This window comes from Nocardia mexicana NBRC 108244, assembly GCF_001613165.1.
Taxonomy (GTDB): Bacteria; Actinomycetota; Actinomycetes; order Mycobacteriales; family Mycobacteriaceae; genus Nocardia; species Nocardia mexicana.
On the sequence record NZ_BDBV01000028.1, the window covers coordinates 1 to 53,450 of the forward strand.

General features: G+C 69.1%; 45 protein-coding genes. 12 read left to right on the plus strand and 33 right to left on the minus strand.

Going from position 1 to position 53,450, the window contains the following annotated elements; genetic code table 11:
- Positions 1 to 191 precede the first annotated feature (191 nt).
- Positions 192 to 1,088, plus strand: coding sequence for a LysR family transcriptional regulator (locus NM1_RS11830; RefSeq protein ID WP_068018215.1), 897 nt, complete (start codon positions 192 to 194; stop codon positions 1,086 to 1,088).
- 51 nt (positions 1,089 to 1,139) lie between these two features.
- Here the strand turns inward: NM1_RS11830 and NM1_RS11835 are convergent, their stop codons facing one another.
- Complete coding sequence (locus NM1_RS11835; protein ID WP_068018320.1) at positions 1,140 to 1,748, minus strand: TetR/AcrR family transcriptional regulator; 609 nt, start codon at positions 1,746 to 1,748, stop codon at positions 1,140 to 1,142.
- A gap of 141 nt (positions 1,749 to 1,889) precedes the next feature.
- Here NM1_RS11835 and NM1_RS11840 point away from each other — a divergent pair, with 141 nt between their 5' ends.
- Both NM1_RS11840 and NM1_RS11845 read left to right on the plus strand, forming a co-directional pair.
- Positions 1,890 to 2,996 carry an FAD-dependent monooxygenase gene (locus NM1_RS11840; RefSeq protein ID WP_068018218.1) on the plus strand — a complete coding sequence of 369 codons (1,107 nt, stop codon included), beginning with the start codon at positions 1,890 to 1,892 and terminating at the stop codon, positions 2,994 to 2,996.
- 77 nt (positions 2,997 to 3,073) lie between these two features.
- Complete coding sequence (locus NM1_RS11845) at positions 3,074 to 4,636, plus strand: MFS transporter (RefSeq protein WP_246011363.1); 1,563 nt, start codon at positions 3,074 to 3,076, stop codon at positions 4,634 to 4,636.
- Positions 4,637 to 4,929: 293 nt separating this feature from the next.
- Here the strand turns inward: NM1_RS11845 and NM1_RS11850 are convergent, their stop codons facing one another.
- The 5 genes from NM1_RS11850 to NM1_RS11870 form a co-directional block, all read right to left on the minus strand.
- Positions 4,930 to 5,673, minus strand: coding sequence for an SDR family oxidoreductase (locus NM1_RS11850; protein ID WP_068018221.1), 744 nt, complete (start codon positions 5,671 to 5,673; stop codon positions 4,930 to 4,932).
- An 89-nt stretch (positions 5,674 to 5,762) separates the two neighbouring features.
- Positions 5,763 to 6,533 (minus strand): SDR family oxidoreductase, encoded by a 771-nt coding sequence (locus tag NM1_RS11855; protein WP_068018223.1) that lies wholly within the window; start codon positions 6,531 to 6,533, stop codon positions 5,763 to 5,765.
- A gap of 293 nt (positions 6,534 to 6,826) precedes the next feature.
- Positions 6,827 to 7,645, minus strand: a complete 819-nt coding sequence (locus NM1_RS11860) for a PhzF family phenazine biosynthesis protein (protein ID WP_068018226.1) — start codon at positions 7,643 to 7,645, stop codon at positions 6,827 to 6,829.
- Between the two features lie 183 nt (positions 7,646 to 7,828).
- Positions 7,829 to 10,252, minus strand: a complete 2,424-nt coding sequence (locus tag NM1_RS11865; RefSeq protein WP_068018228.1) for a cation-translocating P-type ATPase — start codon at positions 10,250 to 10,252, stop codon at positions 7,829 to 7,831.
- Between the two features lie 675 nt (positions 10,253 to 10,927).
- Positions 10,928 to 11,524: a helix-turn-helix domain-containing protein gene (locus tag NM1_RS11870; RefSeq protein ID WP_068018231.1), complete on the minus strand. Its 597-nt coding sequence runs from the start codon at positions 11,522 to 11,524 to the stop codon at positions 10,928 to 10,930.
- A 13-nt stretch (positions 11,525 to 11,537) separates the two neighbouring features.
- Between NM1_RS11870 and NM1_RS11875 the strand changes: the two genes are divergently transcribed.
- Positions 11,538 to 12,056 carry a GNAT family N-acetyltransferase gene (locus tag NM1_RS11875; RefSeq protein ID WP_246011364.1) on the plus strand — a complete coding sequence of 173 codons (519 nt, stop codon included), beginning with the start codon at positions 11,538 to 11,540 and terminating at the stop codon, positions 12,054 to 12,056.
- Between the two features lie 85 nt (positions 12,057 to 12,141).
- On the opposite strand, the gene NM1_RS11880 is transcribed toward NM1_RS11875, so the two are convergent.
- From NM1_RS11880 to lspA, 3 genes are read right to left on the minus strand one after another with little or no spacing between them, the layout of a single operon-like run.
- Positions 12,142 to 12,840 carry a hypothetical protein gene (locus NM1_RS11880; RefSeq protein WP_068018239.1) on the minus strand — a complete coding sequence of 233 codons (699 nt, stop codon included), beginning with the start codon at positions 12,838 to 12,840 and terminating at the stop codon, positions 12,142 to 12,144.
- Positions 12,833 to 13,759, minus strand: coding sequence for an RluA family pseudouridine synthase (locus tag NM1_RS11885; protein WP_068018240.1), 927 nt, complete (start codon positions 13,757 to 13,759; stop codon positions 12,833 to 12,835). The genes NM1_RS11880 and NM1_RS11885 overlap by 8 nt, the downstream gene beginning before the upstream one ends.
- Positions 13,756 to 14,391: a signal peptidase II gene (gene lspA, locus NM1_RS11890; RefSeq protein WP_246011365.1), complete on the minus strand. Its 636-nt coding sequence runs from the start codon at positions 14,389 to 14,391 to the stop codon at positions 13,756 to 13,758. Before lspA ends, NM1_RS11885 begins: the two co-directional genes overlap by 4 nt.
- A gap of 113 nt (positions 14,392 to 14,504) precedes the next feature.
- Here lspA and NM1_RS11895 point away from each other — a divergent pair, with 113 nt between their 5' ends.
- The 3 genes from NM1_RS11895 (at position 14,505) to NM1_RS11905 (ending at position 16,731) form a co-directional block, all read left to right on the plus strand.
- Positions 14,505 to 15,479: a hypothetical protein gene (locus tag NM1_RS11895; RefSeq protein WP_425454311.1), complete on the plus strand. Its 975-nt coding sequence runs from the start codon at positions 14,505 to 14,507 to the stop codon at positions 15,477 to 15,479.
- Positions 15,476 to 16,177 carry a sensor domain-containing protein gene (locus tag NM1_RS11900; protein ID WP_114699601.1) on the plus strand — a complete coding sequence of 234 codons (702 nt, stop codon included), beginning with the start codon at positions 15,476 to 15,478 and terminating at the stop codon, positions 16,175 to 16,177. Before NM1_RS11895 ends, NM1_RS11900 begins: the two co-directional genes overlap by 4 nt.
- Positions 16,178 to 16,272: 95 nt before the next feature.
- Complete coding sequence (locus tag NM1_RS11905) at positions 16,273 to 16,731, plus strand: VOC family protein (protein ID WP_068018249.1); 459 nt, start codon at positions 16,273 to 16,275, stop codon at positions 16,729 to 16,731.
- Positions 16,732 to 16,741: 10 nt separating this feature from the next.
- Here the strand turns inward: NM1_RS11905 and NM1_RS11910 are convergent, their stop codons facing one another.
- From NM1_RS11910 to NM1_RS11920, 3 genes are all read right to left on the minus strand, one after another.
- Positions 16,742 to 20,020, minus strand: coding sequence for an arabinosyltransferase domain-containing protein (locus NM1_RS11910; RefSeq protein ID WP_068018323.1), 3,279 nt, complete (start codon positions 20,018 to 20,020; stop codon positions 16,742 to 16,744).
- A gap of 153 nt (positions 20,021 to 20,173) precedes the next feature.
- Positions 20,174 to 20,686, minus strand: coding sequence for a WKL family lipoprotein (locus NM1_RS11915; protein WP_068018252.1), 513 nt, complete (start codon positions 20,684 to 20,686; stop codon positions 20,174 to 20,176).
- Between the two features lie 99 nt (positions 20,687 to 20,785).
- Positions 20,786 to 22,165 carry a DNA polymerase IV gene (locus NM1_RS11920; RefSeq protein WP_246011366.1) on the minus strand — a complete coding sequence of 460 codons (1,380 nt, stop codon included), beginning with the start codon at positions 22,163 to 22,165 and terminating at the stop codon, positions 20,786 to 20,788.
- A gap of 422 nt (positions 22,166 to 22,587) precedes the next feature.
- Here NM1_RS11920 and NM1_RS11925 point away from each other — a divergent pair, with 422 nt between their 5' ends.
- The gene (locus tag NM1_RS11925; RefSeq protein WP_068018257.1) at positions 22,588 to 23,466 is read left to right on the plus strand and encodes a UTP--glucose-1-phosphate uridylyltransferase; all 879 of its coding nucleotides are present in this window, start codon (positions 22,588 to 22,590) and stop codon (positions 23,464 to 23,466) included.
- Between the two features lie 318 nt (positions 23,467 to 23,784).
- Here NM1_RS11925 and NM1_RS11930 read toward each other — a convergent pair whose 3' ends face one another.
- On the minus strand, positions 23,785 to 24,228 hold the full coding sequence (locus NM1_RS11930; protein ID WP_068018259.1) for a MarR family winged helix-turn-helix transcriptional regulator: 444 nt from the start codon (positions 24,226 to 24,228) through the stop codon (positions 23,785 to 23,787).
- A 55-nt stretch (positions 24,229 to 24,283) separates the two neighbouring features.
- Here NM1_RS11930 and NM1_RS11935 point away from each other — a divergent pair, with 55 nt between their 5' ends.
- Positions 24,284 to 25,378 carry a hypothetical protein gene (locus NM1_RS11935; RefSeq protein ID WP_068018264.1) on the plus strand — a complete coding sequence of 365 codons (1,095 nt, stop codon included), beginning with the start codon at positions 24,284 to 24,286 and terminating at the stop codon, positions 25,376 to 25,378.
- A 91-nt stretch (positions 25,379 to 25,469) separates the two neighbouring features.
- Here the strand turns inward: NM1_RS11935 and NM1_RS11940 are convergent, their stop codons facing one another.
- Positions 25,470 to 26,012 (minus strand): C40 family peptidase, encoded by a 543-nt coding sequence (locus NM1_RS11940; RefSeq protein WP_068018267.1) that lies wholly within the window; start codon positions 26,010 to 26,012, stop codon positions 25,470 to 25,472.
- 397 nt (positions 26,013 to 26,409) lie between these two features.
- Between NM1_RS11940 and NM1_RS11945 the strand changes: the two genes are divergently transcribed.
- Entirely contained in the window at positions 26,410 to 27,024 is a 615-nt protein-coding gene (locus tag NM1_RS11945; protein ID WP_114699602.1) for a VOC family protein, read from the plus strand.
- 6 nt (positions 27,025 to 27,030) lie between these two features.
- Here NM1_RS11945 and NM1_RS11950 read toward each other — a convergent pair whose 3' ends face one another.
- The 3 genes from NM1_RS11950 to pruA all read right to left on the minus strand — a co-directional run bounded on the left by NM1_RS11950 (position 27,031) and on the right by pruA (position 31,368).
- Positions 27,031 to 28,341, minus strand: coding sequence for an MFS transporter (locus NM1_RS11950; RefSeq protein ID WP_246011367.1), 1,311 nt, complete (start codon positions 28,339 to 28,341; stop codon positions 27,031 to 27,033).
- 209 nt (positions 28,342 to 28,550) lie between these two features.
- Positions 28,551 to 29,516 carry a proline dehydrogenase family protein gene (locus tag NM1_RS11955; protein WP_068018273.1) on the minus strand — a complete coding sequence of 322 codons (966 nt, stop codon included), beginning with the start codon at positions 29,514 to 29,516 and terminating at the stop codon, positions 28,551 to 28,553.
- 199 nt (positions 29,517 to 29,715) lie between these two features.
- Complete coding sequence (gene pruA, locus NM1_RS11960) at positions 29,716 to 31,368, minus strand: L-glutamate gamma-semialdehyde dehydrogenase (RefSeq protein WP_068018276.1); 1,653 nt, start codon at positions 31,366 to 31,368, stop codon at positions 29,716 to 29,718.
- Positions 31,369 to 31,456: 88 nt separating this feature from the next.
- On the opposite strand from pruA, the gene NM1_RS11965 reads away from it, so the two are divergent.
- Positions 31,457 to 33,115: a PucR family transcriptional regulator gene (locus NM1_RS11965; RefSeq protein ID WP_246011368.1), complete on the plus strand. Its 1,659-nt coding sequence runs from the start codon at positions 31,457 to 31,459 to the stop codon at positions 33,113 to 33,115.
- A gap of 6 nt (positions 33,116 to 33,121) precedes the next feature.
- On the opposite strand, the gene NM1_RS11970 is transcribed toward NM1_RS11965, so the two are convergent.
- On the minus strand, positions 33,122 to 33,619 hold the full coding sequence (locus NM1_RS11970; protein WP_147288997.1) for an HlyD family secretion protein: 498 nt from the start codon (positions 33,617 to 33,619) through the stop codon (positions 33,122 to 33,124).
- Positions 33,620 to 33,703: 84 nt separating this feature from the next.
- Between NM1_RS11970 and NM1_RS11975 the strand changes: the two genes are divergently transcribed.
- The gene (locus NM1_RS11975; protein WP_068018330.1) at positions 33,704 to 34,522 is read left to right on the plus strand and encodes an alpha/beta hydrolase; all 819 of its coding nucleotides are present in this window, start codon (positions 33,704 to 33,706) and stop codon (positions 34,520 to 34,522) included.
- Between the two features lie 214 nt (positions 34,523 to 34,736).
- Here the strand turns inward: NM1_RS11975 and ileS are convergent, their stop codons facing one another.
- The 15 genes from ileS to NM1_RS12050 form a co-directional block, all read right to left on the minus strand.
- Positions 34,737 to 37,892, minus strand: coding sequence for an isoleucine--tRNA ligase (gene ileS / locus NM1_RS11980; protein ID WP_068018290.1), 3,156 nt, complete (start codon positions 37,890 to 37,892; stop codon positions 34,737 to 34,739).
- A 314-nt stretch (positions 37,893 to 38,206) separates the two neighbouring features.
- On the minus strand, positions 38,207 to 38,410 hold the full coding sequence (locus NM1_RS11985; protein ID WP_068018333.1) for a hypothetical protein: 204 nt from the start codon (positions 38,408 to 38,410) through the stop codon (positions 38,207 to 38,209).
- A gap of 107 nt (positions 38,411 to 38,517) precedes the next feature.
- Positions 38,518 to 39,351: a DivIVA-like cell division protein Wag31 gene (gene wag31 / locus NM1_RS11990; RefSeq protein WP_068018292.1), complete on the minus strand. Its 834-nt coding sequence runs from the start codon at positions 39,349 to 39,351 to the stop codon at positions 38,518 to 38,520.
- A gap of 78 nt (positions 39,352 to 39,429) precedes the next feature.
- Complete coding sequence (locus NM1_RS11995; protein WP_036567455.1) at positions 39,430 to 39,726, minus strand: YggT family protein; 297 nt, start codon at positions 39,724 to 39,726, stop codon at positions 39,430 to 39,432.
- A gap of 125 nt (positions 39,727 to 39,851) precedes the next feature.
- A complete protein-coding gene (locus NM1_RS12000) occupies positions 39,852 to 40,658 on the minus strand; it encodes a cell division protein SepF (RefSeq protein WP_068018295.1) in 807 nt (268 codons plus the stop codon).
- Positions 40,659 to 40,845: 187 nt separating this feature from the next.
- Positions 40,846 to 41,595, minus strand: a complete 750-nt coding sequence (locus NM1_RS12005; RefSeq protein WP_068018297.1) for a YggS family pyridoxal phosphate-dependent enzyme — start codon at positions 41,593 to 41,595, stop codon at positions 40,846 to 40,848.
- Between the two features lie 292 nt (positions 41,596 to 41,887).
- Positions 41,888 to 42,625 carry a peptidoglycan editing factor PgeF gene (gene pgeF / locus NM1_RS12010; protein WP_068018300.1) on the minus strand — a complete coding sequence of 246 codons (738 nt, stop codon included), beginning with the start codon at positions 42,623 to 42,625 and terminating at the stop codon, positions 41,888 to 41,890.
- A 305-nt stretch (positions 42,626 to 42,930) separates the two neighbouring features.
- The gene (ftsZ, locus tag NM1_RS12015; RefSeq protein ID WP_068018302.1) at positions 42,931 to 44,181 is read right to left on the minus strand and encodes a cell division protein FtsZ; all 1,251 of its coding nucleotides are present in this window, start codon (positions 44,179 to 44,181) and stop codon (positions 42,931 to 42,933) included.
- Positions 44,182 to 44,538: 357 nt separating this feature from the next.
- Complete coding sequence (locus NM1_RS12020) at positions 44,539 to 45,399, minus strand: cell division protein FtsQ/DivIB (protein ID WP_084519461.1); 861 nt, start codon at positions 45,397 to 45,399, stop codon at positions 44,539 to 44,541.
- A gap of 31 nt (positions 45,400 to 45,430) precedes the next feature.
- On the minus strand, positions 45,431 to 46,876 hold the full coding sequence (gene murC / locus NM1_RS12025) for a UDP-N-acetylmuramate--L-alanine ligase (RefSeq protein WP_068018337.1): 1,446 nt from the start codon (positions 46,874 to 46,876) through the stop codon (positions 45,431 to 45,433).
- A 101-nt stretch (positions 46,877 to 46,977) separates the two neighbouring features.
- A complete protein-coding gene (murG, locus tag NM1_RS12030) occupies positions 46,978 to 48,147 on the minus strand; it encodes an undecaprenyldiphospho-muramoylpentapeptide beta-N-acetylglucosaminyltransferase (RefSeq protein WP_068018305.1) in 1,170 nt (389 codons plus the stop codon).
- A complete protein-coding gene (gene ftsW / locus NM1_RS12035) occupies positions 48,144 to 49,628 on the minus strand; it encodes a putative lipid II flippase FtsW (protein ID WP_068018308.1) in 1,485 nt (494 codons plus the stop codon). Before ftsW ends, murG begins: the two co-directional genes overlap by 4 nt.
- A complete protein-coding gene (murD, locus tag NM1_RS12040; protein ID WP_068018312.1) occupies positions 49,625 to 51,073 on the minus strand; it encodes a UDP-N-acetylmuramoyl-L-alanine--D-glutamate ligase in 1,449 nt (482 codons plus the stop codon). Before murD ends, ftsW begins: the two co-directional genes overlap by 4 nt.
- 47 nt (positions 51,074 to 51,120) lie before the next feature.
- Complete coding sequence (gene mraY / locus NM1_RS12045; protein WP_068018315.1) at positions 51,121 to 52,197, minus strand: phospho-N-acetylmuramoyl-pentapeptide-transferase; 1,077 nt, start codon at positions 52,195 to 52,197, stop codon at positions 51,121 to 51,123.
- On the minus strand, positions 52,194 to 53,450 hold a 1,257-nt coding region (locus tag NM1_RS12050; RefSeq protein ID WP_068018317.1), incomplete at its 5' end, for a UDP-N-acetylmuramoyl-tripeptide--D-alanyl-D-alanine ligase. The genes NM1_RS12050 and mraY, both read right to left, overlap by 4 nt.

Genomic DNA, 53,450 nt, shown 5'->3' on the forward strand with positions numbered 1-53,450 from the left:
ACCACAAGGCACGAACGCAAGGACCACCGCCACAAGGCACGAACGCCAGGACCACCGCCACAAGGCAGGAATGCGAGGGACCAGCGGGTGGCGGCTCGTCCTGCCGAGCAGGCATTCGAAAGACGCCCACTTATTATGAAAACCGAGTGCAACGAGGTGGACCGCGGCCCACCCGGAAGGGATGGGATCCGATGAGCCTTCGGCAGTACGAATACGCGCTGGCCGTCGCCGAGGCGGGCTCGGTGACGGCGGCGGCGGAGCTGCTGCACGTGGCTCAGCCGTCGCTGTCCCAGCAGATCCGCAGCCTGGAGCGGGAGCTCGGCGTGAAGCTGTTCGCCCGCACGCCGAGCGGGCTGGTGCCCACCGTGGTCGGCCGGGCGTTCCTGCGGGAGGCGGAGGTCGCGGTGAGCGCGTCGCGGCGGGCGCGGGCGACGGCGCGGGCCGGCGCCGACGACCTCGTGGGCGAGCTGGTGGTCGCGGCGCAGCTGGGCTTCGGCACGCGGCAGTTGCCGGGCGCGCTGGGTGCGCTGCGCCGTCGTTTCCCGCGGCTGGAGGTCACCGTCTTCGAGGAGCCGAGCTCCGCGGAGCTGGATCGTCTGTGCCGCCAGGGCGTGCTGGATCTCACCCTGATGGCGGCGTGCGAGCGATCCCCCAGCAACGCCCACCGCCTCGGCGGCGAGGAGTTCGTCGTGGTGCTGGGCGCCGGGCATCGGCTGCTCGCCGCGGACCGCGTGGAGCTGCGCGATCTGGCGGGTGAGCCGTGGGTGCGGTTCGACCGCGACAGCGCGCTCGACGCCGTACTGCTGGAGGTGCTGCGGAACAACGAGCTGGCGCCGGCCACCGCCGCCCGGGTATCCCAGACGGCGACGGCCGTGCGCTGGGCCGCCCAGGGGCTGGGGGTGACGCTGGTCCCGGCGTCCGCGGTTCCCCATGGTCACGAGCATCTCGTTCGGCCGGTGCTCCCGGCCGTGTCGCAGCCCGTCATCGCGGTGGTCCGGCAGGATCCGGGACCGGCGGAGACCGCCCTGCTCGAACTCCTGCGGCAGGAATCCTGGTCCGGGACAGCCCCTTTCGCGCAGGCCTCCTGAACGCTCCGCTCGAAAAGTATTCCGCGACAACGTTATTGAGCGGATGGTCCCTCAGGCGTTCTGCGCCGTGGCGCGGATGCCCGCGAGTACCACGCCGACTATGCGGTCCGCGTCCGCGCGGGTGAACGGGCGCGTGCCGCGGTTGACGATGAGACGCGCTGGGCCCGAGATCATTTCGCCGAGGAAGGTGCTGTCGACCGGGGGCAGCTCGCCCCGATCGACGGCGGCGTCGACCCGGCGTCGCAGGGCGGCCTGGCGCTGATCGAGGATTCTGACCAGGGCCTGTCGGACGGTGGGGCTCTGGCGCGCGGGCTGGACGGCCTGTTCGAGCGTGAGGCCGAACGGCGTTTCCAGGCCGCCGGCGAGGGCCACCAGGTAGTCCACCAGATCCCGGCGGATATCGCCGGTATCGGCGACCGAGGCGAGATCTTCGGCATAGCGCAGCACGGCCTCGACCACCAGTTCCTCGCGGTCGGGCCAGTTGCGGTAGACGCTGGTCTTGTTCACGCCCGCGAGCTCGGCGACTTCCTCGTAGCGGAAGCCCGCGATGCCGTCGCGCGCCACGAGTTCGGCGGTCGCGGCGAGGATCTGCGCGCGCACCCGCGCGTTGCGGCCGCCGGGGCGCCGTGCGGGCGGCCGGTCAGCGGACTCGTCGGCCATCGCCGCGCCCACCTCCTGTTCTCTGCTCGGGTGCCGATTGTCGCGCAGCCGCGTCGTTGCGGTGCACGCCGGGCGCCAGTACGCTTTCGTTAAAGCAACAGATTTTCTCTTTTAGTAGGGCATTCGATCGGAAGCATCCACGTGAAGATTCTTGTCTCCGGAGCCGGTATCGCCGGGCTCGCCTGCGCGCTCGAGCTCGGCGGGCGCGGCCACGACGTCACCGTCGTCGAGTACGCGCGGCAACTCCGGCTCACCGGCACACCCATCGATATCCGCGGTGACGCGATCGAGGCCGTCGACGGGATGGGGCTGCTCGCGCGGATCCGAAAGCACCGGGTCCGGATGTCCGAGCTCACCCATTTCGTCGATAGTGCGGGCGAGCCGGTGGCCCGGATCCCGCTGGCGGAGGTCAACGACTCCGACGACGACATCGAGATCCTCCGCGAGGATCTCGTGCGCATCCTCGCCGATGCGCTCCCGGAGACCGCGGCGATCCGCTTCGGCGAGTCGATCGAGGCACTGACCGACGACGGCGGCGTGCGTTTCGCCTCGGGCCGCACCGGGCGGTACGATCTGGTGGTCGGTGCCGACGGGCAGTACTCCGCGGTGCGCGGACTCGTGTTCGGGCCTACGGCGGACTATCTCCGGCACCTCGGTGTGTACTTCGCGCTCGCCGATCTGCCCGGCGAGGCACGATCCGTGGGAGCCAACTCGATCTACAACGTCCCCGGTCGCATGGCGGGACTGTTCCGGTACGGGGGCAAGGCCGTTGCGGTCTTCCAGTTCCGCTCGGACGAGATCGATTACGACAACCGCGATCCGGACGCTCAGAAGAAGATCCTCATCGACGCGTTCGCGGGCTATCGGTCGTGGCGGATTCCGGAGTTGCTCGATGCGGCGCGTGCCGATCCCGGTTTCTACTTCACCTCCGCGAGCCAGATCCAGATGCCCTCCTGGCATCGCGGGCGGGTCGTCCTCGTCGGGGATGCCGGGTACAGCCCGGCCTTCCTGTCCGGCCGCGGCACCTCGCTCGCGCTCACCGGCGCCCGCTTTCTCGCCGAGGAACTCGAACGGTGCGGCGATGATCTCCCCGCCGCCTTCGCGGAATACGAAGGGCGGCAACGCCCCTACGTCACCTTCGCCCAGAGCCGGGTCTACGGCGGCCGCGACCGCATGCTGCCGACCACATGGGAGGCCATTGCCGCACGTAACAAGGCGCTGCAGGCCACGGACACCGGCGCGGCCTGAACCGTCGGCCGCGCGCCACCTACCGGATGTGCCGTTTCGCCGGAACCTCACCCTTGATGCGCTGGAGAGAATGCGTAGTGAAAGACATACTGAAAAACACCGATTCCGTTGTCCGAGAGCACCATTGGAGTAGGCGGCTCATTCTGTGGGCGGCCGTGCTCACCCTCGCCAATGTCCTGGCCGATGTGGTGATCGGCTCGCCCATGATGGTGCTGCCGCAGTTGCTGGAGCATTTCGATACCGACCAGGCGGCGTGGCTGAACGCCAGCGCGATGCTGGCCGGGGCGATCTGGTCGCCGCTGCTCGCGAAGAGTTCCGATATCTTCGGCAAGCGCCGGATACTCGTCGGCACACTGCTTCTCGCCTGTGCGGGAGCGCTGATCTGCCTTGCCGCGCCCAATGTCTGGATTTTCGTGGTGGGGCGCTTTCTGCAGGGAGCTGCCTTCGCCGCGGTGTTCCTCACTGTGGTTCTCGCGCGGCAGATTTGCAGCCCGGGGGTGGCGATGGCGGTGGTCGGGTTGGTGACGTCCGGGTCGTCGCTCGTCGGGATCATCGAGCCGTTCCTGATGCAGCCGGTCATCGACGTGTTCGGTTATCGGAGTGTGTTCGTCGTGGCGGCGTTGCTCGCTGCGGTGGCCGCGCTCTGTGTGCGTTCGTTCATCCCGGAGTCGCCGATTCGCAGCACCGGCCGGATCGATGTCGGCGGGGCGCTGCTGCTCGGCGGCGGCCTCGGTGCGGTGCTCGCCTACGTCAGTCTCGGGAGGGATTTCGGGTGGCTGTCGGGGGGCATGATCGCGGTGCTGGTCGGCGGTGCCGCTGCGCTGGCCGGGTGGGTGTTCCGCGCGCTGCGGGTCGATGAACCCATCATCGACATCAGGGTCCTCGGCCGCCCGATTCTGCTGACACTGCTGGCTCTGGTGCTGGCGGCGGGCTCCTTCCGGAGCATGCTGCAGCTGACCGGCATCATTGCCCAGGTGCCGTCTGACCTGGGGCTCGGTTACGGGCTGGGACACGGGGAGGCGGTCGCGGTGCTGCTCGCCGCACCCAATGTCGGCATCGTTGTCGGCGGTACCTGTGCGGGATGGATCGCGGGGCGCTTCGGTCCCGCGCTGCCGCTGCTCGGCGGGATCGCCGTCGGGGCGGTGGCGACCTTCGCGATGCTGGCGGGCGTATCCGTGCTTCCACTGGCGATCGCCTGCGGCGCCCTGGTCGGCGTGGCCGCCGGTGCGATCGGCGCCTCCGGATACAACCTGGCGACCAACCTCGAAACACCCCGGCGACAAGGCACAACCGCCGGCCTGGTGTCGGTGGTTCTCGCCCTCGGCTCCGTCGTCTTCAACTTCGCCGGTGGCGAGATCCTCAAGGCCACCAGCATTCCCGGCACCTTCGCCGACGGCGCCCCGGTAAGTACGGCAACCGGCGTATACCTCTACGTCGCAATGGCGGGAGTGCTGTTCATCCTCGCCTCGATCCCCGCGATCATGCTGGCGCGCAACAAATCTGGTACGCCCAGCACTTCAACGGCACCTGCTCCACCGCCACATTCCCGGCAGGCTCTTGGCCGGGATCCACAACTCGCCACGGTGGATTCCGGCCAAGAGCGCGCCGGAAATAATGGAGGCGATACGTCCACGCCGTAAATAATGATGGAGGCGATGCCTCCACGCCGGAATGCTCATGGAGGCAATGCCGACGCACCGGAACGATGAAGGGGAAAGTACCAACGCATCGGAATCCCCTCGTAGCGCGGCAACGGTACTCCATTCCGATCAGCACGCACCACCACCGTATTTCCCGACATGCCCACCCTCACATCCCCGACATGCCCACCCTCATATCCCCGGCACGCACCACCCTCATATCCCCGGCACGCACCACCCTCACATCCCCGGCACGCACCACCCTCACATCCCCGGCACACTTTTGGCCGGGGTCAGAGCTGGCTGGCGCCTCCGTCCACGGCGAGTTCGGTGCCGGTCGTGTAGGTGGCGTCGAAGGCCAGGAAGGCTGCTGCTCTGGCTATTTCGTCGGGAGTTCCGAAGCGGCGCATGGGGTTTGCCGCTACCCGCTGTGCCTTGAATTGCTCGGCGGCCTCTGCGGTCATCGTCTTCTCGAGTGTGCCCGTGTCGACCGGCCCCGGGCTGATCGCGTTCACCCGGATACCGCGCGGGAGGAGCTCACGGGAGAGGCTGCGGGCCATCGAGCGCAACGCCGCCTTGCCTGCCGCGTAGACACCGGCCTCCTCCAGGCCCATGACGTTCGCGATCGAGGTGGTGAGGACGACCCCGGCGCCCGCGCTCAGCAGCGGGGCGAGCTTCTGCACAGTGAAGTAGGCGCCCTTGACGTTGGTCGCGAACAGGTCGTCGTAGAACTGTTCGGTCGTCGATTCGAAGGGCATGGTGCGGGTGATGCCCGCGTTGACGAACAGGGCGTCGACCGTGCCGAACTCGCCCTTCACCCGGTCGGCCAGGACATCCAGGTCGGACAGTTGGGCCACATCGCCTCTGACCGCGATCACGTTCTCGCCGAGCCGCTTTCGCGCCGTGTCGAGCGTCGGCTGGGAACGACCGGTGATCACCACGCGCGCCCCGCCGTCCACCAGCAGCTCCGCCATCGCCAAACCTATACCGCTACCGCCACCTGTGATCACTACGTTCTTGTCGCTGTAGGCACTCATGCCCTTCGTTCCTTCTCTCGAAATTCGATTACGCGGCACCGCGCAATTTGGCAAAACCGGTTCCGCCGATCTGACACTCCGGATTACTGTCAGCCCCTGGGGAATTCGCCGCCGTCCACGACGAGACTGCTCCCGGTCAGCCAACTCGCCCTGCCCGAAACGAGGAACAGCACCGCGTCGGCAATATCGTCGGGCCGCCCGTCCCGGCCCAGCGGCGGGGCGGTGTTGTCCTGGCCCGGACCCTCGTTGATGCGAGCCCACTGCTCCCGTGTCGCCTCGCCGCCGGGGGTGGCGGTTCGGCCGGGAGACACGGTGTTGACCCGGATTCCGAACGGGGCCAGTTCGGCGGCCAGGCCCCGGCTGTAGTTCTCCAATGCCGCCTTCGCCGCCGTGTAGTGCAGGAACGGCGGCGCCACGGTGGGGGTCGCGGCCGAGCCGATGTGCACGATCATCCCCGACCGCCGCTCCCGCATCCCCGGCGCCAGCAGCGCGTCCAGGCGCACCGACGACAGGAAATTCAGGTTCAGCGCGTTCTGCCACTCCTCGTCGGGAATGGCCAGGGCACCCTTGTGCGGTCCCGCCCCGCCCGCGTTGTGCACCAGGATGTCCACCCCGCCGAGCACCTCCCGCACGGCCGCGGCGAGCGCCTCCGCACCGGACCGTGTCTGCACATCGGCCGCCACGAACGCGGCCCCTTCCGGCACCGTGCTCGCCGCCGACCTGGCGGTCGTGAGCACCTCGGCACCCGCTTCCAGGAGTTGGCGCACAATGGCGGCTCCGATACCGCGCGAGCCACCCGTCACCAATGCCCGCTTTCCCGCGAGCTCCCGCTGTCCCGAACCGTTTCCGAGCGTGGTCATGCCACCGTTCCCTTTCGATTGCGTGCCACTCGACGGAAAGGAATCGTTGTGCGCAAAGCACGAATTCGTAGAAATCGCGACGCACCCCGTCAAGCCATTTCACGGTATGCCCGGAAAACAGTGGGAGGCAAAGACGAAATAACAGCAGACCCTATAGGAAGTCCCTATGTCGTCCGATCAGCCACCAGGCGGCCTCGAACGAACCCGCTACGCTCGACAAACACTGCCCTCGGCCCGGACGGGCATCTCGTAGCACCAGTCACCCTGGAAGTCCTGATAGGCGCCAGGCCCGGTCAATCCGGTAGGCGCACAACGCCGTCCAGGTAACGGTGGCAGCGGCCGGTGAGGAGGACGCGGTCTGCGGCGAGGGTGCAGCGGAGGCGGCCGCCGCGGGCGGACAGTTGATGGGCGGTCAGGTCGGCGCGGCCGAAATCGGTGCTCCAGATCGGGGTCAGCTGGGCGTGTGCCGAACCGGTGACCGGATCCTCCGGGATGCCGACGCCGGGGGCGAAGAAGCGGGAGACGAAGTCGGCGGTGTCGCCGGGCGCGGTCAGGATGACGCCGCGGGCCAGCTTCGGGAAGGCCGACAGGTTCGGCCGGGCCGTGCGGACCTCCCGCTCGGAGGCGACGATGATCACCTCGTCCTGGCCGGTCAGGGTGCGCAGCGGGCGCACGCCCAGCGCGTCCACCAGGTCCGGGTCGGCCACCACGTCCAGGGAGGCGACGGCGGGGAGGTCGAGCACGAGTTCGTCGGCGTCGGTGCGGTCGACGGTCAGCCAGCCGCTGCGGGTGAAGAAATGCACGCGGTCGCTACCGGGATGCATATCGTCGAGGATCTGCGCGGCCGACGCCAGCGTCGCATGCCCGCACATGTCGACCTCCACCGCGGGCGTGAACCAACGCAGGTGAAAGGCCGGGCCCTCGCCCGGCGCCGCCCCCGCCTCCGGCGGCAACTCCGATACGTAGAAGGCGGTTTCGGCGAGATTGTTCTCCTCGGCCAGTTGCTGCAGCAGCTCGTCGGGCAGCCACTCGAGCAGCGGCATCACCGCCGCCGGGTTGCCCGTGAACGGCGCGTCGGCGAATGCATCGATCTGATGCAGCAGGACCTCCATACTGCCGAAGGTACCCGTGTTCCCAATAGACACGCGGGACAACACCGTTCACGGCGCGCCATAGCATGCGACCAGTTAGCCGCCCGAAAAACCGCTGTAGTCAGCCGCTTTCGCCGGACCGGTGTCAGGCATTCTCGCCCCATCGGGCACCGTGGGCATCAGGTGCCGCGTCTCAGGCTCGCGTCAGGCATTCTCTCCCGGAGAATCGGGCATCAGGTGCCGCTTCTCGCCCGCCATCGAGGCGCTCGCCCACCAGGCCACCTCCACCAGCACGATCCCGATGGCGCCCAGCACGAACGCGGTCGTGGTCAGGGCCGCGTTGGACGGGTCGAGCCGGAAGAACTCCCGCGTGAACGGGATGGTGAACAGGATCAGGTAGCCGAGCACCGAGCCGCCGATGAGCACGATCTTCCACCAGTTCCACGGCCGGGCCACGATGGCCAGCACCCACACCGCGATGATCAGCAGCGTGATCAGCGCCGTCGTGCCCGCCTGCACCTTCTGCACGTCGCTCTGCTGCGGGCCCTGGTAGGCGATCAGGTAGGCGATGAACGTCATCACGCCGATCACGGCGCCGGACGGGATCGCCAGCCGCAGTACTCGCGGTACGAAACCCGTTCGCGCCCTTTCGTTGTTGGGCGCCAGCGACAGGATGAAGGCGGGGATGCCGATGGTGAACCAGGCCGCGATCGTCACGTGCCGCGGCAGGAACGGATACGGCACGGGCTCGTAGTCGAACAGCTGCGAGCCGATGCCCGCCACGCCGACCAGGAACGCCAGCAGCACCGAATACACGGTCTTGGTGAGGAACAGATTCGAGACCCGCTCGATATTGCCGATCACCCGGCGGCCCTCGCCCACCACATAGGGCAGGGTGGCGAACTTGTTGTCCAGCAACACGATCTGCGCCACCGCGCGGGTGGCCGGGCTGCCCGCGCCCATCGCCACGCCGATATCGGCGTCCTTCAGCGCGAGCACGTCGTTGACGCCGTCGCCGGTCATGGCGACGGTGTGGCCGCGCGACTGCAGCGCACCCACCATGGCGCGCTTCTGATCCGGCCGCACCCGGCCGAAGGTGGTCTCGTGGTCGAGCACGTCGGCGAGCTCGTCGCGCTCGGTCGGCAGGGTGCGGGCGTCGACGGCGTGATTGCCGCCGGGCAGCCCGAGCGACGAGGCCACCGCGCCGACCGACACGGCATTGTCGCCGGAGATCACCTTGATCGAAACATCTTGGCTATCAAAGTATTCGAGCGTCGGCCGCGCGTCGGGGCGTACCTTCTGCTCCAGCACCACCAGCGCCTGCGGGGTGACCGTGCCGGGCGCATCGGGGGCGTCGACCGGGCGGTCGCTGGTGGCCAGCAGCAGCACCCGCAGACCCTGCGCCCCGACCTCCTGCGCCGCGACGGCCGCCTCGGACGCCGGGTCGAGCAGCACGTCGGGCGCGCCGAGCAGCCAGTTGCCGTTGTCTCCGTAGGAGAATCCGCTCCACTTCTTCGCCGAGGAGAACGGCGCCACCGCCGTCGGCTGCCAGCCGGGCGTATCCGGCAGCGCCTCGCCGATCGCCGCCACGCTGGCGTTCGGGCGCGGATCGTCGGAGGCCATGGCCGCCAGCACCTCTCGCAGCCGCTCCTCCGAGGTGTCGCCCACCGTGCGCAGTTCCGACAGCCGCATGCCGTTCTCGGTGAGGGTGCCGGTCTTGTCGGCACACACCACGTCCACGCGCGCCAGGCCCTCGATCGCGGGCAGTTCCTGGACCAGGCACTTGCGCTGACCCAGCCGCACCACGCCGACCGCGAACGCGATGGACGTCATGAGCACCAGGCCCTCCGGCACCATCGGCACCAGCGCCGCCACCATGCCGTTGAGCGCGCTGCGCCACGACTCGTGACTGGAGAACAGCTGGTTGTAGATGGTGACCAGACCCGCCGGGATCAGCAGGTAGGTGATCACCTTCAGGATGGTGTTGATGCCGTTGCGCAGCTCCGAGTTGACCAGGGTGAACTTGCTGGCCTCGTCCGCGAGCTTGGCGGCGTAGGCGTCGCGGCCCACCTTGGTGGCCCGGTAGGCGCCCGAGCCGGAGACCACGTAGCTGCCCGACATCACCTGCGCGCCAACGCCTTTGTCGATCGGGTCGGCCTCGCCGGTGAGCAGCGACTCGTCGACCTCGAGCAGTTCGGACTCCACCACCTCGCCGTCGACGACGATCTGGTCGCCGGGGCCGAGTTCGATCAGGTCGTCGAGGACGACGTCCTTGGGCCCGACCTCCTCCGAGCGCCCGGCGCGGCGCACCATCGGCTTGGCCTGCCCGACGATCGCCAGCTTGTCCAGCGTCTGTTTGGCCCGCACCTCCTGCACGATGCCGACGACGCTGTTGGCGACGATCAGCAGGCCGAACATCCCGTCGATGATCGACCCGGTGGCCAGCACCAGGATGAACAGCACACCCAGGATCGCGTTGATCCGGGTGAACACGTTGGCCCGCACGATGTCGGCGACCGACCGGCTCGCCCGATCCGGCACATCATTGGTCTGCCCGTCGCGGACGCGCTGCTCGACCTCGGCCGCGGACAGTCCCGGGGCGCGCGCCGCCTGCTCGGTGATCGACATGCCGACAGCCTAGAACGTCCCGCCCGCCACGGCCCCGAGGCGCGTCCACACCCGGCACTGATCCCGGCCACAGAGCATGCCGGGAAATAAGGGACATACACGTGCCGGGAAATAAGGGATATGCGCGTGCCGGAAAATAAGGGATATGCACGTGCCGGGCGGGAAATAAGGGATGTGCACGTGCCGGGAATGAAAGACATGTACGCGCCGGGAATGAAGGATGTACCGAGACTTGAAGGACGTGCCGGAACATGAAGGCACACCGGGACATGAAGGCACACCGGGACATAAAGGCGTGCCGGAACATAAAGGCGTGCCGGGGCATGAAGGCGTGCCGGGGCATGAAGGCGTGCCGGGATACGAAGGATGGGCCGGGGCATGAAGGATTTGCACAGGCCGAGGCAGGAAGTACACGCACACACCAAGACGCGAAGACCACGCACAGGCCGGAGCACGAAGGGTCGGTATGTATCGGCCGAGCACCAAACACCCACAGACCAAGGCACGAAAAGCACGCACAAGCCGGAGCACAAAAGCATAAGCACGCACAGGCCCGGGCACAGAAACACCCACAGACCGAGACACCAAAAGCACACACAGGCCGGGACACAAAGGGTAGGTATGCACAGGCCAGGGGTTTGTATTGGCCGGAATCTCAGATCGGGGCTGGGCTCCTCATTTCCCCGCCCTCTTCGCGCTAGCGGAGAGGGCGGGGCTCCGGGAGCGCATGATCAAAGCCGCCACGTAATACGTACAGGAACGGTCGGTGTGGTTGGCGTAGTGGAGGGTGCTGTCGGCGGCGAGGTAGATGGAATCGCCCGCGCCCAACTCGACCACCTGGTCACCGTCGATCGTGAGCGTCACCGTCCCCGATTCGACGTAGATGAACTCATGCGAACCCGGTGCGTAGGAGGGATATTCGCCGGGGACGCAACCCGGCGGCAGGGTGGAGCGGATCCACTCGAAGTTCACCCCCGGCACCACCGGCGTGAGGATCGTCCGCTCCCACCCCGATTCGTCGATCACATCCTGTTCGCCGGCGCGGCGGACGATGACCCGCTCACCGTCCGGCTCGGATACCAAGGCGGACAGCCGAATTCCGAGACCGGCGGCCACGCGGTCCAGTACGACCACGGTCGGCGCCTTGTCTCCGCGCTCCACGGCCGACAGCATGCTCACGCTCACCGACGACAGCTCCGCGAGGGCCTGCAGCGTGAGCCCGCGGTCGTGGCGCAGCCGCTGGATGCGCTGGCCGAGTAAGACGAGGTCCATCTACACTATAGTAGTGACTGATTCTCCTATAGCGAAAACGCGGGCGGTGCGCGCCGGGACCGAGGCCGACCTGCCCGCGGTCACCGAGATCTACGCGCACTACGTCACCGAGACCGTGGCCACCTTCGAACTGCAGGCCCCCGACCTCGCCGAATGGCGGCACCGCTTCACCGCGATCACCGCCGCCGGACTGCCGTTCCTGGTCGCCGAGGAGGACGATCGCGTCGCCGGATACGCCTACTGCGCACCGTGGAAAACCCGACCGGCCTACCGGCAGACCGTGGAGAATTCGATCTACCTCGCCCCGTGGGCCCTCGGCCGCGGCCTCGGCGGAAGACTCCTGGACGAATTGCTGGAAGCATGCCGCACCCGCGACCTGCGCGAGGTCATCGCCGTCATCGCCGACACCGGCAACCCCTCCTCCCCCGCCCTGCACCGCAGCCGAGGCTTCGCCGACTCCGGCCACCTCCGCCGAGTCGGCTACAAACACGACCGCTGGATCGACACCCACCTCATGCAACTCAGCCTCTGACCCGACTCTTCGCGCACCCTTTGCATGTTCGCGCACCCCTTGCAGGGCCTCGCAGGGGGTGCGCGAACATGCAAGGGGTGCGCGACTAGCGATCCGGGACTGGCCCGTCGTCCGGTCCGGAGGTTGCGGCTTCGACCTGTTCGGGCAGGAGTGGCACGACTGCGAAGGCACCCGCGGCGGCGTCGGGGGGTAGTGCCTCGACGGCACGAATATCGTTGCGCGAGGACATCTCTCGTAGTCGATCGAGGGGTCCTCGCACGACCATGCCGACGGCGCAGGGGCATTCGGCCTGCAGTCGGGCGGCTACGACAGCGGCGGTCCGGGCGACGCGGTCCTCGGCCGAATGCGCCGGATCCGTCGCGACGTACGCCATCGCACCCGCTGCCGCACGACCGGAGGCGATAGCGGCAGCATCCCCCGCTGCCACCGGCACGGTTATCACCGGGGTGAACACCCGATCGATCGGCACGTGGTACAACACCTGTGAGATCCGCAGGCCCGCAGCGTGTTCCGGAAGTTGCGCGGCAGCGACACCGGACCCGAACGACACCAGCGCCCAGCGCTCGCCGGTATCGGCACCACCGAGCGAGCCGGAACCGTTGCCGCCCAGAGAATCCCGTGCACGAGTCAAGTACTCGGCGACCGGCTCCCCCGACTCCGGCCCCAGCCGGTCGGTGGTCACGACCGCCGGACGCGGCGGGATCGCCCAGCCGAGCACCACGACCACGACGACGACAACGACTGCGGCACCGGCGATTCCGAATGCCCGCAGCCGGTCACGCATTGCGCAGGACGTCGAGCGCGTGCTCCAGATCCGCCGGGTACTCGCTGGTGATCTCGAGCCATCGGCCGTCGGCGGGATGGGCGAAGCCCAGCGAGCGCGCGTGCAGCCACTGTCGCTCCAGCCCGAGCCGCTCGGCCAGCCGCGGATCCGCGCCGTAGGTGAGGTCACCGCAGCAGGGATGCCGGATCGCGGAGAAATGCACCCGGATCTGGTGGGTGCGACCGGTTTCCAGGTGAATGTCGAGCAGGCTCGCCGCCTGGAACGCCTCCACGGTGTCGTAGTGGGTGACGCTGGGGCGGCCGTCCGCGGTCACCGCGAACTTCCACTCGTTACCGCGCGCCCGCCCGATCGGCGCGTCGATGGTGCCGCTGGAGGGATCCGGATGCCCTTGCACCAGAGCGTGATACCGCTTGTCGACCGTCCGCTGCTTGAACGCGCGCTTGAGCACGGTGTAGGCGTGCTCGGACTGCGCCACCACCATCACGCCGGAGGTGCCGACATCCAACCGGTGCACGATGCCCTGCCGCTCGTGCGCGCCCGAGGTCGAGATCCGATAGCCCATCGCGGCCAGCCCGCCCACCACGGTCGGCCCCGACCAGCCCACGCCCGTATGCGCGGCCACCCCGACCGGCTTGTCGACGGCCACGATGTCGTCGTCGGCGTAGAGGATCTTCATCCCCTCCACCGGCGTCACCTCCACCGTCAGCTCCCGCTTCGGCTCCGGGAACTCGACCTCCAGCCAGGAACCCGCGACCAGTCGATCCGATTTGCCCGCCGGTGTGCCGTCGATCTGCACCGACCCGTCCTCGGCCAGCGAGGCGACGGCGGTGCGCGACAGACCGAGCAGCCGCGCCAGCCCGGCGTCCACCCGCAGTCCGTCCAGGCCGTCCGGCACCGGCATGGCGCGCGTTTCCCTCATGCCTGGTCACCCGCGGCCGAGGCGGCCTTGTCGGCCGAGTTCCGGGTGCCGTCCGGCTCGAACCCGAACAGCGTCAGCACGACCAGCAGGATCGCGCCGCACACGATCGAGGAGTCGGCGACATTGAACACCGGCCACCACTTGGTGACGGAGATGAAGTCCACCACATGCCCCTGCAGCGGTCCGGGCGCGCGGAACAACCGGTCGACCAGGTTGCCGAAGGCGCCGCCGAGCACCAGGCCCAGCCCGATCGCCCAGCCCAGCGACCGCAGCGAGCGGCCGATCCGGATCACCCCGATGACGACGGCCGCGGCGACCAGCGTCAGCAGCCACGTCATGCCGGTGGCCATGGAGAACGCGGCGCCCGCATTGCGCACCAGGGTCAGCCGCACCACCTCGCCGATGATCGAAATCGGTTCTCCCGGTGTCATTTTCGCCACCACCAGCACCTTGGTGCCGAGATCCAGAGCGAAGATCACCGCGGCCACCGCCAAGAGCGCGGGCAGGCGGCGCGGCGGCCCGGCCGCGGCATCGCCCGCCGACGCGCCGTCGGACGGGGTCACGTCCCGCGGTGTTTCGTCGTGATCTTCGGGGTCCTGCTCGCGCGGCCGGTCGGTACTCACAGCAGACATCATCCCCTATACAGATAGCGGCCCCGTCGCTCGCCGGGCACACCGGCCCCCGACGCCGTCCGACCCGGTCGCGTCCCAGCTGATTTTCAGGATCCGGCCGTACCCTGTTCGACGTGACGGTGTTGTCTTCTCCATCTCGCGCCGCATCCGAGGCGCGGTCCGCATCGGCTGCCCGCTCCGCTCGCTCGGGCGTGTTGCTGGTGGTTCTCGCGGTCGCGTTGTCGGCGCTCGGCGTCGGCTGCAGCGACGCCTCGGATTCCAGCAGCGACGCCGAGGTGGAGCCGTCCGGACTGGGCAAGGAGGTCACGGTGCCCATCGCGGCGACGGTGACCTCGGTGGCCCACCCCGGCGACGAGCCGCGCTCGATCCTGCGGCCCGGTTTCGAAACCGACACCGCCCAGCAGGTCACACTGCGCACCGACCACCACATCGAACAGCAGATCGATGACCAAGCGGCACGCGACTTCTCGCCCCCGGCGGTCACGATCCCGCTCACCGCGCGCACCGGCCGCGACGGCGTCGACCTCACCCTGGGCTCGGCCAGCTCCACCGACCCGGCGCTCGCCCAGCAGTTGCTGACGGCCGACGGCTCGCACGCCGGCTTCGAGATGAGCGAGATGGGCGTGATCACCGCGCTGCGGATGGCGCCCAAACCCGCCACCTCCGACCCCGCGCGCGCGGCGCTGGAGCAGGCGTTCTATCAGGCCGTGTACCAGTCGGTGGCGTTCCCCGTCGAGCCCGTCGGCGAGGGCGCGGTGTGGACGGTGCGCCAGCAGGTGTCCGGCGGGGTGCCGCTGGATCAGACCACCACCGCCACGCTGACCAAGCGCGACGGCAACCTGCTCACCATCGCGCTGGACGTCACCCAGACCCCGAAATCCAATGTCTGGCAGCTGCCCAACAACGCGGGCTCGCTCGATATCGTCGACTACGTGATGCACGGCACCGGCACCGTCACCGTCGATCTGGGGCTGCCGCTGCCGGTCTCGGGTTCGGTGACCGTCGGCGGAAAGCAGTCCTACCGAGACCCGCGCAGCGCCGTGCTGCTGCGGCAGAAGATCAGCACCCAGGTGCAATGGGGCGAATGAGGCGAGCCGGCGCGCTGCTGGCGGGAGCGGCGCTGTGCGCGGCCGGGTGCGGTTCGCAGCAGGAGGATTCGCTGCCCGGCCTCGGCGCGGCGGTCACCCCCTCGGCGGTGACGGCCCCGGCGGTCACCGATTCCGCGGCGCTGCAGGCGAAGATGCTCGGCACGACCGATCTGCCACCCGGATACACCCGGCTCGACGACGGCTCGCCGGGCAACGGCGTCGCCGCCCCGGACCGGTCCCGCACCGATCCGGCCCAGTGCTCGAAGGTGCTCGGCGCGGTGGCCGAGCAGGTCCCCGGCGCGAGTGCCCGCGCGGCGGTGAACTATACGACGCCGGACTTCTCCAGTATCGACATCGATGCCGCGAGCTATCCGGAAAACGGTGCCGCCCAGGCCTTTTCGAATGTTCAGCAGCTGCTGCGCCGGTGCACCGGATACTCCGGCACCGATGCGGACGGCGTCGCGGTCGACTACCGGGTGGGCGGCCTGGAACAGCCTCGGCTCGGCGACTCCTCGACCGCGTTCCAGCTGCACACCAGCAGCCAGGGCATGTCGCTGTACTCGGGGGCGGCGGTGGTCCTGGTGGGCAGCACCGTGGTGCAGGTCGCCCAGACGGCGCCGCAGCCGATCGATCCGGCCGCACTGAGCGATCTCACCGCCAAACAGGTGCAGCGCCTGCAGGGTGTCCTCGGGCCCTGAGCGCCCATGATCAACTCCGTATTTCCGGCCCTGTTCGCAGGCCTGCCGCCTAGGGTTCGAGATGTCCGCTCTCGATCCCTGATCGGAGGATTCCGATGTCCGATATCGCACCCATTCCCGAGGGCTACCCGGTGGTCTGCCCGGGCCTGGCCATCGACGGCGCCGCGGCCGCGATCGACTTCTACAAACGCGTGTTCGGCGCCACCGAGCGCATGCGCATGCCCGGCCCCGACGGCCGGGTCGCGCACTGCGAGCTGATGTTCGGCGATTCGATGGTGATGCTCGGCGACGCCGTGCCGCAGCTGGGCTTCCTGGATCCGAAGGCGGTCGGCGGCACCCCGGTCAACCTGCACGTCTACGTCGAGGACGTGGACGCCACCTTCGCCGCCGCCCTCGGCGCGGGCGCGCGGGAACTGATGCCGCTGACCGACGAGTTCTACGGCGACCGCACCGGCAGCTTCGAGGACCCGTGGGGCCATCGGTGGACCGTCGCCAGCCACGTCGAGGACGTCTCACCGCAGGAGATGGACCGCCGCCTGTCCGAGCTGGGCTGACCGGCCCCCGTCACCAGGCGGTGTTGATCGGTCCCGGGTTCCACGTGCCGCCGTGCGTCTCCTGGGTGACCTCCGGAACCGCGAGCCCGGCCGCGGAGTCGAGCGGGATCAGCCGCTGCAATTCGCCCCAGTCCTGGCGCCAGTCGTCGCGCAGATAGGTGGCCAGGGTCTGGGTGCGGAGCAGTTCCTTGCTCCAGCCCAGCGGGCCGCCGCCGTCGTGACTCTCCCACAGGTTGGTGTCGTGGGCGGCCGCGCGGTCGGGCAGGATGCGCCAGCCCGGAATCTGCGCGATGCCGTCCTTGTGATCGAACGGGCGCTGACACGGGAACTGCAGTCCCACCGCCCAATCCAGCAGCACCGGATCCTTCGACCCGATCAGGTCGTTGAGCGTCTGGGTGTGCGGGATGCGGGGCGGTGTCAGCGCCATCCACTGCTTGGGATCCAGCGTCTTGTCGCTGGCGACGATGCGAATCACGTTGGCCTGGGCCGGAATCTGGTCCAGCGGCACCCGCAGGTTCCGCCACGACGGTGCGGGTCCGATATCGATCGGCGTCACCCGCCCCTCCGGCCGGGCGTCGGTCGCCGAATCCGTTGTACCGTACTCGATCTCGATCGGCTGCCCGGGGAATACCGAGCCGTCCTTGTGGATCGCCCGGAAGCGCCCCGCCGCGGTCAGCGCGATGATGCCGCTGCGGTCGGCCGGATCGGGCAGCCGGTACCAGCCCGTGGTGAGTTCGGACGCCGCCTGCTGCCCCGCCGTGCCGAGCTCCGGCGTGCTGGCGGTGTCGAGCCCGAACGGCAGTGGCGCACCGCCGGTTTGGGTGCCGGTGGTACCGCCGGACTTGTCGTTGAAGGCGTTGGAGATACTGCTGCTGCTGTTCTCCGGCTCGTCGTCGGGGGTGAGGTCGCCGACACCGTTGGGCACGAAACCCTGGTTGCTGCCCGCGAAGGTGGTGAACGGATCGCCGGACAGCGGCGCCAGCATCGAGGCGTTGGGATTCGATTCGACCAGCACGTCGTTGGCCAGCCCGCACGGATGGCCCATGACCGCGTTGATATTCGAGCGCGCCAGCGAGAACGCCGGGTACTGCGCGACCGCGGCCTGGGCGAACGAAACCACCATGAACACGACGATCAGCGCCGCCGCCACGGTCAGCGGCGGGATCTTGGCCAGCCGCCACGCGCGCGGCGAAATACGGTGCGGCGTACCGGGTTCCGGTGCGCGCATATGCCACCACGCGGCCAGCACCAGGCACAGCCCGGCGATGATCAGGAAGATCTTGCTCACCCCGACGCCGCCGATCGTCGGCGCCCGGTCCCACCACGGAACCCCGTAGCTGGACACGTACCACCACTCGTTGACGCTGGTGAAGATCTGCGCCATCGCGATCGCCACGATGGCCGCGAACAGCGCGCGGTTGCGCGGCGAGCGCATCACCCGCGGCCCCACCGCGACCGCGGTCACGACCGCGACCGCACCGGCGAGCCCGGCGTACACGCCGTTGTGATGGGTGAACTTCGTCGGGACGGTCGCCATCAGCAGCATGGCGCCGAAGGTGATGCACAGCAGTCGCTTCGCGGGACCGGCGGCGACCAGCGGGATCCGGCCGCCCTTGCGCAGCGCCTGGAACGCGCACGCCAGCAGGCCGAGCCACATCACGACGATGCCGAACCGACGCCCGATCGAACCGTCGGCGCTGGGCATGAACAGCCACTGGTAGGTCAGGTAGTCGTCGAACCACGGGACCGAGGGGCCGACCGCGTTGTGCACGCGCTTCATCTCCGACAGCGCCGAGAGCGGCTGCACGCCGAATGCGAAGACCAGCACCACTGCCCCGGCCGCGGCGAGCGGCGCCAGCAGGGCGCCGTAGGCCTTGAACCAGGCCCACTCCGAGACCGGTTTCTCCGAATTCCCCTGCCCGGCACCGTAATTCGTGGCCAGCTCGCGCGCCCTCGGGATCGCGAACCGCACCACCGACCGCGCACCCGCCAGCAGCGGCGCCACACAGATCACCCCGGACGGCGCCGCGGTGAGGCTGAACGCCGAGACGAGAATCGCGATCGCGTACGGCAGCAGCCGCCGGGTCGCGATCGACCGCTCCACGAAACACCAGCTGAGCAGCACGCAGACGGCGATCACCGGTTCCGGCCGCAACCCGTTGTTATAGGGCAGCCAGACCGCCAGGAACCCCAGCGCACCGGTCCATATCGCCACCTTGTCGTGGCGCACCGCCACGCCGAGCCGCGGGATCACCTCCCGGCTCAGCGCCAGCCAGGTGATCACGCCCGCCAGCAGGGTGGGCAACCGGATCCACGGACTCGCCGTACTGATCTCGGTCATATGCGCGATGATGTCGTAAGGCGGTGTGCCGACCGGGTTTTCGGGCACGCCGAAGAATCGGAAGTAGTTGGCCATATACCCCGACACCAGCGAGGTGCGGGCCATGCCGAACTGATAGCCGTCGTCGGAGGTGGTGGAGCCGATGAAATGCCACACCGCGAGCGTGCCGAGCACGATGGCGTCGACCTTGGTGAAGACCCACCAGCGCTGCGGCAGCAGGCGCCGCACCCGGCGACCGTCGAATCGGTCCAGCCGGAACAGCGCCGCGAGCGCGATCAGGGTGAACACCACCGCCAGCACCGTGGCCGCCCGCTTGAGCAGCGTCGGCTCCACCGAGAAGCGGCTGTCCACCTCCGCGGAGATCGACGCCCCGTCCGCCTTGGGCAGGTCGCTGAACACGCCCACCAGCTGCGGCCGGAAATCGCCCCACAGGGTCACCGGTTTCGCCCCGGTACCGGTCAATTCCGCCTTCGTCGACGACATATCGGAATGCACGGTGAGGGTGGCGTCGGCGAGGCCGTCGACCGGCACACTGAACATCGATTGGCTGCGCAGTACCACCTCGAGCCGGGCCGGCTTGTCGTCCTGCGCCGGTCGCACCCGGGCGACGAATCCGTACTTCTCGAGGTTGGGAGCATCGGCGGGCATGGTCGCCGCGGCCAGGCCGCCGCGCTCGCCCAGCTGTTCCAGCGCCCGCCCGGGGATGGTGGCATCGAAGGTCAGCGGCGCGTAGGACACCAGCGGCGCGGTGATGCTGCGCGTCGAATCCTGTTGCGGCCACGACAGAGTGGTCTTGTCGACCTTGACCGGCAGCAACGGCACCGCGAGAGCCATCAGCGTCGCGAGTAATCCGGCGACGATGGCCACCGGCTTGGCCCATCGCCCGCGTCCGGGCCGGGCGACCCCCGGTTCCTCGCCTGCTGCGGGCGCCTCGTCCGCCCTGACCATCGTGTCCGTCACGGGGGCCGATCGTAGCGTGACGCAATCGTGACCGGATAAATCGTCCGGAGGATTCTCAGCCTGCACTTAACTTCCCGTCGGTTCGCAGACATGCGAACGGGGCCGATGCCCGACCGGGCTCCGGCCCCGCACAGCACGGAACTACGAGCAGGCGGGCGAGCTCTGGCCCAGGTTCTGAATACCGGCGCAAGCCCAGCTCTTCTGCAGGACCCACTTGCCGTCCTGCGCCACGAACGGCACGCTGGCCTCCGACGGCGCGCCGCCGTTGACCGAGAAGTTGGCCGTCGCGGTCAACGTGTCGCCGCCCAGATACGTGACGTTCGTCACCTCGATCTTGGCGTTGTTCTGCTGGTACGCGTCGGTCAGCTTCTTGATCATGTCAGGGTCCTGCTGCAGGGCCTGCTGACCGTTCTCGAGGTACTGCACCTTCTGGTCCGCGGGCACGTTCGGATCCAGCGCCTGCGACAGCTCGGTGTTCAGATCGGCGACGGTCGGCACCGGCGGCACGTTCTCCGCCGAGGTGGCGGCCGCCTTGGTGCTGCTCTTCGGCTTCGAGCCCTCGTTCTTGTCACCGCTGCCACAGGCCGACATGCCGAGCGCAGCCACGACCGCCAGGGTGGCGACTGCGATGCGTCCTGTCCTCTGAAGCTTCAATGCTCGTCCTTTGCGTTCGAGTTGGTCTGATCGGTGCACGTGACAGCCTCCACCCGACCGGCAGCGCTGCACGAGTGGCCTTACGCTACCCGCCAAAATTCAACGAAGACTAAGGAGCGGGTCCGCCGGTGCGAGGTCGGCATCTTCGGCGGCAAAGGTATACGCCGGGCCCGGCCCTGTCGAGCGGGTCTCGAAACGCACCGTGACGCGGCCGTGTCCGGCGCCCTGCACCCAGCCGTGGCCGTGCTCGCGATGCGCGACATCGCGCCCGGGATACCAGAATTCGGTGGTGTAGGAGCGCGTGGCGGGCGGCACCGCGGGTGCGGGACCCGACGGCTCGGCCACCTCCGCCGGAGCGAGAGTCGGCTCCGGCGCGACGAATTCGTCGAGGGCGCTTGCCGGGCCGACGTCGCGGGGACGGCCCGTCGCGGCCAGCGCCTGATCCAGCTCGGGGAACAGCGACTCCTGCCGCACCGTCGACAATCCGCCGAAACCCACGCCCACCAACCGGATCGCCCCGAGTTCGCCCGGATCGATGGCCGAGCGCAGCGCGGCGGCGGTCAGCGTGGCCAGTTCCTCGGTCGCGTAGGGCAGGGTGAACGAGCGGGTCACGATGCTCATGTCGGTGCGCTTCATCTTCAGTACCACCGTGCGCGCGGCCCGGCCGTCGGCGATCAGGCGGCGATGCGCGGACGCGGCCATCTCCTCGATGGCCGGGCGCAGCTGGGCGAGGGTGACGATATCGCTCTCGTAGGTGGTTTCGGCGCTGATCTGCTTGGCCTCGGCGCGCTCGGCGACGGGGCGGTCGTCGATGCCGCGGGCCAGCCGATGCAGGGCCGCGCCCACGCTGCCGCCCAGCAGCGATACCGCCTCCTGCTCCGGCAGGGCGGCGAACGCGCCCACGGTTTCGATGCCGACCGAGCGCAACCGCCCCTCGGCCACCGGCCCGATCCCCCACAGCGCGCGCACCGGGAGTGCGGCCAGCATCCGCTGCTGCTCGACGGGCGAAACCACCCGCACCCCATCGGGTTTGGCCAGTCCGGAGGCGATCTTGGCAAGCTGCTTGCCGGTACCCGCCCCGACCGAGGCGACCAGCCCGGTGCGCTCGCGGATCAGCGCCCGCAGCTGTTCGCAGAACTCCAGCACCTCGCCGACGGTGGCGCCGGCCAGGTCGGCGGGCTCGCCGAAGGCCTCGTCGAACGACAGCGTCTCCAGGACCGGGATGCGCGAGCGCAGCGCCTCGAACACCTGCCCGCTCACCTCGCCGTACACCACCCCGCGCGGCGGCACCACCACCGCCGTCACCCCGACCAGCCTGCGCGCCTGATGCATCGGCATCGCCGACCGCGCCCCGAACACCCGCGACTCGTAACTCGCCCCGGCCACCACCCCCCGCGCCCCGGTCCCCCCGACCAACACCGGCCGCCCCCGCAGCGTCGGCCGGGTCAACTGCTCCACAGACGCAAAGAACGCATCCATATCGATATGCAGCACCCACCGCCGCGCCCGCGCAGCAATCCCTGCCTCCTCCCCTCGCGCTGCCGCAGCAGTCCCGGCACGCCCCGGCACCACCGCTTCCACATTCCCGGCACTCCCCGGCACCGCCGCTTCCACATTCCCGGCACTCCCCGGCACCGCCGCTTCCACATTCCCGGCACGCTTTTGGCCGGGATCCCCACCCCCCACTGCCAGACTCGGCTCCGAGGCTGGGAGGTTGCTGCCGGGTACCTGCGAATCGCGGCCACCTTCGGGCGCGTGGCCGGCGCCGGGGCCGACCCTGGGCGATGCCCGCTGACCAGGCACGAGCCCTGTCGTAGCCGGGTCGGAGGCGGTGCTCATGACAGGGAATCTACGCGCGGCTACCGACATGATCCGCGACACGAGTATGTGATGATCGGACCATGACCATCCGCAAGGCCGTTATTCCCGCCGCCGGTATCGGCTCCCGCCTGCTTCCGCTGACCAAGGCCATCCCCAAGGAGATGCTGCCGGTCGGCGACAAGCCGGTGATCGAGCACACGGTCCGCGAGCTGGTCGCCTCGGGGATCACCGACATCACGATCGTGGTGAGCGCCGGAAAGTCGTTGATCCAGGACCATTTCCGCCCGAATCCGGCGTTGGTGGCCCAGCTGCGGTCCGACGGCAAGACCGCGTACGCCGATGCGGTGGAGGAGGTCGGCGAGCTCGGCCGTCTCGGCCACATCACCTACCTGGACCAGCACGGCCCGTACGGCAACGGCACGCCGGTGCTCAACGCGGCGCGCGCTCTGGGCGACGAGCCGATGCTGGTGCTGTGGCCCGACGACGTGTTCGTCGCCGAGGTGCCGCGCGCCCAGCAGCTCATCGACGCCTACAACAAGACCAACTCGCCGGTGCTGGCCCTGCTCCCGATGGACCCCGCCGAGTCGAAGCGCTACGGCGTGCCGGTCGTCGAGGAGACCTTCGACCACGGGCTGATGCGCATCACCGGGCTGGTCGAGAAGCCCAAGCCCGAGGACGCCCCCTCGGCCTACGCGGCGATCGGCGGCTACGTCGTCACCCCGGGCATCATCGAGGAACTGCGCAAGCAGGTGGCCGACTGGTACACCCACCGCACCGGCGAGGTGTACCTGACCGACGCCATCAACGCCTTCGCCGCCTCGAATGCGGTGTACGGCCAGGTGATCCACGGCAACTGGTACGACACCGGCAATCCCGGCGACTACCTGGTCGCCCAATTCGCCTCGGCCCTCACCCACCCCGAATACGGCCCACGCCTACGCGGACTGGTCAAGGACTGAGCCCCGCACTCCCCCGTCTTACCGGCATGCACTCGGCCGGAATCCATGGCGCACAGGAGATCCCGGCCAAAAGCGTGCCGGGAAACGTAAGAGGCAGCGCGGCGGGAATGGAAGAGTCAGCGCGGCGGGAATGCAAATGGCAGCGCGGCGGGAACGCCGGAGACAGCGCAGCGGGAACGCCGGAGACAGCGCAGCGGGGACGCGATAGGCAGCGCAGCGGGAACGCGGTAGGCAGCGCAGCGGGAACGTGATAGGCAGCGCGGCGGGAACGCGGTGGGCAGCGGGCCGCGAGAGCGATGGTGCCGATTTGCCGGGCGCTTATCCGTCGGCGGCGTTGTAGCGGACCAGGTATTCCGCGAGTTGCTCGATGTCGTGGTCGTTCCAGTCGCGGAAGCGGTCGGTGAAGGCGAGGCCGCGCGATCGCTCCGCTTCGCGAGCAGCGCGTTTGCCCTCCCGGGTCGCACGCAGGATGTGGTTGCGGCGGTTGGCGGGATCGATCTCCTTGGTCAGCAGGCCCTCGCGCTCCAGCGTCGCCACCTGCCTGCTCATCGTGGACTTGTCGAGCATGAAGTGCTCGGCCAGTTCGGCGGCCAGGCAGCCGTCGCGGGCGATGACCAGATCCAGGATGCTCGACGCCACCAGTGACAGGCCGGGGTGCAGTTCGGCCGCCCGGCCCCGGGCGCGCCGCGCGAACGCGGTGAGCTCGCGCTGGATCGTCTGAATCGCCACATCGCGGGAGGGAAATACCGACCGTGCCGTCATGGTTGTATAGTACAACAATCGATAGTTGTATTTACCAACCTTTGGAGCGGCTTCCATGACCTCCCACCAGCTCCGGCACGTCGCCGGTCATCTGCTGACCCCGCTGCTGATGTGCGTCGGCATGGGCCTGGCCTATCTCGGCGCCTTCCACCAGCCCGAGCCCAATCACCTGAAGGTCGCCCTGGTCGGCGACACGGCACAGGTGAAGGTGCTCGCGCAGACGATGAAGGACACGGCGGGCGACAAGCTCGAGGTCGTCACCCTGCCGACCCGCGACGAGGCGGTGCACCAGCTACAGGACCGGGATCTGGCCGGGGCCTACGTGCCCGAGCCGGGACATCCGGAGCTGCTGGTGGCCAAGGCCGACTCCGATACCACCGCGATGGCCGTGGAGACGGTCTTCGGGCAGGTCGCCGCGCAGCAGCACGCACCGCTGACGACCACCGATATCACCACGCACGCCCCGGGAGATCCCACCGGACAGGGCCTGTTCTTCCTGCTGGTGGCGCTGAGCATCGGTTCCTACGGCAGCGTCGCCGCCATCGGGGCGGCCGGTGCGGGCATGGGCATCGGCCTGCGGGCGCTGTGCGGGCTGGTCACGTCGCTGATCGTCAGCGTCATCGGGATCGCCCTCGCCGGGCCGGTATTCCACGTGATCGACCACGACTACGCCCAGGTCTGGGCGATGGGCTGGCTGTACTCGGCGGGCATCCTGACCATCGGCATCGGCCTGCACACCTTCCTGAAGCGCTGGACCACCCTCGCGCTGATGGCGCTGTTCGTGATGCTGAATTTCACCACCTCCGGCGGCGTCTACGGCCCGGCGCTGCAGAACGACTTCTTCGGCGCGCTGCACTCGTTCTGGAACGGCGCCGGATTCGTGGAGGGCGCACGCAGCCTGCTGTACTTCGACGGCACCGGCTTCGGCGGCCGCATCGCAAGCCTGGCGCTATGGTTCGCCGGGGGCCTGGTCCTGCTGGTCATTGCGGGAATGTACGAGCGGCGGGCCGTGAACGCCGGGACGGACGAGCCGCACGGCCACCATGCCGCCGACTCCCCCGCCCCGGCCACGCCCGAACCCGCGGACCGGCGCACTACCGATCAAAGCCGCGCTGCCGAAGAGGAAATGGAAGAGGCGGTCGGCGTCTGAGTACCGCCCGCATCTCCTCCCCGGCATGCTTCCCATCTCATATTTCCGACATGCTTCACATCCCATATTTCCGGCACGCTTTTGGCCGGAATCAGTAGAAGCGGCGGATGGCGTAGATGTCGAACTCGCTCAGCGGCGTCATGACGACACCGACCCCCGGCGAATGGGCATTGAGCAGCTGCCCGCCCCCGGCGTAGATGCCCTCGTGCGAACCGTCGTTGTTCACCACCACGATGTCGCCGGGCTGCAGGGCGCCCAGCGGCACCGCGCTGCCCGCCTCCGCCTGCTGCCAGGTAGTGCGCGGCAGCAGGATGCCCACCTGCCGGAATGCCCAGAGCGCCAGCCCGGAGCAGTCGTAGGTGTCGGGACCGGTGGCGCCCCAGACGTAGGGCTTCCCGGCCTGGGTCTGCGCCAGGCTCAGCGCGATCTGTGCCCGCGGGCTCGGGATCGGCAGATTGGCGGAGCCGCTGGCACTGCCGGAGCCGGACCCGGATCCCGAACCCGAGCTGCTGCCGGTGCCCCCGGAACCGGTCGCGGCGGCCGCCGGACCGGCCAGGGCCGAAACCGCCAGCAGGCCGGTCAGCGCCGCGAATAGGAGTCTGGTGATTCTGTTGCGCGATGCAGTTGTCGCCATGTCTTGCCCTTCGGTTCGGCACACACCACCCCGACGGCGAGCGTCCGGCGACTACTCAGCACACACGAAATTCGCGGGATGACCGCTTCCCCACGGGCATCTCATCCGGACGCTTGCCTGGCAGTGCGGTTTTCTCAGCTGGTCGAACGGACGGAACACACAAGCTCAACTAGACATTCACAGTTGCTGTGACATAGCTGTTTTACCGCAAATCACATGCGCCCCACAAGATCTAATTTTCACCCCGCGCCCCCGCCCCAGGTCAGAGCGCTGCACCGGCCTGAGTGGACACGAATCGAGATGTCACGGCAACTTTCGCCTTCCCTCGACGATCTGCGTCTGTTCAGGCCGATTCGAACCGGTGACCAAGTGGGCGGCGAAACCTACAGTGGCTGGCGTGAGTGGACTGGATCATCTGGTGCTGGCGACCCCGCGGCTCGCCGAAACCGTGGCGGACGTGGCGCGGCTGACCGGGGTGGAACCGGCCGCGGGCGGGCGGCACGTGGGGCGCGGCACCCGCAACTACCTGCTGGGCCTCGGCAACGGCGGCTATCTGGAGATCGTCGGCCCGGACCCGGAGCAACCGGACCCGTCGCGTCCGCGGCCGTTCGACATCGACGACCTCACCGAGCCGAGGCTGGTCACCTGGGCGGTCCGGGTGACCGATATCGATGGCGTGCTCGCCGCGGCGCGAGCGGCCGGATTCGATCCGGGTCAAGCCGAGGACATGTCGCGCGCGACGCCCGGCGGCGAGGTGCTGAGCTGGCGGCTCACCGGCGGCCGAGTCCACACGGGCGTGATCCCGTTCCTCATCGACTGGGGCGAAACCCGCCACCCCTCGGAGGACCTGCCGGAGGTCAAGCTGCTCGCGTTGACCGCCGTACATCCCGATCCCGAGGCGATTCTGCCTCGGCTGCAGGCGATTTCGGCCGATATCGAGCTGCGGCCCGGCATTCCGGCGACGCTGATCGCCACCCTGGACGGGCCGCACGGCCCCGTCACACTCGTGTGAGACGGCTCAGACCTCGTCGAGATCCCGGTGCCGGGTCTCCGGCAGGGCGTAGATCGACAGCAGTGAGATCACCGCCATGACCGCCATGAACACTCCGACGGCGGTGGTGCCGCGGGTCTCCCCCAGCTGGGCAACGATCAGCGGCGCCGCCCCGCCGCCCAGCACACCGCCCAGGTTGTAGGCGATGCCCGCGCCGGAGTAGCGGACGTCGGTGCCGAACAGCTCCGGCAGGAAGGCGCCCAGCGGTCCCCACACAATCCCCATACACAGCAGCGCGCCGGACAGGCCGACCACGATCAGCACCGGATTCTCGGTGTTCAGCAGCGGGAACAGCACCAGGCTCCACACCACGCCGAAGGCGGCGCCGCCGAGCATCAGCGCGCGGCGGCCGAACACATCGGACTGCTGCGCGACCACGAACGTCGCGACACCCAGCACGACGACCGCGATCAGCGTCAGCCCCAGCATGGTATTGCGGGGCACCCCAAGGGTTTTCGTCGTGTAGGTGAGGCAGTAGGTGGAGGCGGTGTAGAACATCACGTAGACGACCACGATGCTGCCCGCGCCGAGCAGCAGTTGTTTCGGGTAGCGACGCACCACGGCCGCGATCGGCACCTTGTTGGCGTGCCGGGTGGCCACGAAGTCCGCGAAGGCCGGAGTTTCGGCCACCTGCAACCGAATTCGCAGCCCGATCGCGACCAGGACGAACGACAGCAGGAACGGGATCCGCCAGCCCCAGCCGTCGAAGGCGTCCTTCGGCAGCCACTCCGACAGCGCCCAGAACACCGCCGTCGCCACGAAATACCCCACGGGCGAACCCATCTGGGGTGCGGCAGCGTACAGCCCGCGCCTGCCCTTCGGCGCGTGCTCGGTGGACAGCAGTGCGGCGCCGCCCCATTCGCCGCCCAGCCCGATCCCCTGCAGCACCCGCAGCAGCACCAGCAGGATCGGCGCGGCCACGCCCAGCGTCGAATAGCCGGGCAGCAGGCCGATGCACGCGGTCGACAGACCCATGAGCAGCAGCGACACCACGAGCGTGGTCTTGCGGCCGATGCGGTCACCGAAATGCCCGAACACCACGGCGCCCAGCGGGCGCGCGATGAAGCCGATCGCGAAGGTCGCCAGCGACGCCAGCGTGCCCGCCACCGACGACAGCGTCGGAAAGAACATCTTGTTCAGCACCAGCGCCGCCGCGGTGCCGTAGATGTAGTAGTCGTAGAACTCGATCGCAGTGCCGATGAAACTGGCGGTCGCGATGGTGCGCCCGTCACCGGCCGCGGGGCGGCCCGACGGGGCGGTCGTCGTAGGTTCGGTCACTGTAGTCCTCATCACGCGGGTCGAACCGCGGTGATGCTACGCGAGCGCGAACCAGGAGTTTGCCGGTGGACCCGGAGCGGCCGTTGTCACGGAATGTCCACCGTGCTCGGCGGGGACGGCCAGCGGGCGTCACTGTGGGTGTGCCGTCCCCGCCGAGCAGCGGCTTCACTTCTCCGGCGTCGGAGTCCGAGAGAAGATCGCGGGGCGGGTCATGTCGCGGTTGCCGCCGAGCGCAGGAAGAACATCAGGTTCGCCGGGCGTTCGGCCAGGCGCCGGACGAAGTAGCCATACCACTGGTCGCCGAACGGGACATACACCCGCACGTGCTGGCCCAGTGACACCAGCCGCTCCTGCTCGGCGGGCCGGATGCCGTAGAGCATCTGGAATTCGACGTCGTCGCGGCCGCGCCCCGCGGCGGTCGCCAGCAGTGCCGCCGCCTCGATCATCGCCGGATCGTGCGTGGCCACCATCGGATAACCCTTGCCCGCCATGAGGATTCGCAGACAGCGCAAATACGAGGCGTCGACCTCGCGCTTGCGCCGGAAGGCCACCGACTCGGGCTCGTGGTAGGCGCCCTTGCACAACCGGATGCGCGCGCCCTCATCGGCGAAGGCGCGGCAGTCGTCCTCGGTGCGCCGCAGATAGGCCTGCAGCACGGTGCCGACGGTATCGGGGTGGTCGCGGCGCAGTTCGCGGACGGTGCTCAGGGTGGCATCGGTGGTGGTGTGGTCCTCGGCGTCGAAGGTCACCCAGATACCCGCTGCCGCAGCCGCTTCCACGATGGTCCGGGCATTGTCCAGGGCCGGTGCCGAACCCAGCGACTGCCCCAGCGCGGAGAGCTTCACCGAGACTTCCAGCGGGCGTGCCCGGCCCCCGCCGGATTCGGCAGGAAGGGCGGCGAGCTCGGCGATCAGGGCCAGATACTCCGCCACCACCCGCCGCGCTTGGGCCGGGTCGGTGGTGTCCTCGCCGAGATAGTCGATGCTGACGAAGCGGTTGCGCCGCACCAGATCCCGCACGGATGCCAATGCCGCGGCGCGCGTGTCACCGGCGACGAACCGATCGACGAGGCGCCTGGTCACCGGCATGCGCGTGATCCCGCGCTCGGCGCGCGGCGACCGTGCGGCGGCCAACAACGCGGGGCGCAGCGGGTTGGCGAGAACGGGAGCGCTCATGATGCCGTGCCTCCTTCTCGTACCTTCGGATCCGAGTAGTGCGCCGATGCGACACACGACGCACCGACTTCCCGGGGATGGATGCCACCCCGTCGTCCCGGCGAACGCCGGGATCGAGACCGGACATGGGCGCGTACGCCACCACTCGGTCCCGGCGTCGGCCGGGACGACGGGTGGCCGAGCGCGAACCGGCGCGTCATCACCGCTCCTCCGGATCCGGGGCCTGGTGGGGGTATTCGTGGCTGGTCGGTGCCACGAAGGTCTCCTTGATCGAGCGGGGCGAGGTCCAGCGCAGCAGGTTGAGCGGGGAGCCCGCCTTGTCGTTGGTGCCGGAGGCGCGGGAGCCGCCGAACGGCTGCTGGCCCACCACCGCGCCCGTCGGTTTGTCGTTGACGTAGAAGTTTCCGGCCGCGAAACGCAGTGTGTCGCTCGCCTTGTCGATGGCGGCGCGGTCACGGGCGATGATCGCCCCGGTCAGCCCGTAGGCGGCGCCGGAGTCGACCAGGCGCAGCGCCTCGTCGAAGGCGTGGGCGCGTGAATCGTCGTACACGTGCACGGACAGGATCGGACCGAAATACTCCGTACGGAAGGCCTCGTCGGCGGGATCGTCGCCGAGCAGCAGCGTCGGGGAGATGAAGTAGCCGACGCTGTCGTCGTAGGTGCCGCCCGCCGCGACGGTGAGGCCCGGGGTGGCCTTGGCCCGCTCGATCGCGGCGACATTGCGATCGAAGGCTCGCCGATCGATCACGGCCCCACCGAAATTCGCGAAATCGGTGACATCGCCGTAGGCCAGCGCGCCGACGCGGTCGATCAGCTCGTCGCCGATGCGATCCCACACCGATCGCGGGACGAATGCTCGCGACGCGGCGGAGCACTTCTGGCCCTGATACTCGTAGGCGCCGCGAATCATCGCGGTGGCCAGGACATCCGGATCGGCCGACGGGTGCACCAGGATGAAATCCTTGCCGCCGGTCTCCCCGACCAGCCGCGGATAGGTGCGGTAGCGGTCGATGTGTCCGCCGACCTCGCGCCACAGGTGCTGGAAGGTGCGGGTGGAGCCGGTGAAGTGGATCCCGGCCAGCCGCGGATCACGCAGCGCCACCTCCGAGACCTCCGGACCGTGCCCGTGCACGAGGTTGATCACGCCCGGCGGCAGACCGGCGGCCTCCAGCACCCGCATCGTGTAATACGCCGCCACGGCCTGGGTCGGCGAGGGCTTCCACACCACCGTGTTACCCATCAAAGCCGGTGCGGTGGGCAGGTTTCCGGCGATGGCCGTGAAATTGAACGGGGTGATCGCGTAGACGAACCCCTCCAGCGGGCGGTAGTCGCTGCGGTTCCACACCCCCGGCCCCGACATCGGCTGCCCGGCGAGCAGCTGGCGCGCGAAGTGCACGTTGAACCGCCAGAAATCCACGAGCTCGCAGGGCGCGTCGATCTCGGCCTGGTAGGGCGACTTCGACTGCCCCAGCATCGTTGCGGCGGCGATGGTTTCGCGCCACGGTCCCGACAGCAGATCGGCCGCGCGCAGGAAGACCGCGGCCCGCTCGTCGAAAGGCAATGCGCGCCAGCCGGATGCGGCCTTGGCGGCCGTATCGACCGCATCGTGCACGTCACCCGGTTCGGCGACGCTGAAGCTGCCGAGCACCGCGGCGTGGTTGTGCGGCTGTACGACATCGACCCGCGCTCCGGTGCCGGCGCGGTGTTCGCCGTCGATCACGTGGCAGACCTCGGTGGGGGTCCCGGCCAGCTCGCGCAGCGCCGCCCGCAGCCGGGCGCGTTCCGGGGTGCCGGGCGCGTAGGAATTGACGGGCTCGTTGGACGGTGCGGGAACCGTGGTAATCGCGTCCATGGCAGGAAATAAACCGCATCCGAGCGTGGCGGCAGTTGTCCTGCCCGACGAATTGCGGCCTGCGTTTTCGTCCGATTGAATGAAGTGTGTGAACCGCTTCATATCCCTCTCGGAGCTGCTATCAGCGCTGACCAGCGCCGTTGTCACGCTGGTCGACGCGCCCGCGGGCGAGGAGGTGGTGGTCGATTCCGTAGCGTTCATGGATGTCGACGATCTGGCCATGGATATGCCGCCGGGGCGGGCCCTGCCGGAGGTGTACCTGCAGGTCGGGGTCGGCGACGATGACGCGACGCGGTGGCTCCGGGATCTCGGCGAGCGCTGCCCCGCCGAGCACCGCCCGCGAGTGGTGTTCTCCAAGAGCACGTCCACGCAGTTGCGGGCCATCGCGCACGATGCCGGTATCGCGCTGGTGGCGGTGCATCCGCACGCCCGGTGGGAAATGGTGCACGCGCTGATCGAGCGGATCACCGGGCACGGCGCCGGTCGGCGGGCGGCCGTGGCGTCCGCGCCCGCGCTGGACACCGACCTGTTCGGGCTGGCGCAGTCGGTGGCCGAATCCACCCGCGGGCTGGTCGTCATCGAGGACGACCAGTCGCGGGTACTGGCCTATTCGGCCGACAGCACCGCCTCCGCGGATACGGTGCGGCGGCTGTCGGTGCTCGGCCGGCAGGGCCCGGCCGGATACCTGCACTGGTTGCAGCGGGAGATGGTTTTCGATCGATTGCGCAATACCGGTGACGCCGTGGAGGTTCCGGCCCAGCCGGAATGGGAGACGCGGCGCCGCATCGCGATCGGGATCCGGGAACCGGCGCGCGACGGCGTGCGCTCACCCATGGTGCTCGGCACGATCTGGGTGCAGGAGGCGACCGAGCCGCTGCACGGCGACAGCGCCAAGGTGCTGCGTGGTGCGGCATCCATTGCGGGACGGGCGATCTGGCGTACCCGCCAGGCGCCGACGACGGATGCGCTGCTGATTCAGCGGCTGTTCGGTGCGCACGGGGGCGACGTCGACCTCGCGGCCTTCGCCGATACCTTCGGCATGGCGGCCGACGGCCGGGCGGCCGTGGTCGGGTTCGCGCGGCACGCGTCGCGGGAGTCGGCGGAGGAGGCGATGCATCGCGGGACGGTCACGCTTCGCCTGCACGCCAGCGCCTTTCGGCAGGACTGCGTGACGACCCGGATCGGTGACCGCCTGTATGTGCTGTTCCCCGAGCATCGCTCGGTCGACCGCGTCACGTCGTGGACGCGGCAGGTGATCGGACAGCTCGACGACCGCTCGGGGCTCACGCTGCGCGCGGCCATCGCCGCCCCCGTCGCCGGTCTCGGCGATGTCGCGCGGGCCCGCGCCGAGGTGGACCGGGTGCTCGACCGCACCGCGAATCTGCCTGCGGCCGAGCCGGTCACGACACTGGCTCACTCCCGCACCACCGTCCTGCTGGCCGAGATCCTCACCCTCATCGGCGACAACCCGCAGCTCCGCGACCCCCGCCTCGACACCCTGATCGACTACGACACCAAGTACTCCGCCGACCTGCGCGCCAGCCTCGACGCCTACCTGACCCACCGCGGCGACGTCCGCACCGCCGCCACCGAACTCCGCATCCACCCCAACACCCTCCGCTACCGAGTCCGCCGCGCCACCCAACTCATGGGCCTGGACCTCGACTCGGCCCCCGACCGGCTCCTCCTGGAGGTCCAGCTCGCGGTCCACCGCAACGCGAATACACCCGAACGCCAAGGCAATTGACCACCGTCAGCGCTCCAGCCCCGGCCCTTCGATGTCGAGCCACAGCCAGCGCTCCTGCGCAACCTCCCGCGCCTGCTGCCGTCGCCGCGTCTGTTCGGCCTCCCGCTGTTGTTCGACCGTGCGCAGTTCCATCTCCGCCAGCAGGTGGATGTCGTCGCGGTGACCCGCCTGTTCCAGGTCGCGCAGCAGGGCCCTGAGCTCACGCTCGACCGTATCGAACTGCGGTCCGGACAGCCCCGCGTGTATCAGCGACGACACCCGCCGTAATCGCTGTTCGAACCCTGCTCGCTCGGACCGCCGACGACGCTGTTCGGCCTCGGCGGTCCGGCTCATCCGATCCAACCGGTCGAACAGATTGCCGACCGTGGTTCCGTGCTCGGCGCTGCGATCCAGATCCAGTTCGACGGCCTCGACCTTGCGCCGAACGGCCTGCGCCGCCTCGAGCGTCGATACCGCCCGCACCTCGTCCAGCAGCGCCAGCAGATGGTGAACCTCGACCATCACGCCTCGATCCTTCGGCCCCTCGTTCAGCGTAGCCGCGTGACGGCCTAATGTGACCTGTATCGCACAGTAGTGGGAGGTTTGGTCGTGGCAGCGTCGCACGAGTGGAAGTTCCAGGGCGCCAACGGAACAATCGTCACCCGAGTCTGGCCGGGGAACCCGCCGTCGCGGTACGTAGCCGTGCTGGTGCACGGGTACGGGGAGCACATCGGGCGCTACGAGTACGTCGCCGACACCCTGACGCGGCATGGTGCCGCCGTGTACGGGCCGGATCACATGGGGCACGGGAAGTCCGACGGTGAGCGCGTGGTCATCGAGGATTACGAGGGCGTCGTCGCGGATGTGCGGCGGGTGGAGGAGAAGGCGCGCGCCGACCATCCGGGGGTGCCGGTGGTGGTCATCGGGCATTCGATGGGCGGGATGATCGCGGCCCGGTACGCCCAGCGGTACGGCGACGGGCTCGCGGCGCTGGTGCTCTCCGGGCCGGTGATCGGATCCTGGACCGAGGCCACGTCACTGCTCGATCTGGACGAAATCCCTTATGCGCCTATCGATGTCACCACGCTCTCCAAGGATCCGGAGATCGGCCGGAGCTATGCGGAGGATCCGCTCGTCTGGCACGGCCCGTTCAAACGACCGCTCCTCGAGGCCCTGTCCCGCTGCCTGGACACCATCAACACCGGCGGCGACCTCGGCGAACTCCCCACACTGTGGCTGCACGGCGAGGACGACCACCTGGTTCCCTTGCCCGCCAGCCGAATCGGCGTCGAACGCATCCGAGGCAAGCACCTCACCGAACGGCTCTACCCCGGTGCCCGCCACGAAATCTTCAACGAAACCAACAGGGACGAGGTCCTGGCCGATGTCACCACGTTCATCGACCGCACGCTGAGCGCACAGGCCTGAACCCGGATCCGACATTGCTGCGACACGGGATCCCGGCCAAAAGCACGCCGGGAATGACGATGCTCCGCACACCGGGATAACGAGGGCCGCACGCCGGGATATCGAGGGCCGCACACCGGGATATCGAGGGCCGCACGCCGGTACGACCAGGGCCCGCACGCCAGGACGATCAGGCGCCGGGTGGGTTGCAACCCGCCCGGCGCCTTCGCGACCGTCAGGCCTTGGTGACCGAGACCCGTACGCCCCCGACCACTTCGGCGGCGTCGGTGCCCGCGTCGCCGAAAGTCAGGGTGGTGGCGAGGATTTCGCCTGCGATCAGGTCGCGGTGGGTTTCGGCCCACTGCTTGCGGTCGGGCGGGACGTCCAGCACCACCGTGATCCGGTCGGATACGTCCAGCCCGGCGGACTTGCGGGTTTCCTGCAGGTCGCGGATGAGGTCGCGGGCCCAGCCCTCGGCCTCCAACTCCTCGGTGACCTCCGAATTCAGCACCACCAGACCGGCGTTGCCGGGCAGGGCGGCGGTCGACTCGGGTTCGGCGGCGACCAGGCGCTGGGTGTACTCCTCCGGCAACAGATCGATACCGGCGGCGCTGACCACGCCCTCGGCGCTCTCGGCCCAGTCCCCGGCCTTGACCGCCTTGATCACCGACTGCACGTCCTTGCCCAGCCGGGGTCCGGCGGCGCGCGCGTTCACGACCAGTTCGAAGCGGCCGTGGGCGGCGACGTCGGTCGTCAGATCCACCTTCTTGACGTTCACCTCGTCGGCGACCAGATCCGCGAACGGCGCGAGCCGATCGGCATCCGGTGCGGCGATGGTGAGTTCGGACAGCGGCAGCCGCACCCGCAGGTTCTGGGCCTTGCGCAGGCTCAGCGCCGTCGAGCACACGGCACGCACCTCGTCCATCGCCGACACCAGCTCCGGATCCTTCGGCAGCTCCGTCTCCCCCGGCCAGTCGGCCAGGTGTACCGAGCGGCCGCCGGTCAGCCCGCGCCAGATCACCTCGGTCACCAGCGGCAGCAGCGGCGCCGCCAGCCGCGTGGTCACCTCCAGCACGGTGTGCAGGGTGTCGATGCCGTCGCGGTCCTCCTCCCAGAACCGCGAACGCGACCGTCGCACATACCAATTGGTGAGCGCGTCGGCGAACGAGCGCAGCTCGTCACACGCCGCGGCGATGTCGTACACCTCGAGGGCCTCGGTGATCACATCCCGCGCCGACGCCAGCTTGGCCAGGATGTACCGGTCGAGCACGTGCGTCGAATCGGTGCGCCACGCACCGGGTTCCGACGCGTACAGCTGCAGGAACGTCCAGGCGTTCCACAGCGGCCGCAGCGCATGGCTGACGCCCTCGCGGATCCCGCGCTCGGTGACGACGAGGTTGCCGCCGCGGAGCACCGGCGACGCCATCAGGAACCACCGCATGGCATCGGAGCCGTCGCGGTCGAACACCTCGTTGACGTCCGGGTAGTTGCCCTTGGACTTGGACATCTTCAGCCCGTCGTCCCCGAGCACGATGCCGTGCGCCACAGCGGTTTTGAAGGCCGGACGGTCGAACAGCGCGGTCGACAGCACGTGCAGGTTGTAGAACCAGCCCTTGGTCTGCCCGTTGTATTCGACGATGAAATCGCCTGGGCTGTGCGGCTTCACATCGTGCGTGCCCTCGAACCACTCCTTGTTCTCGAACGGGTAGTGCACCTGGGCATAGGGCATCGATCCGGACTCGAACCAGCAGTCCAGCACCTCGGGCACGCGCCGCATCACCGACTTCCCGGTCGGGTCATCGGGATTCGGCCGTACCAGCTCGTCGATCGCCGGGCGGTGCATATCGGCCGGGCGCACACCGAAGTCGTGCTCCAGCTGGTCCAGGGAGCCGTAGACGTCGGTGCGCGGGTACTCGGGGTCGTCGGACACCCAGACCGGGATCGGGGCGCCCCAGTACCGGTTGCGGCTGATGTTCCAGTCGCGGGCGTTCTCCACCCACTTGCCGAACTGGCCGTCGCGGATATGCCCCGGCACCCAGTTGATCTGCTTGTTCAGCTCCAGCATCCGGTCGCGGACCTTGGTGACCGCCACGAACCAGGACGGCACCGCCATGTAGATCAGCGGCTGCCCGGAGCGCCAGCTGTGCGGATAGGAGTGCTCGATCGTCTCGTGCCGCAACATCTTTCCGGCCGCCTTGAGGTCCTTGATGATGACCGGGTTGGCGTCGAACACCATCAGGCCCTCGTACGGCGGCACCATCGAGGTGAACTTGCCGCCCGGATCCAGCGGCTGCACCAGCTCGATGCCCGCCTCGGAGGCGACCGCCATATCCTCCTCACCGAAGGCCGGGGCCAGATGCACGACCCCGGTACCGGAGTCGGTGGTGACGTAGTCGGCGTTCAGCACCCGGAACGCGTTCGGGTGTCCGGCGAAGAAGTCGAACGGCGGCGTGTAGCGCAGGTCGGCCAGCGCGGCGCCCGCGTGCTCGGACAGCAGGTCCAGCGTCTCGCCCAGCTCGCGCCCGTAGTGCGAAACCCGCTCGGAGGCCAGCAGGTATCGCTTGCCGTCCTGCCCGCGCACGTGCGCGTAGGTGAGGTCCGGGTGCACCGCGATCGCGAGGTTGGACGGCAGCGTCCACGGCGTCGTGGTCCAGATCAGCGCGTTCGCACCGTCCAGCTCGCGCAGCGGATGATCGTCCGGAACGGACAGGGGCATGTCGACCGTGACCGCCGGGTCCTGGCGCATCCGGTAGGCGTCGTCGAGGCGCGCCTCCTGGTTCGACAGCGGCGTCTGCTCGTACCAGCTATACGGCAGCACGCGGAAGCCCTGGTAGATCAGCCCCTTGTCGTACAGCGACTTGAAGGCCCACATGACCGACTCCATGTAGTCGGGATCGAGGGTCTTGTAGTCGTTGTCGAAGTCGACCCAGCGGGCCTGACGAGTCACATATGCGCGCCACTCATTGGTGTAACGCAACACAGACGATTTGCATGCGGCATTGAATTCCGCGAGGCCCATCGCGTCGATCTGTGATTTGTCCGTGATACCGAGCTGCTTCTCCGCTTCGATTTCCGCGGGCAGGCCGTGGGTATCCCAGCCGAACCGCCGCTCCACCTTCTTGCCGCGCATGGTCTGGAAACGTGGGATCAAATCCTTCACGTACCCGGTGAGCAGGTGGCCGTAATGTGGCAACCCGTTGGCGAACGGCGGTCCGTCGTAGAAGACGAACTCGTCTCCGCCGGAACGGTTCTCGATGCTGGCGCGGAAGGTGTCGTCGGCGGCCCAGTACTCGAGCACCCGCTCCTCGAGGCGAGGGAACGACACCTGCCCACCGGCACCCAGATCCACGCGGGGGTAAGCGGCGCTGTTGCTGGAAGTCTCGTCCGCCATATCGGGCAGTGGTCTCCTCGTGCCGACGCGCCGTGCTGGGCGCGTATCCGTGGGCACGGGGACGATCCTCGGCGCCGGTGCGCCGAGACCGCGGTACCACCCCGCTTGTCCGTACCAGGCTCGACGGGCACGGACCTCTCGTTGCGAGCTGTGACGGGCTCACCCGTTCGGTTCTACTGAGCGCGAACGCCGTTCTTCCGAAGACTCCCCGGTGATTGCCGGATCAATGCCATCTTACAGGTTTGATTGTAGCCCGGACGGGCAATGTTATTTCCGGGCCCCAGCGGCGTGGCCCAGCCAGCCATGGACAGGCCTCACCGCTTCGCATGCCGGCCGGGACGCGACGACGAATCGTCGTCGTCGGAGTCGCGCATCGACAGCGCACTCACCAGTAGCAGCACGGCACCGATGACACACACCACGATGCAACCCCACGCCCAGATCACCGAGCCGGTGGTGAGTGCGGTCACCAGCAGGGCGAATCCGATCGCGGCCAGGACGAGCGTCAGGACGAGCATGGTCACCCCCTAGGCGGGCCAGGTGGCTCGACGAACCTGCAGACCACACGACTGCGCTGCGCGCCGATCCCGGGACTGCCTCGGAGCCGACGAGCATCCGAACGGAACTACTTGCCGCCCTTCGCGAACTGCGCCGGCGCGTGGTTGTTGGTCCCGGCACCGTCGAACGCCTCACCGCCGTCGACCGGCACCGCCGAGCCACGATTCTCCAGCTCCTCGAGCTGCGACTCCAGGTACGACTTCAGCCGCACCCGGTACTCCCGCTCGAAGGTCTTCAACTGCTCGATCCTGCTCTCCAGCACGCTGCGCTGCTGGGTGATCGTCGCCATGATCTCGGTGTGCTTGCGCTCGGCGTCGGCCTGCAGGGCGTCGGCCTTCTCCTTGGCCTGACGCAACTGGTTGTCCGACCGGGTCTGCGCGTCCGACAGCATGGTCTCGGCCTTCTGGCGGGCCTCGGAGATCATGCCCTCCGAGCGGGTGCGCGCATCGCTGACCAGTCGCTCCGAATTTGCTCTGGCGTTCGACAGCAGCTGCTCGGCCTCGGTCTTGGCGTCGCTGGTCAACCGGTCGGCCATTTCCTGGGCCAGGCTGAGCACCTTGGCGGCCTGTAGGTTCGCATCCGCCGCGTCCTTGGGGGCGGCGGGCGGGGCCGCCGGAACCGGTGCCGGCGGGGGCACCGGGGCGGGCTTCGGCGGTTCCGGCTGCGGCGGAGCCTGTTTCACCGCCTGCGGCGCCGGGCGCGGGGCCTTCTTGGCTTCGGTCAGCTCCGTATCGAGCTCGGCAACCCGCTGGCGCAGATCCGCGTTCTCCTCGATGAGGCGTGAGAGCTCCTGCTCGACCAGGTCGAGGAAGGCGTCGACTTCATCCTCGTTGTAGCCGCGCTTCCCGATCGGCGGTTTGCTGAACGCGACGTTGTGCACATCGGCTGGGGTCAGCGGCATGGAAGGATCCCTTCACGCTTCGTACGGAGATCTAGCGGTAGATCTAGCAAGCTAAGTTCACGGCCCATTCTGTCACACCTAGGCGACCGGCTGTCCGAGCCTGCTGGTCACCGACATCAAGATGAACACGATGAAAAGCAGGACCATAATCGACAGATCGAGACGAATTCCACCCAGGTTCACGGGAGGTATCAAGCGCCTCAGGAGTTTCACCGGAGGATCGGTGATCGTGAAGATCACCTCCAAGACGACGGCAACCGCTCCCCGGGGATGCCAGTCTCGTGCGAAGTTGCGGATGAACTCCACGATCACTCGGCTGATCAACAACAGCCAGAAGAGGAACAGGAGTACATACAGCACCTGGAACAAGGCCACCAGACCACTTTGCCTCAGAATCGGTGTCCTGCAAACTCCCCGCGCCGTCGGACCCCGGCGTAACTCCCCCGCTCGCGGCGTGTCGACCGGGGCGGCGGCCGCGGCGCCACTCCCCGGTTTCGACGCTATTTCTGGTTGTAGAAGCCGGTTTCGGCGATCCGGCGACGCTCCTCGGCCGATACGTCCACATCGGCCGGTGAGAGCAGGAACACCTTGGTCGCGACCTTGTCGAACGAACCGCGCAGCGCGAATGCCAGGCCCGCGGCGAAATCCACCAGCCGGCGCGCGTCGGAGTTGCTCATCTCCACCAGGTCCATGATCACCGGGGTGCCGTCGCGGAACCGCTCACCGATGATGGCGGCCTCGGCGTAGGTCCGCGGGCGCAGCGTCGTGATCTTGGACAAGGGGCCTCCGTCCTCGAAGACCGGGGTGCGGCGCGGCGCCGGCTCGAAGCGGGCCCGCTCCTCCATGCGCCGCTCCTCCATCCGCCGCTCGGCCTCCGGATCCACCGCCAGCGCACCGTGTGTCGTGCCGCGCACCATCGAGGCGCCGCCGGTGCCGCCGCCGAGCCGATCCATCGACCGCGCGCGGCCGGACGGCGCCGCATCGATGCGGGTCGGGCGGCGCGGTTCGTAGCGGTCCTCGCCGTAGGACTCCGTGCCGTAGTCGTCGCGTCGCGCTACGGAGTATCCGGGCTGGTACGGGGCCTTGTAGGCGGGTTCGGGGTAGCCCGGCTCGTCGCCGAATCGATCGTCGGAGAAACGGTCGTCGGAGAAACGGGACCGGCCGCCGTCGTAGCGGGGCTCGGCGAAACCCCGGCGCGCGCCGTGCTCCTCGACGCCCCGCGGGCCGCGGTCGTCGATGTAGTCGTCCTCGTATTCCTCGAGGGGAACCATGCCGAAGTAGGCCTTGAACCTGTGCAGGGTGCTCATACTCCCACCTCGCTTTTGCTCGGCCCCAGCACGAGCACGCTCGTGGCTGCGCTTATGTCTCGCTCGCTGCGCTCGCTCATCCTGGTCGACCTTCCTACGGCACCCGGCTGGCCTGGGGTGTTGAAGTCTTGCTCAATCCTCGTCAGCCCCAGCATATGTTTCGAATGTGACTGATGAGGTTTGTTTGCTATCCAGAGGTTATCGGTCGTTCGCCCATCAGCGCGGTACCGACACGCACGCAGGTCGAGCCGTGTCGAATCGCGACTTCCAGATCGCCGGACATGCCCGCGGACAGCTCGGTGGCGTCCGGATGATCGGCCCGCAGCCGGGTGTGCAGCGCGGCCAGTCGCGCGAACTCGGGCTCCGGATCCGCGGCCAGCGGCGGGATCGCCATCAGGCCCGCCAGCCGCAGGTGCTCCGCCGCCGCCACCTGATCGGCCAGCCGCGGCAGGTCGTCCGGGGACACACCGCTGCGGGTCGGATCGCCGTCCAGGCTGACCTGCAGTAACACCTCCAGCGGCGCCGTGCGGTGACCGTCCTCGCGGGCCGCGCCCGCCGCACTGTCGAGGGCCGCGGCCAGGCGCTCGGTGTCCACCGAATGCACGGCGTGGGCCCAGCGCGCGACCGCCTTCGCCTTGTTGCGCTGCAGGCGGCCGATCATGTGCCAGCGCACCGAGGACAGGTGCCCCAGCGCCGCCACCTTCGCGGCGGCCTCCTGCTCCCGCGATTCGCCGAATTCCCGGCGCCCGAGGCGGTACAGGGCCTCGATATCCGCGGCGGGAAAGAATTTCGTTACTGGAAGCAACTGAACCTCGTCCGGATCGCGTCCGGCGGCGCGGCACGCGGTCTCGATTCGGGTCAACAGACCGGTCAGGGCACTGGACAGTTCGGCCGCCCGCGTGGATTCCGCTGCGGCGGTGCCGGATTCGGCGGTCATAGAACAACTCCCTCGAATGCGAAACTGATCACGAATGTCCCGGGCGTGTCGATAGTCCATTTTCCGCGTGCATTCATGACGCGGTTGTAGGTGCAAGCCCAGAAAATAGGGGCAGGCGATACAAACTCCCCATCTCCCGCCCCGTGGATGTTCATCACTCCGAACCCTCGGAATTTGTCGCACGCACCAATCCGCCGCACCCCGTGCATGTTCGCGCAACCCATACCAAGCCGTGCAATGGGTGCGAGAACTCGCACGGGGTGCGACAAATGCGGGATTTCGCCGCGAACCCTCACTCCGGGGATCCCTCGGTTTCCATCCAGATGACACCGGCGATGCGGCCGGTGGGGGCGCCGCGGCGGTGGCTGAAGAGGGTCGTGTCCTCGATGGTGCAGCGGGGGTCCACCGCGACCGCGCCCACACCCGCGTCCTCGAGCTGGCGGCGGACACCCGCGCGCAGATCCAGGCCCGGGGTGCCCTTGGCGGTCGTGGTGGCGCTGCCGGGCAGGTGCTTCTCGACGTCGTCGCGCATCTGCGCCGGGACCTCGTACTGCCGTCCGCTGGCCGCCGGGCCCAGGAATGCGCCGATCCGTTCGGGTTTCGCCCCGAGCGAGACCATCGCCTCCAGCACCAGCGGCACGATGCCGATCCGCGCGCCCACGCGCCCGGCGTGCACCGCCGCGATCACGCCCGCCTCGTCGTCGGACAGCAGCAGCGGGACGCAGTCGGCGGTCAGCACCACCAGGGCCAGGCCCGGCACGGTGGTGACCAGCGCGTCGGTCACCGGGACCGGTTCGCTGCGCGGCCCGTCGACGATCTCGACGTGGCGGCCGTGCACCTGCTCCATCCAGACCAGCCGCTCCGGCGCCAGCCCGATCCCCTCGGCCAGCCGTACCCTGTTGCGCCGCACCGCCTCCGGATCATCCCCGACATGGTCCCCCAGATTGAACGAGTCGTAAGGGGCCTGCGAGAACCCACCGTCCCGCGTGGTCGTCACACGCCGAGTCCGAACCGAAGCAGCAGCAGTCATACCCCGAGATTAGTAGCCACCCCCCGGCAACCACCGCCCTCGGTTGCGTCGACCCCGCATCCGGCGCTAGCGCGCCGAATGCGGGGATGCAAGGGGGCCTGCCCGGCGGCCTGCCGTGGCCTGCCCGGCGGCCTGCCGTGGCCTGCCCGGCGGCCTGCCGGAGCCTGCCCGGCCGCCTGCTTTCTGAGCGGCCGTGCACCCCTGTTCCCCGCATTCGGCGCCCCAGCGCCGGATGCGGGGATGGCGCCGGAATGCGGACGCACCCGCTCCCTTGCGCTGGAGCGGGTGCGTTCGGTGGGCGGTGTCTAGCGGCGCATGAACGACGGGACGTCGACGTCGTCGTCGGTGTCTTCGTCCGGGGGCTGGATGTGGGTGCGGGAGTTGTGGGTGACCGAAGGGTCGTTCGCGGGGCGGGACGACTCGTAGGTCGGGGTCGGGCGGGGCTCGTAGGAGGGGGCCGGGCCGCGCTGCACCGTGGACGGGGCGGAGGCCGATTCCGTCGAGCGGGTGGAGCCGAAATCGGTGGTACGCGTCGAGGTCTGGCCGATCTCGCCCGCGCGGGACGGGCCGATGGTCGATCGACCGGCGGAATCGATGCGGCGCGCGGGCGTACCGCCGTCGAAACCGGCCGCGATGACCGTCACCCGCACCTCGTCGCCGAGCGAATCGTCGATCACCGTGCCGAAGATGATGTTCGCCTCGATGTGCGCGGCCTCCTGCACCAGCGAGGCGGCCTCGTTGATCTCGAACAGGCCGAGATCCGAACCGCCCGCGATCGACAGCAGCACCCCGTGGGCGCCGTCCATCGATGCCTCCAGCAGCGGCGAGTTGATCGCCGACTCGGCGGCCTTCACCGAGCGGCCCTCGCCGCGCGAGGAGCCGATACCCATCAGCGCCGACCCGGCACCGGACATCACGCTCTTGACGTCGGCGAAGTCGACGTTGATCAGGCCCGGCGTGGTGATCAGATCGGTAATGCCCTGAACACCGTTGAGCAGCACCTCGTCCGCCGAACGGAACGCGTCCATCAGGCTGACCGCCGCGTCGCCGAGCTGCAGCAGCCGATCGTTGGGGATCACGATCAGCGTGTCGCAGGATTCCCGCAGCGACTGTATTCCGGACTCGGCCTGATTGCTGCGGCGCTTGCCCTCGAACGAGAACGGCCGCGTCACCACGCCGATGGTCAGCGCGCCCAGCTTGCGGGCGATGCTGGCGACGACCGGGGCACCACCGGTGCCGGTGCCACCGCCCTCGCCGGCGGTGACGAAGACCATGTCGGCGCCCTTGAGCACCTCTTCGATCTCGTCCTTGTGATCCTCGGCGGCCTTACGTCCCACCTCCGGATCCGCACCGGCGCCCAGTCCGCGGGTGAGTTCCCGGCCGACGTCGAGTTTGACGTCCGCGTCACTCATCAGCAGCGCCTGCGCGTCGGTGTTGACCGCGATGAACTCGACTCCCTTGAGTCCCTGTTCGATCATCCGGTTGACGGCATTCACGCCGCCGCCGCCGATACCGACGACCTTGATCACTGCAAGGTAGTTGTGCGGGGGCGTCATGGGCTCTCGCCTTCCTTCGATCTAAAGCCTGTCGTTTTCGGATTCTCGGCAGAACACCGACCGTTCGGTTCGAGCAAACCCAGGCTTTCATCCGGGCAAACCCTAAACCTCAACAATAGGGTTAGCGTTATGTCAAGTATCCGACTGCTGCGGAACGCTATTCGCACCCGCCGCAATCCGCGCGCAGGCGCGCCGAAACGAGCGTGAGAATCTTGTGTGATCCGTCTCGTCCGAGCCCGCCCCGCATCGTACCGCGAACGGCCACCCCGAGCACGGGGAATCGTTCCCAGTGCCCACGGGATTTCGGCGGCTGTCGTTCACAGTCGCCGAAAACCCTGAAGGCACAACGGGTGTCACTCACTTTACCGTTACCAGATCGGGGCTCGATACGTCGAATACCGTGCCCGGCCGAGTCAGTACGGGCAGCACCACCGCCGCCTTGCGCGCGGAATCGTCCGCACCGCCCCACACGACGCTGCGGCCGTCGCGCAGATTCAGCCTGATATCCGAAACCGACCGCGCCACAACCTCTCCCACCTGCGCCCGCAGCCCCGGCGGGGTCGCGGTGAGCACCGTTACCGCGGCCCGAGTGACCGCATCGCTACCACCGGGATGCCCCGTACTCAGCTTCGGTACACCGGGCGGTGGTGGCTCGATGGCGTATTCGACACTGTCGCCGTCGAGCAGGTGCGGCCCCTCCGGACTGTCGAAGTACAGCGCGGGCGTGCGCTCGGAGACCATGATTCGCACCGTGCCCGGAAAACTCCGCTGCACCCGCGCCGAATGCACCTTGGGAATGGCCGCCACCCGCCGCGCCATCGCGTCGGTGTCCAGGCGCAGCATCGAGCGGCCGCCCGGAATGCGGAGCACATCGCGCACCTGCTGCTCGGGCACCGCGGCCAGGCCCTCGATCCGCACGGTGCGCACCGACAGCAGCGGGGTGAAGTACGCGACCGCGACCAGCGCGATCACCACCACGACAACGGGCAAGCCCCACAGGGCGATTCGCCGAGGCGGGATGTCCGCGAGCGAACGCCCACCGTCGGAGAACCGCTGACGGCGCCGATCCCGGTTACGGCCGGAACGGTCACGCCGGCGGCGGGAAGACCGTCGGCGATCGGCGCCGCGGTCCTCGTCCGGCGCACCGTCCCACTCCTCGGCCGCGTCGACGTCGTCGAGTTCGTCGTCCGGATGCCGCTGTGTGCCACGAGATCTCATGCGCGCTCCTTCCCGAACGCCCCGGCAGCCCTCACCGCCCCGTCGGCGGTCGCACCCGCAGCCCGTCCAGGATCTGCCCGCCCAGCATCGTCACGTCGCCCGCACCCATGGTGATCACCACGTCGCCCGGCCGGGCCAGGCTCGCGGCCTGCCGCCCGACCCGCGACATATCCGGCTGGTAGTGCACCGGTTTGGTGACCGACTGGGCGACCAGCGCGCCGTTGACACCGGGCAGCGGCTTCTCGCGCGCGCCGTAGACGTCGAGCACCACCACCTCGTCGGCGAGGTCGAGCGCGGCGCCGAAGTCGGCGGCGAAGGTGGCGGTGCGGCTGTACAGGTGCGGCTGGAACACCACGATCACCCGGCCCTGCCGCGAACGGGCACCGTCGGCGGCCTCCTGCCGCACCAGCTCCGCCGCGGCGCCGAGTACGGCGCGCACCTCGGTCGGATGATGGGCGTAGTCGTCGAAGACCCGCACGCCGTTCTCGCGGCCGACGAACTGGAACCGCCGGTGCACACCGCCGAAACCCTCCAGCCCCTGCAGCGCCTCGTCGGTCTCGGCGCCGGCGTCGCGCGCGGCGAGCAGCGCCGCGAGGGCGTTCAGCGCCATATGCCGCCCGGGCACGGCCAGCCGCAGCGTGCGCGGCGCCGGCTCGTCGGCGAACTGGAAGGTGACCACGCCGCCCACATCCCGCGGCTCCCACGACAGCAGGCGCACGCCGACCGGCACGGGCGGGTCGGGGATCTCGCCGGAGCCGTAGCCGAGGATGCGGATGTCGAGCTCCCCCGCCGCCTGCCGGGTGGCGACCCGCTCGGCCAGCGCCCGCGAGCCGGGATCGTCCAGACACACCACGAGCAGCCCGCCGGGGCGCAGCCGCGCCACGAAATCGTCGAAGACCTGGACGTAGGCCTCATCGGAACCGAAGAAGTCCAGGTGGTCGGATTCGATATTGGTGACCACCTCGATATCCGCGTCGTACTGCAGCAGCGAGCCGTCGGATTCGTCGGCCTCGGCGACGAAGAACCCGCCGGTCCCGTGATGCGCGTTGGTCCCGGCCTCGTTGAGTTCGCCGCCGACGGCGAACGACGGGTCGAATCCGCAGTGCTGCAACGAGACCACCAGCATCGAGGTGGTCGACGTCTTGCCGTGCGTGCCCGACACCAGCAGGGTGCGGTGGTCGCGCATCAGCTCGGCCAGCACCGCGGGACGCAGCAGCACCGGCACGCCGCGCCGATTCGCCTCCACCAGTTCGGGATTGGTCTTGGGTATCGCGGCATAGGTGGTGACGACCGCGGTCGGGCCGCCGGGTAGCAGGTCGAGCGCGCCCGCGTCGTGGCCGATGCGCACCTCGGCGCCCCGGGCCCGCAGCGCGAGCACGCCGCGGCTCTCCTTGGCATCGGAGCCGGAGACCGAGCCGCCGCGCGACAGCAGTATCCGCGCGATGCCGGACATGCCCGCACCGCCGATGCCGACCATGTGCACCCGCTGCAGCAGCGGCGGCAGGTCGGCGATCTCGCGGAAGGGCTGGGTGCGCTCGTCGGGCGACGTCCTCGCCTCGCCCGACTCGTTTCCTGTTGTCACCGGCCGGCCACCTCCACCACGATCCGCGCCACCGCATCGGCCGCCTCGCGGTGGCCGGCGCCGGCGGCCGCAACCGCCATCTTCGACAGCCGCACCGGGTCGGTGAGCAGCGGAATCACCTCGTCGATCACGTACTTCTCGGTCAGTTCCGAATCGGGCACAATTCTGCCACCGCCCTGGGCCACGATGGGGCGGGCGTTGAGCTCCTGCTCGCCGTTACCGTGCGGCAGCGGCACGTAGAACGCGGGCAGGCCGACCGCCGACACCTCGGCGACGGTCATGGCGCCGGATCGGCACACCGCGGCGTCGGCGGCGGCGTAGGCCAGATCCATGCGCGAGAGATAGGGCACGGCAACGTATTTCGCGGGACCGGTGGAATCGGTTCCCGTCGGGAGATCGAGCGTGTTCTTCGGGCCGTGCGCGTGCAGCACCGAGATCCCGGCCGCCAGCAACTGCGCGGCCGCACCCGCCACCGCCTCGTTCAGCCGGCGCGCGCCTTGCGAACCACCGAACACCAGCAGCACCGCGCCCTCGGCGGGCAGCCCGAAATGCGCGCGTGCCTCGGCGCGCAGGGCCGCCCGGTCCAGGGTCGCGATCATCTCGCGCACCGGGATACCCACGATGTCGGCATCGGCACTGCCGGGGGCGCGCACACCCGAGTTCGCCACCGCGGCCAGCACCCGCGCCGCGCGCCGCGCGCCGACCTTGTTCGCGATCCCCGCCTTCACATTCGCCTCGTGCACCACCACCGGCACCCGCCGCCTGCCCCGGACCCCGCGGCCCGCGGCCAGATACGCCGGGAGTGCCACGTATCCGCCGAACCCGACGATCACATCGGCCTGCACCGCGTCGATCACCGCCCGGGTGCGCGCGACGGCCGAGCGCACCCGGCCGGGCAGCCGCAGCAGATCACCGCTCGGCTTGCGCGGCAACGGGACCGGCGGAATCAGTTCGAGCGGATAACCGCGATCGGGGATCAGGCTGGTCTCGAGTCCGCGCTCGGTGCCCAGCGCCGTGATGCGGATCGACGGATCCAATCGGCGCAGCGCATCGGCGACGGCCATGGCGGGTTCGATATGTCCGGCGGTGCCACCGCCCGCGACGATCACCGAGAGCGCCCGTCCCCCAGGTCTTTCCGTACCGGGCCGCTCCTCGGATGCAGTCACCTCGAATTACCCCGTTCTCTCGCATGCGTCATCGGATAGTTCGGCTCCCACGCCCTGGTACTGCGCCAAGACCGGGTGCTGCGGCTGTCGCGCCGGCCCGCGTCGGCGGCCCGGCGGCGTGCCGAATCCGAATCTATCGAGCGGCGCGAGGCCGGTTCGGAACCACCCCGGCGCCCCGCCCCGCCGGTGCGCGGCAGTTCCCGTCGCTGCGGCGCCGCCCGCACTCCGGAACGGCCGCGCGCGGCCTGGGCGCGGGCCGCGGAATACATCTCGGGCTTGGGCAGCCGCAGCAGCCGGCTCATCCGGCCGTCCTGGCCGTTGTGCAGCGCGGAGACCGCCTCCGGCTCGTGCCGGGCCGCGTTCGCGATGATGCCGAACATCAGCAGCGTGATCGCCAGCGAGGAGCCGCCCGCCGACACCAGCGGCAGCTGCAGGCCGGTCACCGGCAGCAGGCCCACCACGTAGCCGATGTTGATCACGGCCTGCATGGTGATCCAGAACGTCGCCGTCGCGGAGAGCAGCCGCAGGAACGGATCCACCGACCGGCTCGCGATGCGCAGCCCGGTGTAGGCGAACAGCGCCAGCAGGCCGAGAACCAGTGCGCAGCCGAGGAATCCGAGCTCCTCGCCGATGATGGCGAAGATGAAGTCGTTGTGCGCGTTGGGCAGATAGCTCCACTTGGCGCGGCTCTGCCCCAGCCCGCGGCCCCAGATGCCGCCGTCGGCCAGCGAGAACAGCGCCTGGCGCGCCTGATAGCCGATGCCCTGCGGATCGTCGCCGGGGTTGAAGAATGCGCGCATGCGGTCGGAGCGATAGCCCGCCGACAGCGCCAGCACGCCCGCGGCGACGATGCCCGACACCGCGATGGTCACGAACAGCCGCACCGGCAGCCCGCCGAACCACAGCAGCGCCGCCAGGATCAGGCCGAGCGCGATGGTCGTCGAAAGGTTGGGCTGCAGCACCACCAGCAGGCACGCCACCAGGCCCGCGGGCACCAGCGGCACCATGATGTCCTTGTAGTTCGCGTGCTCCGAGCGCCGCGCGGCCAGCAGGTGCGCGCCCCAGATGATCAGCGTCACCTTGACGATCTCGGACGGCTGCACCGACAGCGGGCCCAGCATGAACCAGCGCCGCGACCCCTGCACCTCGGACCCGATGCCGGGAATCAGCACCAGCAGCAACAGCACGATCGATCCCGCGAACAGCGGGAACGACAGCTGCCGGATGCGCCGCAGCGGCATCCGCAGCGCCAGATAGAACAGCACCGCGCCGATCGCCGCGAACAGCGCCTGCTGGATGAACAGCTTGTAGGCCGAGCCGCCGTCGGCGTAGGACTCGACGCTGGACGCCGACAGCACCATCACCAGCCCGAGCGTGGTGAGCAGGGCCGCGATGGTGACCACCAGATGGAAGTCGGCCAGCGGGCGCGCCAGCCAGGCCCCGAACCAGGTCCCCGCTTGCTTGCGCGCCGGTTTGTTCACTGCGGGCTCCCGATATCTCCTTCGTCGAGCGCCTGCACCGCCGCGACGAAACTGCGTCCCCGGTGGGTGTAGTCGGCGAACATGTCCAGCGAGGCCGCGGCGGGGGCCAGCAGCACCGTATCTCCGCGGCGGGCATACCCGGCGGCGATGCGCACCGCTCTGGCCATCACCGCGTCCGCGCCATCGATCTCGGACGTGAGTTCCGCACCCATCACAGCATCGTCACCCGAACCGAGCTCCACGACGGGGACATCGGGCGCGTGTCGCGCCAGCGCCGTGGCGACGACCGGGGCGTCCTGGCCGAACAGCACCGCGCCGACCAGCCGGTCGGCGACCTCCTCGACCAGATCGTCCACGTGCGCGCCCTTGAGCTGACCACCGGCGAGCCAGACCACCTGGGAGTGCGCCAGGATCGACGACCGCGCCGCGTGCGGGTTGGTGGCCTTGGAGTCGTCGACGAAGGCGACCCCCGACAGCTCCCGGACCAAGGCCGCGCGATGCGGGCCGACCTTGTGCTCCTGCAGCCCCTCCTTGACGAATTGCGGTGCCACGTCGATGGATCGGGTCAGCGCGGCCGCGGCCAGCGCATCGGCCACCCCGGCCGGGCCGGACGGGCTGATATCGGCGGTCTCGGCGAGGATCGCGGCCTTGGTGAAGGCGCGGTCGAGCAGCTTGCCGTCGACCACGCCGAGCTCGCCGTCGGCGGGCACGCCCACCCGGAAGCCGACGGTGCGGCGCGCCTTGGACTTTCGCGCCAGCGCCGCGGCCACCGGATCGTCCAGGCCGACGACCCCGACGCGGCCGGTCAGCGCGCGCGCCTTCGCCGCCGCGTAGGCGTCCAGGCCGCCGTGCCAGTCCAGGTGGTCCTCGGCGACGTTGAGCACGACCCCGGCCTCGGGGCGCACCGACGGCGCCCAGTGCAGCTGGAACGACGACAGCTCCACGGCCAGCACCTGCGGACCCGGGTTGCGCCGCAACGCATCCAGGATCGGCAGACCGATATTGCCGCAGGCGACGCTGGCGATGCCGGCCGCGCGCAGGATCGCGTGGGTCATCTGGGTGGTGGTGGTCTTGCCGTTGGTTCCCGTCACCACCAGCCACTTGCGCGCCGGGCCGTACAGCCGGGCCTGATCCACCCACCAGGCGAATTCGACGTCACCCCAGACCGGAATGCCCTCGGTGACCGCCGAGACCAGCACCGGCGAATCGGGTCGCCAGCCCGGGCTCGTGATGACCAGCGCGAACCGGTCCAGCGCGGCGGGCGTGAGCAGATCGTCGCCCGTGGCGGTGGCCAGGCCGAGTTCGGCCGCCTCGGCCATCGCCTTCTCGCCCGCGTCGGTGACCACCGGGCGGGCTCCGATATCGCGCAGCGGCTCGATCAGCGAGCGGCCCGACACCCCCCATCCCGCGACGAGAACGTCACGGCCGCGCAGGAATTCGAGCATGGGCCCCGGTGATCGGAGGGCCCGCGGTGTGTGTTCGACCATCGCTGCTATCCGACCTGAGAGAGGTATTCGCTGTAGAACAGGCCCAGCCCCACCGCCGACGCTATGGCCGCGAGTAACCAGAACCGGATGATCACCGTGGTCTCGGCCCATTTACTGAGTTCGAAGTGATGGTGGAACGGCGCCATCTTGAACAATCGGTTGCGCGTGGTCCGGAACACCGCCACCTGCAGCACCACCGACGCCGTCTCGGCCACGAACAGCGCCCCGATCACGATCATCAGCAGTTCGGTGCGGGTCAGGATGGACAGCCCGGCGAGCAGGCCGCCGAGGGCGAGCGAGCCGGTGTCGCCCATGAAGATCTTCGCCGGGGCGGCGTTCCACCACAGGAATCCGACGCAGGCGGCCGCACCCGCGGCACAGATCAGCGCCAGGTCCAAGGGGTCGCGCACGTTGTAGCACCCGGCCTCGGGATGGACCGAACAGGAGTTGCGGTACTGCCAGAAGGTGATGATCACGTAGGCGCCCAGCACCAGGCTCATGGATCCGGCCGCGAGCCCGTCGAGGCCGTCGGTCAGGTTCACCGCGTTCGACCAGGCGACCACGACCAGGCAGACGAACGCCAGGAAGATGATCACACCCATCGACACCGTGGTGATGTCGCGGACGTAGGACAGGTGGCGGCTCGCCGGTGTCTGCTTGTTCGCGCCCGGGAACTGCAGCGCCAGGACACCGAAAATGACGGCGGCCGTGAGCTGTCCGAGGTACTTGCCCGCGGCGGTGAGCCCCAGATTGCGCTTGTTGCGCAGCTTGATGAAGTCGTCGATGAAGCCGACCACTCCGAGCGCCGTCGTCAGCGACAGCACCAGCAGGCCCGATACCGTCGGCCCCTCGGCCTTGTACCCGATGCCGATCAGATGCGAGCCCCAGTACCCGGCCCACAGGCCCGCCAGGATCGCCACGCCGCCCATCACGGGGGTGCCGCGCTTGGCCTTGTGGCTCTCCGGGCCGTCGATGCGGATCTCCTGGCCGAAGCCGCGCTTGGCGAACATCCGGATCAGCAGCGGCGTCAACAGGATCGACACCGCCAGCGCGATGGCCGCCGCGAAAAGTATCTGTCTCATACCGCCGCCTCCGTGAGGTGATGCGCGACCGCCCACAGTCCGACGGAGTTCGACGCCTTCACCAACACCACATCACCCGCCGCGATCTCTTTGTCCAGCACCGCGATCGCGGCATCGATATCGGGTACGAGAACCGATTCCTCGCCCCACGACCCTTCCATGACCGCGCCCTGGTGCAGTGCGTGGGCCGGTCGTCCGTCGCCGACGACGATGAGCCGATCCACGTCCAGGCGCACCGCCAGCCGGCCGATGCGATCGTGCTCGATCACCGATTCCTCGCCCAGCTCGGCCATTTCACCGAGCACGGCCCAGCTGCGGCGGGCTTCCCCGCCGGGTTCGTCGCCGCCGCCGCGGGCCATGCTCACCAGCGCCTTGAGCGCCGCGCGCACCGAATCCGGGTTCGCGTTGTAGGAGTCGTTGACGACGGTGACGCCGTCGGCGCGGGTGCGCACGTCCATGCGGTGTGCCGAGGCGATCCGGGCCTCGGACAGCGCCCGCGCCACGGTCTCGAGATCCGCGCCGCACTCCAGCGCCACCGCAGCGGCGGACAGGGCGTTGCCGACCTGGTGCTCGCCGTGCACGGCCAGCCTGATCTCGGTCGCGGCGGGCTGCGTGGCCACGGCGGGTTCCCGTGCGCCGCGATCGAACGCGGAAGCGTTGACGTGCAAGGTGAATCGGGCGCGGGCGGTTTCGTCGAGCACGACGTCGGTGGCCCGCAGGTCCGCGTCGGTGGACTGGCCCACGGTCACCACGCGCGCTCGGGTGCGGCTCGCCATCGCGGCCACATTCGGGTCGTCGGCGTTGAGGACGGCGATCCCGGACGACGGAAGTGCTTCCACCAGTTCGCCTTTGGCCTGCGCGATCACCTCGCGGCTGCCGAACTCACCCAGGTGCGCGGTGCCGACGTTGAGCACCACCCCGATGCCCGGCGGCGCGATTTCGGTGAGCGCCCTGATATGTCCCGGCCCGCGCGCCGACAGCTCCAGCACCAGGAACCGGGTGTCGGCGTTCGCGCGCAGCGCCGTCCACGGGTGGCCGATCTCGTTGTTGAACGATCCGGGCGGGGCCACCACCGGGCCCAGCGGGGCCAGCACGCTCGCCAGCAGATCCTTGGTCGACGTCTTGCCGGAGGATCCGGTGACGCCGACGACGGTGAGACCGCCCGCCGCCACCAGGCGATCGATATTGGCGCGGGCCAGCTTCGACAGCGCCGCCAGCACGGCCGCGCCGGAACCGTCGCGGTCGTGGGCCAG

Bases quoted from the DNA above. Each gene is read 5' to 3' on its own strand.
- ftsZ (WP_068018302.1), bottom strand. From the start codon at position 44,181: ATGACGCCCCCGCACAACTACCTTGCAGTGATCAAGGTCGTCGGTATC.
- NM1_RS11920 (WP_246011366.1), bottom strand. From the start codon at position 22,165: ATGGATGCGTTCTTTGCGTCTGTGGAGCAGTTGACCCGGCCGACGCTG.
- NM1_RS11855 (WP_068018223.1), bottom strand. From the start codon at position 6,533: ATGACCACGCTCGGAAACGGTTCGGGACAGCGGGAGCTCGCGGGAAAG.
- NM1_RS11940 (WP_068018267.1), bottom strand. From the start codon at position 26,012: ATGGCGACAACTGCATCGCGCAACAGAATCACCAGACTCCTATTCGCG.
- NM1_RS11850 (WP_068018221.1), bottom strand. From the start codon at position 5,673: ATGAGTGCCTACAGCGACAAGAACGTAGTGATCACAGGTGGCGGTAGC.
- wag31 (WP_068018292.1), bottom strand. From the start codon at position 39,351: ATGCCGCTGACCCCAGCCGATGTGCACAACGTCGCGTTCAGCAAACCG.
- NM1_RS11955 (WP_068018273.1), bottom strand. From the start codon at position 29,516: ATGAGCGCTCCCGTTCTCGCCAACCCGCTGCGCCCCGCGTTGTTGGCC.
- NM1_RS11870 (WP_068018231.1), bottom strand. From the start codon at position 11,524: ATGGACCTCGTCTTACTCGGCCAGCGCATCCAGCGGCTGCGCCACGAC.
- murC (WP_068018337.1), bottom strand. From the start codon at position 46,876: ATGGTCGGCATCGGCGGTGCGGGCATGTCCGGCATCGCGCGGATACTG.
- ileS (WP_068018290.1), bottom strand. From the start codon at position 37,892: ATGGCGGACGAGACTTCCAGCAACAGCGCCGCTTACCCCCGCGTGGAT.
- NM1_RS11865 (WP_068018228.1), bottom strand. From the start codon at position 10,252: ATGTCGATCACCGAGCAGGCGGCGCGCGCCCCGGGACTGTCCGCGGCC.
- NM1_RS11925 (WP_068018257.1), top strand. From the start codon at position 22,588: ATGACCATCCGCAAGGCCGTTATTCCCGCCGCCGGTATCGGCTCCCGC.
- NM1_RS11910 (WP_068018323.1), bottom strand. From the start codon at position 20,020: ATGGTCAGGGCGGACGAGGCGCCCGCAGCAGGCGAGGAACCGGGGGTC.
- lspA (WP_246011365.1), bottom strand. From the start codon at position 14,391: ATGTCTGCTGTGAGTACCGACCGGCCGCGCGAGCAGGACCCCGAAGAT.
- NM1_RS12020 (WP_084519461.1), bottom strand. From the start codon at position 45,399: ATGAGATCTCGTGGCACACAGCGGCATCCGGACGACGAACTCGACGAC.
- NM1_RS12005 (WP_068018297.1), bottom strand. From the start codon at position 41,595: ATGACCGCCGAATCCGGCACCGCCGCAGCGGAATCCACGCGGGCGGCC.
- mraY (WP_068018315.1), bottom strand. From the start codon at position 52,197: ATGAGACAGATACTTTTCGCGGCGGCCATCGCGCTGGCGGTGTCGATC.
- pruA (WP_068018276.1), bottom strand. From the start codon at position 31,368: ATGGACGCGATTACCACGGTTCCCGCACCGTCCAACGAGCCCGTCAAT.
- NM1_RS11930 (WP_068018259.1), bottom strand. From the start codon at position 24,228: ATGACGGCACGGTCGGTATTTCCCTCCCGCGATGTGGCGATTCAGACG.
- NM1_RS11905 (WP_068018249.1), top strand. From the start codon at position 16,273: ATGTCCGATATCGCACCCATTCCCGAGGGCTACCCGGTGGTCTGCCCG.
- NM1_RS11830 (WP_068018215.1), top strand. From the start codon at position 192: ATGAGCCTTCGGCAGTACGAATACGCGCTGGCCGTCGCCGAGGCGGGC.
- NM1_RS11985 (WP_068018333.1), bottom strand. From the start codon at position 38,410: ATGCTCGTCCTGACGCTCGTCCTGGCCGCGATCGGATTCGCCCTGCTG.
- pgeF (WP_068018300.1), bottom strand. From the start codon at position 42,625: ATGACTGCTGCTGCTTCGGTTCGGACTCGGCGTGTGACGACCACGCGG.
- NM1_RS11835 (WP_068018320.1), bottom strand. From the start codon at position 1,748: ATGGCCGACGAGTCCGCTGACCGGCCGCCCGCACGGCGCCCCGGCGGC.
- murD (WP_068018312.1), bottom strand. From the start codon at position 51,073: ATGCTCGAATTCCTGCGCGGCCGTGACGTTCTCGTCGCGGGATGGGGG.
- NM1_RS12000 (WP_068018295.1), bottom strand. From the start codon at position 40,658: ATGAGCACCCTGCACAGGTTCAAGGCCTACTTCGGCATGGTTCCCCTC.
- NM1_RS11900 (WP_114699601.1), top strand. From the start codon at position 15,476: ATGAGGCGAGCCGGCGCGCTGCTGGCGGGAGCGGCGCTGTGCGCGGCC.
- NM1_RS11880 (WP_068018239.1), bottom strand. From the start codon at position 12,840: ATGCGTGACCGGCTGCGGGCATTCGGAATCGCCGGTGCCGCAGTCGTT.
- NM1_RS11885 (WP_068018240.1), bottom strand. From the start codon at position 13,759: ATGAGGGAAACGCGCGCCATGCCGGTGCCGGACGGCCTGGACGGACTG.
- NM1_RS11935 (WP_068018264.1), top strand. From the start codon at position 24,284: ATGACCTCCCACCAGCTCCGGCACGTCGCCGGTCATCTGCTGACCCCG.
- NM1_RS11860 (WP_068018226.1), bottom strand. From the start codon at position 7,645: ATGGAGGTCCTGCTGCATCAGATCGATGCATTCGCCGACGCGCCGTTC.